At 70.1% G+C, this 57,671-nt stretch carries 51 protein-coding genes and 1 tRNA gene; 33 read left to right on the top strand and 19 right to left on the bottom strand.

The genetic code is table 11. The features are described 5' to 3' along the window. Positions 1-75: 75 nt before the first annotated feature. Complete coding sequence (locus tag AS25_RS12230; protein WP_253270578.1) at positions 76-879, bottom strand: glycerophosphodiester phosphodiesterase; 804 nt, start codon at positions 877-879, stop codon at positions 76-78. A 322-nt stretch (positions 880-1,201) separates the two neighbouring features. Continuing rightward, positions 1,202-1,837, bottom strand: coding sequence for an endonuclease (locus tag AS25_RS12225; protein ID WP_035965421.1), 636 nt, complete (start codon positions 1,835-1,837; stop codon positions 1,202-1,204). Positions 1,838-2,059: 222 nt separating this feature from the next. Between AS25_RS12225 and AS25_RS12220 the strand changes: the two genes are divergently transcribed. From AS25_RS12220 to AS25_RS12210, 3 genes are all read left to right on the top strand, one after another. After that, the gene (locus AS25_RS12220) at positions 2,060-2,545 is read left to right on the top strand and encodes a pyridoxamine 5'-phosphate oxidase family protein (protein WP_035965420.1); all 486 of its coding nucleotides are present in this window, start codon (positions 2,060-2,062) and stop codon (positions 2,543-2,545) included. 139 nt (positions 2,546-2,684) lie between these two features. Next, positions 2,685-3,962 (top strand): type III polyketide synthase, encoded by a 1,278-nt coding sequence (locus AS25_RS12215; protein WP_035965418.1) that lies wholly within the window; start codon positions 2,685-2,687, stop codon positions 3,960-3,962. Positions 3,963-4,012: 50 nt separating this feature from the next. Next, positions 4,013-4,801 (top strand): class I SAM-dependent methyltransferase, encoded by a 789-nt coding sequence (locus AS25_RS12210; RefSeq protein ID WP_084118209.1) that lies wholly within the window; start codon positions 4,013-4,015, stop codon positions 4,799-4,801. Here AS25_RS12210 and AS25_RS12205 read toward each other — a convergent pair. From AS25_RS12205 to AS25_RS12185, 5 genes are all read right to left on the bottom strand, one after another. After that, the gene (locus tag AS25_RS12205; RefSeq protein WP_035965417.1) at positions 4,774-5,586 is read right to left on the bottom strand and encodes a nitroreductase family protein; all 813 of its coding nucleotides are present in this window, start codon (positions 5,584-5,586) and stop codon (positions 4,774-4,776) included. The genes AS25_RS12210 and AS25_RS12205 overlap by 28 nt on opposite strands. 3 nt (positions 5,587-5,589) lie before the next feature. Further along, positions 5,590-5,919 carry a hypothetical protein gene (locus AS25_RS12200; protein WP_035965416.1) on the bottom strand — a complete coding sequence of 110 codons (330 nt, stop codon included), beginning with the start codon at positions 5,917-5,919 and terminating at the stop codon, positions 5,590-5,592. A 153-nt stretch (positions 5,920-6,072) separates the two neighbouring features. Next, a complete protein-coding gene (locus AS25_RS12195) occupies positions 6,073-6,828 on the bottom strand; it encodes an LppP/LprE family lipoprotein (RefSeq protein WP_035965414.1) in 756 nt (251 codons plus the stop codon). A 136-nt stretch (positions 6,829-6,964) separates the two neighbouring features. Further along, a complete protein-coding gene (locus tag AS25_RS12190) occupies positions 6,965-8,986 on the bottom strand; it encodes a VWA domain-containing protein (RefSeq protein WP_035965412.1) in 2,022 nt (673 codons plus the stop codon). Positions 8,987-8,993: 7 nt separating this feature from the next. Then, positions 8,994-10,382, bottom strand: coding sequence for a sigma 54-interacting transcriptional regulator (locus tag AS25_RS12185; protein WP_035965410.1), 1,389 nt, complete (start codon positions 10,380-10,382; stop codon positions 8,994-8,996). Between the two features lie 133 nt (positions 10,383-10,515). On the opposite strand from AS25_RS12185, the gene AS25_RS12180 reads away from it, so the two are divergent. From AS25_RS12180 to nrfD, 6 genes are all read left to right on the top strand, one after another. Next, positions 10,516-11,187, top strand: a complete 672-nt coding sequence (locus tag AS25_RS12180; protein WP_035965409.1) for a histidine phosphatase family protein — start codon at positions 10,516-10,518, stop codon at positions 11,185-11,187. Between the two features lie 69 nt (positions 11,188-11,256). Continuing rightward, positions 11,257-12,147: an SCO1664 family protein gene (locus tag AS25_RS12175; protein WP_052160969.1), complete on the top strand. Its 891-nt coding sequence runs from the start codon at positions 11,257-11,259 to the stop codon at positions 12,145-12,147. A 126-nt stretch (positions 12,148-12,273) separates the two neighbouring features. Beyond that, the gene (locus AS25_RS12170) at positions 12,274-12,615 is read left to right on the top strand and encodes a hypothetical protein (protein WP_035965408.1); all 342 of its coding nucleotides are present in this window, start codon (positions 12,274-12,276) and stop codon (positions 12,613-12,615) included. Positions 12,616-12,815: 200 nt separating this feature from the next. Beyond that, positions 12,816-16,196: a formate dehydrogenase gene (gene fdh / locus AS25_RS12160; protein WP_172644453.1), complete on the top strand. Its 3,381-nt coding sequence runs from the start codon at positions 12,816-12,818 to the stop codon at positions 16,194-16,196. Between the two features lie 11 nt (positions 16,197-16,207). Further along, on the top strand, positions 16,208-17,287 hold the full coding sequence (locus AS25_RS12155; protein WP_035965484.1) for a 4Fe-4S dicluster domain-containing protein: 1,080 nt from the start codon (positions 16,208-16,210) through the stop codon (positions 17,285-17,287). Continuing rightward, on the top strand, positions 17,284-18,384 hold the full coding sequence (gene nrfD / locus AS25_RS12150; protein ID WP_035965404.1) for an NrfD/PsrC family molybdoenzyme membrane anchor subunit: 1,101 nt from the start codon (positions 17,284-17,286) through the stop codon (positions 18,382-18,384). The genes AS25_RS12155 and nrfD overlap by 4 nt, the downstream gene beginning before the upstream one ends. 115 nt (positions 18,385-18,499) lie before the next feature. Here nrfD and selD read toward each other — a convergent pair whose 3' ends face one another. Continuing rightward, complete coding sequence (gene selD / locus AS25_RS12145; protein WP_035965403.1) at positions 18,500-19,543, bottom strand: selenide, water dikinase SelD; 1,044 nt, start codon at positions 19,541-19,543, stop codon at positions 18,500-18,502. Positions 19,544-19,626: 83 nt separating this feature from the next. Here selD and AS25_RS12140 point away from each other — a divergent pair. The 10 genes from AS25_RS12140 to AS25_RS12095 all read left to right on the top strand — a co-directional run bounded on the left by AS25_RS12140 (position 19,627) and on the right by AS25_RS12095 (position 27,663). Then, positions 19,627-19,721, top strand: a tRNA-Sec gene (locus AS25_RS12140). Between the two features lie 41 nt (positions 19,722-19,762). After that, complete coding sequence (gene selA, locus AS25_RS12135; RefSeq protein WP_035965402.1) at positions 19,763-21,070, top strand: L-seryl-tRNA(Sec) selenium transferase; 1,308 nt, start codon at positions 19,763-19,765, stop codon at positions 21,068-21,070. Then, positions 21,070-22,857, top strand: coding sequence for a selenocysteine-specific translation elongation factor (selB, locus tag AS25_RS12130; RefSeq protein ID WP_035965401.1), 1,788 nt, complete (start codon positions 21,070-21,072; stop codon positions 22,855-22,857). Before selA ends, selB begins: the two co-directional genes overlap by 1 nt. 138 nt (positions 22,858-22,995) lie before the next feature. Then, the gene (locus AS25_RS15585; RefSeq protein WP_084118198.1) at positions 22,996-23,310 is read left to right on the top strand and encodes a DUF3072 domain-containing protein; all 315 of its coding nucleotides are present in this window, start codon (positions 22,996-22,998) and stop codon (positions 23,308-23,310) included. Positions 23,311-23,422: 112 nt separating this feature from the next. After that, entirely contained in the window at positions 23,423-24,244 is an 822-nt protein-coding gene (locus AS25_RS12120) for an alpha/beta fold hydrolase (RefSeq protein WP_052160968.1), read from the top strand. Between the two features lie 139 nt (positions 24,245-24,383). Further along, entirely contained in the window at positions 24,384-25,214 is an 831-nt protein-coding gene (locus AS25_RS12115; protein WP_216594121.1) for a TspO-related membrane protein, read from the top strand. Between the two features lie 35 nt (positions 25,215-25,249). Beyond that, on the top strand, positions 25,250-26,158 hold the full coding sequence (locus tag AS25_RS12110; protein ID WP_035965479.1) for an EamA family transporter: 909 nt from the start codon (positions 25,250-25,252) through the stop codon (positions 26,156-26,158). Between the two features lie 169 nt (positions 26,159-26,327). Beyond that, positions 26,328-26,945, top strand: coding sequence for a mismatch-specific DNA-glycosylase (locus AS25_RS12105; protein ID WP_052160967.1), 618 nt, complete (start codon positions 26,328-26,330; stop codon positions 26,943-26,945). 83 nt (positions 26,946-27,028) lie between these two features. Continuing rightward, a complete protein-coding gene (locus tag AS25_RS13925) occupies positions 27,029-27,463 on the top strand; it encodes a hypothetical protein (RefSeq protein WP_052160966.1) in 435 nt (144 codons plus the stop codon). Next, positions 27,463-27,663, top strand: a complete 201-nt coding sequence (locus AS25_RS12095; protein WP_052160965.1) for a helix-turn-helix transcriptional regulator — start codon at positions 27,463-27,465, stop codon at positions 27,661-27,663. Before AS25_RS13925 ends, AS25_RS12095 begins: the two co-directional genes overlap by 1 nt. 23 nt (positions 27,664-27,686) lie before the next feature. Here AS25_RS12095 and AS25_RS12090 read toward each other — a convergent pair whose 3' ends face one another. The 3 genes from AS25_RS12090 to AS25_RS12080 all read right to left on the bottom strand — a co-directional run bounded on the left by AS25_RS12090 (position 27,687) and on the right by AS25_RS12080 (position 31,329). Beyond that, a complete protein-coding gene (locus AS25_RS12090; protein WP_084118196.1) occupies positions 27,687-29,198 on the bottom strand; it encodes a carboxylesterase family protein in 1,512 nt (503 codons plus the stop codon). After that, positions 29,191-29,634 carry a GNAT family N-acetyltransferase gene (locus AS25_RS12085; protein WP_035965397.1) on the bottom strand — a complete coding sequence of 148 codons (444 nt, stop codon included), beginning with the start codon at positions 29,632-29,634 and terminating at the stop codon, positions 29,191-29,193. The genes AS25_RS12090 and AS25_RS12085 overlap by 8 nt, the downstream gene beginning before the upstream one ends. 69 nt (positions 29,635-29,703) lie before the next feature. Next, complete coding sequence (locus tag AS25_RS12080; RefSeq protein ID WP_035965395.1) at positions 29,704-31,329, bottom strand: alkaline phosphatase D family protein; 1,626 nt, start codon at positions 31,327-31,329, stop codon at positions 29,704-29,706. Between the two features lie 213 nt (positions 31,330-31,542). Here AS25_RS12080 and AS25_RS12075 point away from each other — a divergent pair, with 213 nt between their 5' ends. After that, positions 31,543-32,259 (top strand): trimeric intracellular cation channel family protein, encoded by a 717-nt coding sequence (locus tag AS25_RS12075; RefSeq protein WP_035965394.1) that lies wholly within the window; start codon positions 31,543-31,545, stop codon positions 32,257-32,259. Positions 32,260-32,385: 126 nt separating this feature from the next. Here the strand turns inward: AS25_RS12075 and AS25_RS12070 are convergent, their stop codons facing one another. Further along, complete coding sequence (locus tag AS25_RS12070) at positions 32,386-33,708, bottom strand: MFS transporter (RefSeq protein ID WP_172644452.1); 1,323 nt, start codon at positions 33,706-33,708, stop codon at positions 32,386-32,388. A 412-nt stretch (positions 33,709-34,120) separates the two neighbouring features. Here AS25_RS12070 and trhO point away from each other — a divergent pair, with 412 nt between their 5' ends. From trhO to AS25_RS12040, 6 genes are all read left to right on the top strand, one after another. Beyond that, on the top strand, positions 34,121-35,011 hold the full coding sequence (gene trhO / locus AS25_RS12065) for an oxygen-dependent tRNA uridine(34) hydroxylase TrhO (protein WP_035965391.1): 891 nt from the start codon (positions 34,121-34,123) through the stop codon (positions 35,009-35,011). A gap of 132 nt (positions 35,012-35,143) precedes the next feature. Beyond that, the gene (locus AS25_RS12060; protein WP_035965389.1) at positions 35,144-35,818 is read left to right on the top strand and encodes an MOSC domain-containing protein; all 675 of its coding nucleotides are present in this window, start codon (positions 35,144-35,146) and stop codon (positions 35,816-35,818) included. A gap of 245 nt (positions 35,819-36,063) precedes the next feature. After that, on the top strand, positions 36,064-36,936 hold the full coding sequence (locus AS25_RS12055) for a uracil-DNA glycosylase (protein WP_035965388.1): 873 nt from the start codon (positions 36,064-36,066) through the stop codon (positions 36,934-36,936). A gap of 194 nt (positions 36,937-37,130) precedes the next feature. After that, positions 37,131-38,192, top strand: coding sequence for an LLM class flavin-dependent oxidoreductase (locus AS25_RS12050; protein ID WP_035965387.1), 1,062 nt, complete (start codon positions 37,131-37,133; stop codon positions 38,190-38,192). Positions 38,193-38,263: 71 nt separating this feature from the next. Then, the gene (locus tag AS25_RS12045) at positions 38,264-38,653 is read left to right on the top strand and encodes a YchJ family protein (protein ID WP_035965386.1); all 390 of its coding nucleotides are present in this window, start codon (positions 38,264-38,266) and stop codon (positions 38,651-38,653) included. Beyond that, the gene (locus tag AS25_RS12040; RefSeq protein ID WP_253270577.1) at positions 38,650-39,726 is read left to right on the top strand and encodes a tellurite resistance/C4-dicarboxylate transporter family protein; all 1,077 of its coding nucleotides are present in this window, start codon (positions 38,650-38,652) and stop codon (positions 39,724-39,726) included. The genes AS25_RS12045 and AS25_RS12040 overlap by 4 nt, the downstream gene beginning before the upstream one ends. 141 nt (positions 39,727-39,867) lie before the next feature. On the opposite strand, the gene AS25_RS12035 is transcribed toward AS25_RS12040, so the two are convergent. Next, positions 39,868-40,587: a PIG-L deacetylase family protein gene (locus AS25_RS12035; protein ID WP_035965385.1), complete on the bottom strand. Its 720-nt coding sequence runs from the start codon at positions 40,585-40,587 to the stop codon at positions 39,868-39,870. Positions 40,588-40,643: 56 nt separating this feature from the next. Between AS25_RS12035 and AS25_RS12030 the strand changes: the two genes are divergently transcribed. Beyond that, positions 40,644-41,159 (top strand): O-acetyl-ADP-ribose deacetylase, encoded by a 516-nt coding sequence (locus AS25_RS12030; RefSeq protein WP_035965382.1) that lies wholly within the window; start codon positions 40,644-40,646, stop codon positions 41,157-41,159. Between the two features lie 37 nt (positions 41,160-41,196). Here AS25_RS12030 and AS25_RS12025 read toward each other — a convergent pair whose 3' ends face one another. After that, on the bottom strand, positions 41,197-42,183 hold the full coding sequence (locus AS25_RS12025; protein WP_035965380.1) for a malate dehydrogenase: 987 nt from the start codon (positions 42,181-42,183) through the stop codon (positions 41,197-41,199). A 176-nt stretch (positions 42,184-42,359) separates the two neighbouring features. Between AS25_RS12025 and tpx the strand changes: the two genes are divergently transcribed. Beyond that, positions 42,360-42,857: a thiol peroxidase gene (gene tpx, locus AS25_RS12020; protein WP_035965379.1), complete on the top strand. Its 498-nt coding sequence runs from the start codon at positions 42,360-42,362 to the stop codon at positions 42,855-42,857. 109 nt (positions 42,858-42,966) lie between these two features. Here tpx and AS25_RS12015 read toward each other — a convergent pair whose 3' ends face one another. From AS25_RS12015 to AS25_RS12005, 3 genes are all read right to left on the bottom strand, one after another. Next, positions 42,967-44,670, bottom strand: a complete 1,704-nt coding sequence (locus AS25_RS12015; RefSeq protein WP_052160964.1) for an aryl-sulfate sulfotransferase — start codon at positions 44,668-44,670, stop codon at positions 42,967-42,969. Between the two features lie 229 nt (positions 44,671-44,899). Beyond that, on the bottom strand, positions 44,900-47,113 hold the full coding sequence (locus AS25_RS12010) for an NADP-dependent isocitrate dehydrogenase (RefSeq protein ID WP_035965378.1): 2,214 nt from the start codon (positions 47,111-47,113) through the stop codon (positions 44,900-44,902). Positions 47,114-47,315: 202 nt separating this feature from the next. Beyond that, positions 47,316-47,852 (bottom strand): LapA family protein, encoded by a 537-nt coding sequence (locus AS25_RS12005; protein ID WP_035965377.1) that lies wholly within the window; start codon positions 47,850-47,852, stop codon positions 47,316-47,318. Positions 47,853-48,127: 275 nt separating this feature from the next. Between AS25_RS12005 and AS25_RS12000 the strand changes: the two genes are divergently transcribed. The 3 genes from AS25_RS12000 to AS25_RS11990 all read left to right on the top strand — a co-directional run bounded on the left by AS25_RS12000 (position 48,128) and on the right by AS25_RS11990 (position 52,702). After that, positions 48,128-49,921 (top strand): ABC transporter family substrate-binding protein, encoded by a 1,794-nt coding sequence (locus AS25_RS12000; protein ID WP_035965375.1) that lies wholly within the window; start codon positions 48,128-48,130, stop codon positions 49,919-49,921. A 106-nt stretch (positions 49,922-50,027) separates the two neighbouring features. Next, positions 50,028-51,563 (top strand): ABC transporter permease, encoded by a 1,536-nt coding sequence (locus AS25_RS11995; protein ID WP_035965469.1) that lies wholly within the window; start codon positions 50,028-50,030, stop codon positions 51,561-51,563. Continuing rightward, positions 51,560-52,702 carry an ABC transporter permease gene (locus AS25_RS11990; protein WP_084118193.1) on the top strand — a complete coding sequence of 381 codons (1,143 nt, stop codon included), beginning with the start codon at positions 51,560-51,562 and terminating at the stop codon, positions 52,700-52,702. Before AS25_RS11995 ends, AS25_RS11990 begins: the two co-directional genes overlap by 4 nt. Positions 52,703-52,707: 5 nt before the next feature. Here AS25_RS11990 and AS25_RS11985 read toward each other — a convergent pair whose 3' ends face one another. After that, positions 52,708-53,334: a PH domain-containing protein gene (locus AS25_RS11985; protein ID WP_253270576.1), complete on the bottom strand. Its 627-nt coding sequence runs from the start codon at positions 53,332-53,334 to the stop codon at positions 52,708-52,710. 71 nt (positions 53,335-53,405) lie between these two features. Between AS25_RS11985 and AS25_RS11980 the strand changes: the two genes are divergently transcribed. Together AS25_RS11980 and AS25_RS11975 are read left to right on the top strand one after the other, a co-directional pair. After that, positions 53,406-55,547, top strand: coding sequence for an ABC transporter ATP-binding protein (locus AS25_RS11980; RefSeq protein ID WP_253270575.1), 2,142 nt, complete (start codon positions 53,406-53,408; stop codon positions 55,545-55,547). A 139-nt stretch (positions 55,548-55,686) separates the two neighbouring features. Continuing rightward, complete coding sequence (locus tag AS25_RS11975; protein WP_035965370.1) at positions 55,687-56,385, top strand: maleylpyruvate isomerase family mycothiol-dependent enzyme; 699 nt, start codon at positions 55,687-55,689, stop codon at positions 56,383-56,385. A 64-nt stretch (positions 56,386-56,449) separates the two neighbouring features. Here the strand turns inward: AS25_RS11975 and AS25_RS11970 are convergent, their stop codons facing one another. After that, a complete protein-coding gene (locus AS25_RS11970; RefSeq protein WP_035965369.1) occupies positions 56,450-57,601 on the bottom strand; it encodes a calcium:cation antiporter in 1,152 nt (383 codons plus the stop codon). Positions 57,602-57,671: the final 70 nt, after the last annotated feature.

Here is a 57,671-nt window from a genome sequence, read left to right as displayed (position 1 = left end):
CTCCACTAGGAATTCACCGGCTCCCGGGTGGCGGGGCAGCGCGGCGGCCCGGTTGCGGCCAGGCGATCGACGGCGCTACTGCACCGTGACGGCGTCGTGGTCCACGGCCGTGAGGTGTTTCCGGGAGAACTCCACGGGGAAGTCGGTCGTGATCCGATCCACTCCCAGGGCCACCATGCGGTTGAAGTTGCGCTCGGCGTTCACCGTGTACACGCTCATGCCCAGCCCCGCCGCGCGGACCCGGTCCACCGCGGCCGCGTTGAGCCAGCGGTGATTGGTCCCCACCTGGCCCGCGTAGGTCGAGATCCGCTCGAGTGCCTCCGCATCGGGAACCCTGTACACGAGTTGCTGCAGGGGGACCTCCGGGGCCAGTGCCGCGAAACGCTGATTGGATGCGGCATCGAAACCCAGGACCTCGATCCGCCCGTCGCGCAGCAAACGCTGCCACCGGGGATCCGTCCGCAGGCGCTGTGCGACCACGTCTTCGATGCCGGGGGACGTGGCCGGCGACTTGATCTCGATGAATACGCCGATCGCGTCGCCCGCGACCCGCACGGCGTCGTCGAGATGCGGAATACGCTCGCCCCGGAATGCGTCCGAGAACGAGGAACCGGCGTCCAGTTGCTGCAGTTCCGCCCACGTGAACAACGTGACCGGGTCGTTCTCCCGGCCCGGGAATACCTCGGCAGCATTGGTGGTGCGCGCGGGGGTCGGGTCGTGGAACGCGAAGGGGACACCGTCCGCCGAGAGCTGGACGTCCAGCTCGAAGTACTGCGCGCCCGATGAACGGGCCACCTCGAACGCCGCCACGGTGTTCTCGGGTGCGACCCCCGCGGCTCCGCGGTGCCCGATCAACAGGTGGGCCGGCGGGGTGGTCATTCCGGCAGTGTCCTCCCGTTCGCGGGGTGCCGTCAGCAGGGTACTGGGCCGGCCCCAGCGGAGGGGATCCGTTGCGAGACGGTCGGTCAGGGGGGTCGTGCGGATGCGCATCCAGAGCCTCTCACGGATGGTCGTACGGAGATGGCCCTGCCGGTCGCGGGGTGGTGGCCGGCGAGCGGGCCGAACCCATGGTCGCGGTGGGACATGACGGCCGTGGAGCACCCCGATGACCGAGGTGTTAACTCGGGACCACGGATTGCGCCCGGTGTATTAACCCGGCGTCGGCCACGGAACCCGGCCCCGGGGGCCCGCGCCCGGTCCGTTACTCCAGCGGGTCACCCTTGGTGCGGTCCAGCGCGACCCGGACCAGGGCCGCGGCAAGGACGGGGAGTTTTTCGGGCGGGACGAGGCCCGCGAGGTCGTGGGCGTCGTCGGACAGGCCGATCCGCCGGGCGCCGTCCAGGGCCTTGCCGTCGAAGAACGGTGCGAGGCCGGGCCAGACACCCTGTACCTCCCGGGCGAAAATCGCGGCACCCGCGGGGCCGATCCCCGGGAACCGCTGGAGCGCCTCGAGGACGTCGTCGGTACCGTCCGCGCGCTCACGCAAGCGGCGCAGATCCCCGCCGTACTCGTCGAGCAGGAGGGCGGCGCCGTCGCCGAGCATCGTGGAGGTGCGCTCGTCGTAACGTTTGTAGCCGCCGCGACCCAAGGCCTGGATCCGTTGCCGCCACGACGCCGCGCGCATCCGTTCCGGGGTGCGGTACCCGGCCGCGAACAGCTCGCGCGCGGAGGCGACCGCCACCTTGGCCCCGATGCGCGCGGACAACAGATTGGCCAGCACCAGCAGCTGGAACAGGGGAGCGGGTGTGTCCCGCAGCTCGATGCCGGCATCCTGCGCGTACGTGGTGCCGTGGCGCTCCAGCAGCACACGCACGGTGTCCTCGTGCGATCGCGTCATGTGTCCCTCCCTGTCCAGATGTCTGTGTCCGTGTCGTCCGACATCATGCCGCCCGCGGCCGGATCGTGCGGGGCCGTACCGCTCACGACGGCGTGAATTCCGCTTCCGGCCAACTCTCTCGTGCGCACCGTCACTAGTAAATAGACTGATGATCGACGCCACATCGCGGTGGGAGACCCCACGGTGCGGTGGGCAATCACAGCCTCGACGAAAGGAAGTGCCATGGCGGAGAACACCGACGACATCCAGAAGGTGCGGGACATCATCAAGGGCACCCGCATCGCCATGCTCACCCACGTGGACGGGGACGGTCACCTGGTGTCCAAGCCCATGGCTACGCAGGAGGTCGAATTCGACGGCACCGTGCGGTTCATCGCGGAGCGCGACTCCGAGCAGGCGCAGGCCCTGCAGCAGCGCCCCGAGGTGAACGTGGCGTACTCCGGTTCCGGCTCGTGGGTCTCCGTATGCGGTACCGCGCGCATCGTCAACGACGAGGCCAAGCTCAAGGAACTGTGGAGCAGCTTTACCGGTTCGTGGCTCGAGGGCGGCCCGGAGAACCCCAATAACATCCTCATCGAGATCGACGGCCACAGCGCCGAGTACTGGGACAGCCCCGGCAACAGCAAGGTGACCCAGGTGGCCAACCTGATCAAGTCCAAGGTCAAGGGCGAGACCGTGGACGGAGAGAACAAGGTCGTGGATCTCTGATCCGACCCGCCCGTCCGACGGCCGTTCGATCCCCGCGGATCGGGCGGCCGTTGCGCATCTCGGGGACCTCGTGCAGGAGGGACCGCGCCCGGCAAGGGGCGCCTCGTCCGGGCGGGGGCCCGCGCGCCTACCATGGGGTATGACCGTACGCCTGCTGTCGATCGAGACCGCCGTCCCCGACACCGTGATCCGGCAGGAGGACGTGTCCCGGCTGTTCGCCGAGCAGCCTGGGATGACCAGGCTCGGGACGCGCGTGGTACGTTCCGCGTTCGCGGGCGCCGGGGTGTCCACGCGCCACACGGTCCTGCCCGAGCTGGGCGTTGCGGCATCGGGGACCGTTGACGGGGGCGACGCCGCGGCAACCGGTTCCGGGGGCGAGGCCGCGGGAGCCCGGGGTCCTAACGAAGCCTCAAACGGCCGCGCTGACGATGGCACCACCTCACCGCACGCACCGGGTCGCGATGGTGCGGAACGCGCGGGGGACGACGCCTCGGCCTCGCCGTTCGTGGACCCCGCGACCCGACACCTGCGCTCGCCGGGAACGCACGCGCGCAACCAGCTCTACACCGAGCACGCCAAACGGATGTTCGTGACCGCCGCCCGAGCGGCGCTGGAGGCTGCTGCCCCCGAAGTTGAGCTCGCAGACGTGACCCACGTGATCACGGTGTCCTGCACCGGGTTCTTCGCGCCGGGACCGGACGTGCGCGTAGCCAAGGATCTGGGGCTGCCCGCGGACGTGAAGCGGATGCACCTGGGGTTCATGGGCTGCAACGCCGCGTTCCCCGCCCTGCAAGCCGCGTACACCGCATGCCGTGCGGACCCGGGCGCCGTGGTGCTCGTCGTGTGCGTGGAGCTGTGCACCCTGCACCTGCACGTGCGTAACGACACCGACACCATCATGGGCAACGCGCTGTTCGCGGACGGTGCGGCCGCCGCGGTGGTGACCGCGCGCGACGTCGCCGTGCCCGGACCCACCCTGGAACTCGTGGACTTCGAGACGACCCTGGCCCCGGTGGGCGAGGACGAGCTCGCGTGGAGCGTGGGGGACGAGGGGTTCGAGATGATCCTGGGAACCTACGTGCCGCGGATCATCGACGACCACGTGACCGACGCCCTCGCACCCCTGCTGGGCCGCGCGGGGTTGAGCGCGGACCGGATCCCCCTGTGGGCCGTGCACCCGGGTGGACGCAGCATCCTGGACAAGGTGCAGGGGCGGCTCGCGCTCACGGACGACCAGATGGCCCCGTCCCGCGGGGTGCTCGCGGACGCCGGGAACATGAGCAGCGCGACCATCCTGTTCGTGCTCGAACGGCTCCTGCGAGCGGGAGACGCGGGCACCGTGGCGGCGCTCGCGTTCGGCCCGGGGCTGAGCATCGAGAGCGCCCTGCTGCGGGTCCGCCCCGCGTCCGGGGCCTGAGCGTGGATCCGCTGAAGTGCACCGACCGAGTGCCGCGCAACGATCGGTGGGTGCGTGACGATCGCCCGGGACGATCCGGCCGGCTGCGGCGCATCGATCTGCGGCGCCTCGACCCCCTGCTCCGCCACCGCAGCGTGGACGAACCGGAGCTCATGGACGATCCGGCCTGCGATCCGGTGGCCCTGGACAACACCTACCACTTGTTCGGGGTGATCAACCCGCTCGTCGCGTCCTGGTGGCCCGTCTATCGCCGGTACGTCCGTCCCGCGTTACGGGCCGCCGCCCGGGAAGGACGCCCCGGCACCGTGCTGGACATCGGGTGCGGAGGGGGCGACGTCGCCCGGGCCCTCACCCGCTGGGCCGCCCGCGACGGGTTGGACGTGCGGATCACCGGGATCGACCCGGACGAACGGGCCACCCGCTGGGCCGCGGCCCACGACCGCGGCGCGGGGATCACCTACCGGGCGGTCGCGAGCGGGAACCTCGTGGCACGCCGCGAGCGCTTCGACGCCGTGGTCTCCAACCACGTGCTGCACCATCTCACCGACAGTGAGCTCACGGGCCTGCTCGCGGACTCGCAGCGGCTGACCCGCGGGGTGGCCGTGCACAACGACCTCCGACGCAGCCGGGCGGCGTGGCTCGTGTACTGGGTGGCCACGCTCCCACTCGTACGGGCGCGCACGTTCGCACGCTTCGACGGGCTGCTCTCGATCCGGCGCAGCTACGCTCCGACCGAACTACGCCGACGCGTCACCGACGAGTGGCGCGTGCAACGGCAGGCGTTCTTCCGGGTGCTCGCGGTGCACCGGGCTCATGCTGAGCCGGGACGCACGTCCTGATCCCAGCCCTCCTGGGGCGTGTCACACGTCTCCCGGAACACGAACTGGGAGGGGCGTTTGCGCTCGCGGCTGGACCAGTCGATCGCCGGGCGGTGGGTGCGCTCGGGCACGTAGCCCAACCGGTACACGGCCATCAGTTCCAGATCCTCCGGGACGCGCAGCATGTCCACGATCCGCTGCCACTGGTGCGGTGCCTCCATGGGGAAGGACACGAACTGGATCCCCATGCCCAACTCCACCGTGGTGAGCCACAGGTTCTCCATGGCGGCACCCATGCTGAACACCGAGTAGAACCCGGACAGTTCCTCCGGACGGTACTCGCCGCGCTCGAGCATCACGCCGATCAGCAGCGGGGATCCCGCCACGAGCTTGCGGTTCTCCTCACCCAGGGTCTGGGGCACGCGCAGCTTGTTCATGAGGCTCTGCCCGGAGGGCGTGAACGCCTTGGACGTGAACGGGCGCAGCAGCGCGGGCAGCTTGTCGAACAGCATGCCGCTGCGCTGGGCGTCCATCTCCTTCTGGCTGAACCGGAAGTACTTCTTGTACCGGTCGAAGAACGTACCCGCGCCCATGACCTCGGTCATGCTCTCCCCGCTGATCCGGGCCACGGTCTCGATCGTGTCCCGGTCCTCGATCAGCACGAACCGCCACGGCTGGCTGTTGAACTGGGAGGGTGCCGCGGCCGCCGCGCGGATCAGCAACTGTTGGTGCTCGGGACTCACCGGATCCGGGCGGAACGGGCCGTTGGTGGTGCGGCGGTTGAACACGACATCCAGGAATTCCACGATTCACCTCCAGGCCAGCGCGAGGCCGGCCACGTAGCAGGGAGCCGCCGCCAGGGCGTCTCGGGTGTGACGTTGCAGCGGACGCGCACCGTGGTGCTGCAACAGGAAGAGCGGGACGACCGCCGGTGCGAGGACCGCCGCCACTGGGGAGCGTTCACGCACCGCGGCCACGCATGCCGCCGCGGTCACGGCGGAGGTGGTGATGTACAGACCGTGGTGGATCCACCGGACGTTCGAGGTGTCCACCCACCGGGCGGCCACGGACGCCCCCAGCGCGCAGTTGGCCGTGTACGCTCCGGCGGATGCGGTCACGAGCGTGCGCAGCAGGTTCATGACTCTCCTCGCCGGTGGGGTGCGTCCCGTGCGCTCATCGTGTCACACGTGGCATGCCACGGTGGACAGCCACGCGGCCGCGCCGCCGTCCCGATGGAGCGCGGGGACGACGGCGCGTGGTGGCGTTGTCGAAACCGGGCGCCGGGGCGCGGCTCAGCCGATACCCGGGGGCCACTCGCCCGCGTGGTCCACGGACTCGGTGTTCGGGTTCCAGGAATAGGTGGACACGGCCCGCCCGCTCGCACCGGCATTGCTCTCGCCCTCCTTGGCCCACCGGTAGGTGACCTGGATGGCGGAATCGGACAGCCGCACGGTCTCGGGGGAGAAGGCGATGCCCTCCTTGGTGGTCGTGCCCAGGTACTCGCCGTCGTGGAAGAGCATCTGCTGCGACGGGGAGGACGCCGTGCCCCCGCGGATCGTCAGCGTGACCCACGACAGGTCCGCGCACGGGTCGTAGGTCTGGGTGTCGACGGCCAGCCACTCGGCGTCGGGAACATTGCCCTCGGGGAATGCCGGGCCCACCTTGTCGATGTTCTCGTTCACGGCCTGCTCCGCGGTGGTGTTAGCGCAGGACCCGGACGGTTCGGGGGTCGCGGACGACGACGCCGTGGTCGCCTCGGGGCTCTGCGACCCGGGGGCGGGGGTGTCGGACGCGGTCATGTGACCCTCGGGCTGCGCGGTGGGCGCGGACACCGGGGCGGCGGGAGCCTGGCCGGTCGCTGCGGCGTCGGCCCCGGCCTGCGGGCTCGCGGCCTGGGAGCGGATGCCGGAGGTGGGCCCGTCGGCGATCTCGGAGGAGGTGGCCATGGACTGTGGTTGTTCCGCGGGCGAGGAGCTGCATCCGGTGAGCCCGCCCAGTGGCAGGACCAGGAGGGCGGCTGCTGCGGTCAACGTGCGTGTGCGGTGCATGACGAATCCTCTCGTCTCATCCGTTCCCCGATGTCCACGGGTGGTTCCAGGGTGGGGGCTCGTCTTCACTTAAGCAATACTTCTATGCAAATGCAAAAGAACTAGCCCGTGACCAGGGCTTTCACTCCGGAGACCGTCACGCGTCGTCGTCCGCGAAGCCGTCACCCGACCCACCCCAGGAGCTGTCCCGGGAACGTGACCGCATGTATTCGCCCAGCACCGCGGCGTCGAGGTCCTCGGGATCCGGGGCAACCACCCGACCACGCACCCGGCGGGCCAGGGCGGCGATGAAGCGCACGAGCCCGGGATCGTCCCCCAGCCGGAACAGGGTGATCTCGGTCCCGCGCCGGGCCACGGCGTCCAGCTGCGCCACGGTGAGCCGGAGGGTCTCCCGATCGGGCGGGTACATGAACCACGCCTCCCCACCGGGTTCCAGGTGGGCGGTGGCCTCACCGTCCGTGACCACGAGCAGCACGGGGTGCATGGTGGGGTGCTTGCGGAAGAAGCGCTGCGCGAGCAGCAGGCCGTGATGCAGGTTGGTGCCCTGTTCGTGCCACGCGGGCAGCGCGGTCAACTCGGCGATGTCCATGGTCTGGGCGTAGCGCCCGAACGTGATCAGTTCGAGCGCGTCACCCCGGAAGCGGGTGGAGATCAACTGGTGCAGGGCGATCGCCGTGCGCTTCATGGGGACCCAGCGCCCGTTCAACGCCATGGAGAAGGACGTGTCCACGAGCAGTGCCACCGCGGCTTGCGTGCGCGCTTCCGTTTCGCGCACCTCGATGTCCTGGACGTCGATCCGCAGACCCGCGCTCGGATCCGCGCCCGACGCCGCCGTGCGGGTCACCGCGTTGGTCACCGTGCGGGTCACGTCCCACGGTTCCACGTCCCCGAACTGCCACGGGCGGGACGAGCCGGTCGGCTCACCGGCGGCCCCGGCGAGCCGGGTGTCCCGGCGGCCACTGCGACCGGAGAGTCTCCCGGCGGCGTCGCGCAACAGGGATTTGCCGAGCTTGCGCATGGCCCGCGGGGACAACCGCAATTCGCCGTCCGTGCCGCGGCGCAGGTAGCCGCTGTTCCGCATGGCGCGCTCGAGCTCGGTAAGCGTGCGCGCGGCGACGGCGGCGTCGTCGCCCAGTTGCCGGGCCAGCGCGGCCACGTCCAGGTCCGAGAGCGTGGAACCCGCATAGGACTGGGACAGCTGCTCGCTCAGGGCGTCCAGGTCCGCGAGGTCCTGCAGCACACCCGTCCCGTCCCCGAGACCGAGGCCTTGATCGCCCTCGAACTGCTCCGAACCGGACCAGTCCAACCCGGGACGCAGGCCCTGCAGCGCGGCGTCGAGGCGGTCCAGTTGAGACATCAGTTCGGGGGAGCCGAACGCCTGCGCGGACAGTGCCATGAGCTCCTCGCGCTGCTCCGGGGTCATGGAGCGCATCATGCGCTGCGCGGCGGCGGAGCGCTGAGCCAGCGTGTCGATGAGCTCGTCGATGTCCTGCGGGTTCTCGGGGAACTGGTCCCCGTGCCGGTTCATGAACCGCTCGAAGTCCTCGGGTGTGTCCTCGCCGCGGGCGTGCTTCTCGAGCAGGTCGTTGAGGTCCTCGAGCATGTGGGAGACCGCGGCGCGGTCCTCGTCCGTGGCGTTCTGCAGCGCGTTCTTCATCCCCGCGAAGCGCTGCTCGAGCAGTTCGCGGCCCAGCAGGTCCTTGATCTGTTCGTAGTTGCGCCGTGCGGCGTCCGACTGCCAGTCGTAGTCGGACAGTTCCGTCACGGCCGCCGCGGTGGAGGACGGCAGGGCGTCCAGGCGCATCTCCCGGAACTGCCGGTCCGTGGGATCCATGCGCGCGTCCCGCAGGAACTGGTCGCGCTCCTCGCGCAGCGCACGATCGAGCAGCTTTTTGGCCTCCTGCACGGTGCCGTCCAGGCGGTGCCGGCTCAGTAGTTCCCGACGCCGCTGATGCACCTGGCGCGCCAGATCGTCCAGTCCGCGCTGGTTGCGCCCGCCGCGGCGCAGGAATTCGCGCAGGGCCTGGTCGGGGGAGTAGCCGGCCATGACGTCCTCGGTCACGGCGTCCAGGACCTCCCCGAGGTCCACGGGTGGGGCCAGGGGATCGGGGCCGCCGGAGTAACGACCGTACCGTGAAGAATGCCGGGGTGTGCGCATGGGAGGCCTATCCGTAGACGGTTTCCCCGTCGCCGGACTCCTTGGAGAGCTTCCGTGTCAGGAACAGTCCCTCCAGGGCGAGTTCGACGGCGGTCGCGCGGTACCCGGGCCCCTCGCCGCCTACACGTTCGGCCAACCGGTCGTAGAGATCGGAGTCCTCGAGGGTGGGGAGGGCGTCGAGGAACTCCTGGGCGCCCACGCGCTCGCCGGTCGTGATGGTGCGCTGACCGTCGAACGCCGCGACCAGGGGAGAAAGGTCCAGGCCGCGGAAGTGTTCCCGCACGGTCTGCGCGGTCGCGGTACGCAGCAGGTGCTCCAGGATGTCGTCCTCGCGGCCCTCCTCACCGGATTCGAACTCGACCTTCCCGCCGAGCACGGCCACCGCGGTGTCCACGTCCACGAGCCGGGCCACGGCGGGGTCACCGGGGCGCACCGTGGCGCGGTGCCGGGCGGCGGCCGCCACGGTTTCAGCTCCCGCGATCGCGAAGCGCGCGGAGACACCGGAGGACTGGTTCACCGCGCTGGATTCACGCAGTTGTCGGGTGAATCGGGCAAGGATCTCCAGGATGATGTCCGGGACCTCGGCGGTGAGTTCGGCCTCCTGGCGGATCACGGCCATCTCGTCCTCGAGTTCGAGCGGGTAGTGGGTGCGGATCTCCGCCCCGAAGCGGTCCTTGAGCGGGGTGATGATCCGCCCGCGGTTGGTGTAGTCCTCCGGGTTGGCGGAGGCCACGACCATGACGTCCAGCGGCAAGCGCAGCACATAGCCGCGGATCTGGATGTCCCGCTCTTCCATGACGTTGAGCAGGGCCACCTGGATGCGCTCGGCCAGGTCAGGTAGTTCGTTGAGCGCCACGATCCCGCGGTTCGCGCGCGGGATCAGCCCGTAGTGGATGGTCTCGGGGTCCCCGAGTCGCCGCCCCTCCGCGACCCGCATGGGGTCCACGTCCCCGATCAGGTCCGCGACGGACGTGTCCGGGGTGGACAGCTTCTCCACGTAACGCTCGTCGCGATGGCGCCACGTGATCGGTAGGTCGTCACCCTCCGCGGCGATCCGCGCGGTGGACTCGGCGGTGAGCGGTTCGTAGGGGTGTTCGTTGAGTTCGGAGCCCGCGATCACGGGCGTCCACTCGTCCAACAGCCGTGGCAGGGTGCGCAGCAAGCGGGTCTTGCCCTGGCCGCGTTCACCCAGCAGCGCGACGTCGTGCCCCGCGATCAGCGCGCGCTCGAACTGGGGGATCACGGTGCGCTCGAAGCCGTGCAGTCCCTGCCACGGGTTCTCCTCCGCGGCGAGCGCCGCGAGCAAGTTGTCGCGGATCTCCCGGCGCAGGGATTTCAGCTCATGACCCGACGCGCGCAGGTCACCCAGGGTGCGGATGTCAGGTTGGGCGTTCACGCGCGTCACGCTACGCCGGGTGGGCGGCGGCGTCGAGCCCCCGGGGCGGTTCGGTGACGCCGTGTGACGGGCGGGGAGCCGTGCGGGGCGGGGCCCGTGACGCGGGGGCGGGTGCGTTCTAGGCTGACGAAGCATGAGCGACTCCCGCGGATCGACCACCGTCCTGCTCGTGCGTCACGGCCGCACCCCCACGACGGGTGAGCTATTGCCGGGGCGTTCCCCGGCACTGCACCTGTCCGAGCAGGGGTGGGAGCAGGCGCGCGCCGCGGCCGAGCGGATTGCGGAACTGCCCGTGAGCGCGCTGTACAGTTCGCCGCTCGAACGCGCGCGGGAGACTGCCCGGCCGAGTGCCGAGCTGCTGGGTCTGCCCGTCCGCGAGGACCCCGCGCTCCTGGAGCTCGACGTGGGGCAATGGACGGGGCGCGCGCTCAACGACCTCAACCGGTTGCCCGAGTGGCGCACCGTGCAGCACAACCCCTCCGCGTTCCGGTTCCCGGACGGGGAGAGCTTCCCCGAGATGCAGCAGCGCATGGTCGATGCCGTGCAGCGCCTGTGCAGGTTCCACCCCGGTGGGACCGTGGTGTGCTTCTCCCACGCGGACCCCATTCGCGGGTTGCTGGCCCACGCGATGGGCACGCCCCTGGACAACTTCCAGCGGCTCAGCGTGGGGCCGTGCTCGATCTCGGTGCTGTCCTATCCCGCGGCGCCCGACGGTGCGGATGAGCCCTCCGGCGACGACACGAATCCCGTGGTGCTCACGGTCAACTCCACGCGGGATTCCCTGCGGGAGCTGGTGGCGTCGTGACGGGCCGGTCCGGCGCGACCCGGAGCGGGCGCGGGGGCGGCGGGACGGCGTCGTCGTGAGAGCGGCGTCGTGAGGGCCGAACGAGCGGACGAGCTGCTGCGCACGGGGGAGATCACACTGCTCGGGCAGCTCGCGCGCAGCAGCAATGAGACGTTCCTCGTGGAGGTGCGCGCGCTGGCGTCGCAATCGGTCACCGGCACCGACGGCGACGCTCGTGCCGGCGAGGTCCCCGACCCCGCCGCCGCGGCCTGCTCGGCACTCGCGACCGGCGACAACGCCGCTCCGGCCGACGCACCCGTCCCGGCGCCCGACCCCGACCACGCCGCCCACGACGGCGCGTCGTTCGGTCCGCCGGATTCGGACACGGCATGCTGGGCCATCTACAAACCCGAGCTCGGGGAGCGGCCCCTGCACGACTTCCCGCCGGGTCTGTACCGCCGGGAGCGTGCCGCGTACCTGCTCAGCGAGGCGCTCGGATGGGGGATCGTCCCGCTCACCGTGATCCGGGACGACGCCCCGTTCGGGACCGGATCGCTGCAGTTGTTCGTGGCCGCGGACCCCCGGGAGCACTACTTCACGATCGTGGAGGACCACCCGGACACCCATACGGCGCTGCGCACCATGGCCGCGTTCGACGTGATCACCAATAACACGGACCGCAAGTCCGGCCACGTCCTGCGCGGACCGGACGGGTGGATCTGGGGGATCGACCACGGCCTGTGCTTCGCCGCGGCGTTCAAGCTGCGCACCGTGATCTGGGAGTTCGCGCACGACCCGCTGCCCCCGGCACTCGTGTCGGACATCGCGGCGCTCGCCGAGAACGGCGCACCGCCGGAGGTGGCCGAGCTGTTGACGACCGAGGAGACAGGGGCGCTGCGTCGTCGTGCCCGTGCGCTCGCGCTGCTGGGCAGGCTCCCGGAGGACCGCTCCGGCATGCGCTACCCGTGGCCGCTCGTGTGAGCCGCCCCGGAGCGGTCCGCTGCGCGTGAAGCGGCCGGGGGTCCGGTGGAGGCGCGGGGCCGCCGCACCGTAGTCTGACCGTGCGCGTGACAGCGCGCTCGTCGAGAACCTGGCAAGGAGCAACCCATGACGCAGCCCATCCCGGACCCCAACCCGCTCGACAACCCCGAGGCCTCGGACGACACGTTCCGCGAGGACGAACTGATCGGCACCACCGGTGACGAGGACTCCGCGTGGGAGGAGGACGACGCCCAGTGGGGTGCCGACGAGGATCCCCTGACCCACCCCGAGGAAGCCGACGTGGAGCAGGTGGCGCAGGAGGAGACGATCCCCGAGCTCGATACCACCTCCGAGACCCAGGACCCTGAGGTCGAGGCCCTCGTGCAGGACCCGCAGGCCGACCGCGAGGTCAACCGCTCGTTGCGGGACGGCGCGGACCAGACCGTGGACCCCATGGACGAGCGCTGACGCGACACGCCGTCGCAGACCACCGACGACCCGTGGCGTCCGGGTGGCCCGTGTGGCCGCCCGGCCGCCACGGGTCGTCGCCGTGCGGGCCGAATCCCGGCGTGACCCGGGCCGATGCCGCCGTGAGGGCCGCGCGGGTCGTCGCCGTCGCGACACACCTGACACCTGGACGCGCGCGGTAAACGGTCTATTCTTGAGGTATGTCCCGATTCAGCCCGCTCGAGTGGCCGGTCATCCGCCAGCTCCGGACCGGGGATCACACCGGCCGCAGTTCCGCGGTGCAATCACAGCGCACGCGTGAGATCACGCCGCGCACCAGCAGCGCGGACCGCGTGGTGCAGAGCGTGTGCCCGTACTGCGCGGTGGGGTGTGGCCAGAAGGTCTACGTCAAGGACGAGCGCGTGGTCCAGATCGAGGGTGATCCGGATTCCCCGATCTCCCGCGGTCGGTTGTGCCCCAAGGGGTCGGCGAGCGAGCAGCTCGTGAACTCCCCGGGCCGTCAGACCCAGGTGCTCTACCGCGCCCCGGGTGCCGCCGAGTGGCAGCCCCTGGACCGGGATACCGCGATCGACATGATCGCCGATCGTTTCCTGGAAGCCCGACGCCGCGGTTGGCAGGACACGGACGAGCAGGGCCGTCCGCTGCGCCGCACCATGGGCATCGCGTCCCTGGGCGGGGCCACGCTGGACAACGAAGAGAACTACCTGATCAAGAAGCTGTTCACCGCAGCGGGTGCCGTACAGATCGAGAACCAAGCCAGGATTTGACACTCCGCCACGGTTCCCAGTCTGGGAACCTCGTACGGCCGCGGCGGCGCCACCCAGTCGCTGCAGGACATGGCGAACGCCGACTGCATCGTGATCCAGGGATCCAACATGGCCGAGTGCCACCCCGTGGGATTCCAGTGGGTCTCCGAGGCGAAGGCGCGCGGCGCCAAGATCATCCACGTGGATCCGCGTTTCACGCGCACCTCTGCGGTCGCGGACAAGCACGTGCCCATCCGGGCGGGCTCGGACATCGCCCTGCTCGGTGCGCTGATCAACTACGTTCTCACGCACGACCTGTGGTTCCACGACTACGTGATGTCCTACACGAACGCCGCCACGATCATCAACGAGGACTTCGAGGACACCGAGGACCTCGGCGGGATCTTCTCGGGCTACGACGTCGAGAAGGGCGCGTACGACCTCTCGTCGTGGGCCTACGACGACGAGGACGACGGCGCCGGTGACGGCACCGACAAGCACGAACAGGGCGACGAGGAACGCGAGGAAGCCGGCGGCGACAAGTTCGGCAGCGGCGGCGCGCCCACGGGTGCGTCCGAACCGCGCTGCGACGAGACCCTGCAGGACCCCCGCACGGTCTTCCAGATCCTGAAGCGGCACTTCTCGCGCTACACGCCGGAGAAGGTCGAGGAGGTGTGCGGCATCTCCGCCGCGGACTTCGAGTACCTGGCCCGCGCCGTGACCGAGAATTCGGGACGCGAGCGCACCACGTGCTTCGCCTACGCCGTGGGGTGGACCCACCACACGCTGGGCGCGCAGTTCATCCGCACGGCCGCGATCCTGCAGTTGCTGCTCGGCAACGTGGGTCGTCCCGGCGGTGGCGTCATGGCACTGCGCGGGCACGCGTCCATCCAGGGCTCCACGGACATCCCCACGCTGTTCAACCTGCTGCCGGGTTACCTGCCCATGCCCTCGGTCGAGTCCGATTCGCTCACCGAGTACCTGGGCACGATCGGGTCCAAGACGCAGAAAGGCTACTGGGCTGACGCGGACGCCTACACCGTGAACCTGCTCAAGGCATGGTGGGGGGACGCCGCGCGCGACGACAACGACTGGGCGTACCACTACATGCCGCGGATCAACGGTCCGCACGGGACGTACCAGACCCTCATGGCCATGCTCGAGGACAAGGTGGACGGGTACTTCCTGCTGGGGCAGAACCCCGCGGTGGGATCGTCCAACGGCCGCATGCAGCGCACCGCCATGTCCCACCTCAAGTGGCTCGTGGTGCGCGATCTGAACATGATCGAATCCGCCACGTGGTGGAAGGACGGACCCGAGATCGAGTCCGGCGAGCTGAAGACGGAGGACATCCAGACCGAGGTGTTCTTCATGCCCGCGGCCACCCACGTGGAGAAGTCGGGATCGTTCACACAGACCCAGCGTCTCGTGCAATGGCGCCACCAGGCGGTCTCCCCGCCGGGTGACGCGCAGAGCGAGCTGGACTTCTTCTACGACCTGGGCCGGCGACTGCGCACCCGGTTGGCGGAGTCCACGGATCCCCGGGACCGGCCCCTGCTGGACCTCACGTGGGACTACCCCCTGACTCCGGAGGGCGAACCCGATCCCGAGAGCGTGCTTGCCGAGATCAACGGCCGGTTCGAGACCGGTCCCGATGCGGGCAAGCCGCTGTCCTCCTACACCCAGATGAAGGCGGACGGCAGCACGTCCGGCGGGTGCTGGATCTACACCGGGATCTACGCGGACGGCGTGAACCACGCTGCGGACCGGGTTCCCGGGCGCGAGCAGGACGAGATCGCCTCCAAGTGGGCGTGGGCGTGGCCCGCGAACCGACGGATCCTCTACAACCGCGCCTCGGCGGACCCCCAGGGCAAGCCGTGGAGCGAGCGCAAGAAGCTCGTGTGGTGGGACGAGGAATCCGGGCGCTGGACCGGCAAGGACGTGCCCGACTTCCCGGTGGACAAGGATCCCGGCGCACGGCCGGACCCGGAACTCGGTGGCGCGGCCTCGCTGCACGGCGACGACCCGTTCATCATGCAGGCGGACGGCAAGGGGTGGCTGTACGCCCCCAAGGGTCTCGTGGACGGGCCCATGCCCACCCACTACGAGCCCCAGGAGTCCCCGGTGGCCAATGCGCTGTACCCGCAGCAGCAGAACCCGGCCCGCGTGATGTTCCCCCGTAAGGACAACCTCTCCGCACCGAGTGCGGGCGCGCCCGGCAGCGAGGTCTACCCCTACGTGTTCACCACGTACCGGTTGACCGAGCACCACACCGCCGGTGGCATGAGCCGCTGGTTGCCGTACCTGTCCGAACTGCAGCCCGAGGCGTTCTGCGAGATCTCCCCGGAGCTCGCCGAACAGCAGGGGTTGGAGCCCTTCGGATGGGCCACGATCATCTCGCCGCGCTCGGCCATCGAGGTCAAGGTCCTGGTGACCGACCGGATGACGCCGCTGCGGGTGGGCGGGCAGACCGTGCACCAGATCGGGCTGCCCTATCACTGGGCCGTGGGCAAGGACGCCGTGGTCAGCGGTGACGCCGCCAACGACCTGTTGGGGATCACCCTGGACCCGAACGTCCAGATCCAGAACTTCAAGACGGGTTCGTGCGACATCCGCCCCGGCCGCAGGCCGCGCGGTGCCGAACGCATTGCGCTCATCGAGGAGTACCAGGAGCGGGCCGGGCTCACCGTCCGGACCGGCAACGAGCGGATCACCGATCCGCAGCGGGAACTGAACGAGGATCCGAAGCGTCCCCACGGCGAGGGCCAGTCCGCGGGGCGTTCCACGGCCCGAGGCGCCGGCACCGCGGTGCGGGAACGGGAAGAGGACGAGTGAGCACGGATCGGATGACACCCACTGACAGGTTCGCGGACGATTCTCACTGGGATCATCCGCACGAGCGCCGCGGGTTCTTCACGGACACCTCCATCTGCATCGGGTGCAAGGCGTGCGAGGTCGCGTGCAAGGAGTGGAACCGCAACCCCGCGGACTCCGACTACGAGCTGCTGGGTTCCTCGTACGACAACACGGGCGGCCTGGGCGCGGACACGTGGCGGCACGTGGCGTTCATCGAGCAGTCGCGGGACCGCATCGAGCAGGCTAGGGAATCCGGGCGGGCGCTCGTGGATCTGGGCATGCCCCGCGTGGGGCCGCCCGCGGCGTCGTCGTCGGCCGAACCCGCGTCCGGTGGTTGCGGCTGCTCGTCCGGCGGAGGGGGCTGCGGGAGCGCGGCCACGACCGGCGGCGCATCCACCGCACAGGACGGCGACTCCCCGGTCCTGGACACCCCGGATTTCCGGTGGCTCATGTCCTCGGACGTGTGCAAGCACTGCACCCACGCCGGGTGCCTGGACGTGTGCCCCACGGGCGCGCTGTTGCGCACCGAGTACGGCACCGTGGTGGTCCAGGAGGACATCTGCAACGGGTGCGGGACGTGCGTGGCCGGTTGCCCGTTCGGTGTGATCGAGCGCCGCGACGACGGCCTCGTGGAGCCCAAGACCCAGCGCGGCGCGGCACCCATGCCGGACACCGTAAAGGTCCCCCAGGACGGGATCGCCCAGAAGTGCACGCTGTGCTACGACCGCATGAAGGACGACCAGACCCCGGCGTGCGCGCAGGCGTGCCCCACCACCTCCATCAAGTACGGCGAGCGCGAGACCATGCTCGAGTCGGCCCAGAAGCGGGTCGCCCAGTTGCACGAGCAGGGCAAGACCGAGGCGCGGCTCTACGGCGCCAACCCCAAGGACGGGGTGGGCGGAACCGGGTCCATCTTCCTGCTGCTCGACGAGCCCGAGGTGTACGGTCTGCCGCCGGATCCCCGCGTCCCCACGGCGGACCTGCCGCGCATGTTCAAGCGTGCGGGCATGGCCATGGTGGGCATGCTGGCGCTCGGCGCGGTCGCGTTCACGGCGGGTGATCGCTCATGAGCATCTCCCCGTACGACGCCTACCGTCCGCCGCAGGAACCGCGCGGCAAACGACGCCGCAAGAACCGCACCCCGGGCGGGGGAGCCTTCCGCCGCGGTGGCGGTGACGGTTCCCGCGAGGTGCCCGTGGTGCCGGAGCCCGAGTTCACGTCCTACTACGGCCGCCCGATCGTCAAGGCCCCGCCGTGGGACTCCAAGATCGCGTCCTACCTGTTCCTGGGCGGACTCGCGGGGGGTTCCGCGCTGCTGTCCCTGGGCGGCTACCTCACGGACCGGCCCGCGCTGCGTCGCAACGGTCGCCTGGGTGCACTGGGTGCGGCGAGCCTCGGGACCGTGGCGCTCGTCGCGGACCTCGGACGCCCCGAGCGGTTCCTGCACATGATGCGCACGGTCAAGCCCACCTCGCCCATGAGCCTGGGTTCGTGGTTGCTCGCGGGTTTCGCGACCAATGCGGGCGTGGCCGCCGCGATCGAGGTGGACCGGATGACGGACGAACGCCTCCCGCTCGGCCCCCTGCGCCCGGTGCTGCACGCGCTCGAGCTGCCCACGAGCGTGGCCTCCGGCGTCCTCGGAGCGCCGCTCGCGGCCTACACCGCCGTGCTGCTCGGGGACACCGCGGTGCCCACGTGGCACGAGATGCACGCGCACCTGCCGTTCGTGTTCGTCAGCTCCGCGTCCCTGGCGTCCGGGGGCTTCGCGCTCGTGACCACGCCCGTGGCGGAGACCGGTCCCGCGCGGTTCTTCGCCGTGGCCGGGGTCGCGGGGGAGCTCGCGGCCATGCACGTCATGAAGGGCGCGATGGACCCCGTCTCCGTGGAGCCCCTCGAACAGGGCAAGCCCGGTGCGTGGCTCACCTGGAGCGAACGGCTCTCGGTCATCGGTGGCGCGGGTGTCCTGCTCAGCGGACGACGCCGCTGGGTCGCCGCCGCCTCGGGGCTCGCCCTGATGGCGTCCTCCGCGCTCACACGCTGGGGTGTGTTCTGGGCCGGCAAGGAATCCGTGAAGGATCCCCGGTACACCGTGATCCCGCAGCGCAACCGGCTCGAGAAGCGCCGCGCCGCCGGGATCACCGACGATTCGATCACGACCGCCGGCTGAGTCCGCCGAGGCGGGAGCTGTCCCGCTGACGTGCGAACACATGCTCGGGACGACCGCGCATGCCGTCCCGCAACCGGTCGAATGAACGGCTCGCGCGCTGCGCTGAGCGGCGCGCTCAGCGCACGGTGACGAGCGCGTCGCTGTCGGCGGGAACCTCGGTGGTCTCCCCGATCACGGGATAGCCGGGGACCTCCCCGACCACGAGCAGCCCGCCCGAGGTCTGGGCGTCCGCGAGCAGGAGCAGCTGGTCCTCGGTGATTCCCGATCCCGCGGACAGGAACGGGCGCACCCAGTCCAGGTTGCGGCGGGTACCGCCCGAGACGAAACCGTCCCGCAGGGCGTCCGCCGCGCCGTCGACGAGCGGGACGGCGGAGGCATCGAGTGTGGCGGCCACCCCGGAGGCCCGGCACATCTTGTACAGGTGGCCCAGCAGACCGAAACCGGTCACGTCCGTGGCCGCACGCACCCCGGCCGCAAGGGCAGCGCGGGACGCATCCTTGTTGAGCGCGGTCATGGTCTCGATCGCGGCGGGGAACACCTCACCCGTGGTCTTGTGCCGGTTGTTGAGCAGCCCCACCCCGATCGGCTTGGTCAGGGTGATGGGCAGACCAGGCCGGGCGGCGTCGTTGCGCATGAGGCGTTCGGGATCCGCGGTACCGGTGACCGCCATGCCGTACGTGGGTTCGGGGGAGTCGATCGAGTGCCCACCGATCACGGGGCAGCCCGCGAGCGCGGCCACGTCCAGACCGCCCTGCAGCACCTCGGACATGAGGCTCATGGGCAGCAGTTCACGGGGCCAGCCCACGAGGTTGATCGCGACCACGGGGGTCCCGCCCATCGCGTAGATGTCGGACAGTGCGTTCGCCGCGGCGATCCGGCCCCAGTCGCGGGCGTCGTCCACCACGGGGGTGAAGAAGTCGGCGGTCGAGAGCACCGCGAGGTCGGGGCGCACGAGGACGGCCGCGGCGTCGTCGCCGTCGTCCAGGCCCACGAGGACGTCCGGGGAGTCCTGGCCCGTGAGTCCCTTGACGGCGTCCTCGAGCTCGCCCGGCGGGATCTTGCAGGCGCAGCCACCGCCGTGGGCGTAGCTCGTGAGACGGCCGATCCCGGTCCCGGACGGGTGCGAGGTCGTGGACGGGCGGGCGGCTTCGGGAGTCATGCGTCCAGTCTAGGAGTGGGGACGGACAGGCTACTGAGACATGACGACCGAGGGCGTCCGAGCGCGGTGATACATTCGCTCCCGGAGGCGTACGTGTCCTGGTGGGCGCCCCGGTCTTCAAAACCGGTGAGACCGAGCAGCTCGGTCTGGCGGGTTCGATTCCCGTCCGCCTCCGCCACTTTTTGAGCACTCGCCCGCCACAGATCCCGAGGAGTTGCCGTGAGTGCAGCGGATCCCCGCAGCCGCATCCCCCGCACCGACCGGTTGCTCGCGGATCCTCGCATCGGGTCCGCGGGAGCCGGACTGGGGGCCGCGGCGGTGCGGGCCGCGATCACGGCCGCGCAGGCCCGGGCACGCGCGGGGGAGATCGCGCCCGAGGACGTCGCGAGCGCCGTCGTCAGCGAGCTCTCGGCGCGCGGCGCGTCTTCATTGACCCCGGTGCTCAACGCCACGGGCGTGGTGGTGCACACCAACCTGGGCCGCGCTCCGCTCTCCGATGCCGCCCGCCAGGCCCTGCAGGACGCCTCCGGCTACGTGGACGTGGAACTGGACCTGACCACCGGGCAGCGCTCCGGCCGGGGTGTCGCCGCGCGGCAGGCACTGCTCGACGCGTGCCCCGCCGCCGAGGATGCGCTGATCGTCAACAACGGTGCCGCGGCGTTGGTCCTCGCCACGACCGCGCTGGCCGCTGGGCGCGAGGTCCTGATCAGCCGGGGCGAATTCGTGGAGATCGGTGCCGGGTTCCGCTTGTCCGACCTCATGGAATCCACGGGTGCGCGGCTGCGCGAGGTGGGGACCACCAACCGCACGCACCACGCCGACTACCGGGACGCCATGGGTCCGGAGACCGGGTGCATCCTCAAGGTCCACCCCAGCAACTTCCGGGTGGACGGCTTCACGTCCTCGGTGCCGCTCGGGGAGCTGCGGGCGCTCGCGGAGGAGCACCGGGTGCCGCTCGTGGTGGACGTGGGTAGCGGCCTGCTCACGCCGGATCCCGCGCTGCCCCACGAGCCGAGTCTGTCGGAAGCGCTCGAGGCCGGCGCGGACGCCGTGATCGCGAGCGGGGACAAGCTGCTCGGCGGGCCCCAGGCGGGTCTGTTGCTCGGGCGCACCGAGACGATCCGCCGCCTTGCGCGCTTCCCGCTGGCCCGGGCCGTGCGCGCGGACAAACTGACCCTCGCCGCCCTCGAGGCCACCCTGCGGGGCGGTCCCACCCCCGTCGCGAGCGCCCTGCACGCGGACCCGCAGCGCGTGCGTGAGCGCGCGGAGGCCCTGGCCGCCGCGGTGGGGGCCGACGTCGTGGAGCACGATGGTCGCGTGGGCGGTGGCGGCGCCCCCGGTGTTCCGCTGCCCGGCTGGGCCGTGCGGCTCCCGGAGGCCGCCGCGCGCCCGCTGCGCCTCGGCACACCGGCCGTGCTGCCGCGCGTGCACGACGGCGCGTGCCTCGTGGACCCCCGCTGTGTCCCCGAGGAGCGGGACGCCGACCTGCTCGCCGCCGTGCGCGCGGCGCTCGCGGAGGTGGGCTGATGTACGTCGTGGCCACGGCCGGTCACGTGGACCACGGCAAGTCCACCCTGGTCCGGGCCCTCACGGGGATCGAACCGGACCGGTGGGACGAGGAGAAGCAACGCGGGCTCACGATCGACCTCGGGTTCGCGTGGACCGAGCTGCCCTCGGGGAGGCACGTGGCGTTCGTGGACGTCCCCGGGCACGAGCGGTTCCTGGGCAACATGCTCGCCGGTGTGGGCCCGGCACCCGTGGTGTGCTTCGTGGTGGCCGCGGATGAGGGCTGGCAGGCCCAGTCCCGGGACCACCGGGATGCGGTCGCCGCCCTCGGGATCGAGCACGGGATGATCGTGGTGACCAAGGCGGATCGGGCTCCGGAGCGGGTGGCCGACGTCGTGGCGCGGGCTCGGGCGGAGCTCGTCGGCACGGGTCTCGCGGACGCTCCCGCCGTGGCCGTCTCGGCACGGGAGGGAACCGGACTCGACGAGTTCCGGGACACGCTGGACGCGGTGCTCTCCAGGGTCCCCGCCCCGGATCCGGACGCCAGGATCCGGTTGTGGATCGACCGGGCCTTCACGATTTCCGGTGCCGGGACCGTGATCACCGGGACCCTGACCGCCGGGACCCTGCACACGGGAGACCGGTTGACCCTGCGCGGTCGCGCGGGGGAGCAGGAGGTCACCGTGCGCTCGGTCCAGAGTCAGAACGATTCCGTGGCGCGGATCGGACCCACCCACCGCGTGGCGGTGAACCTGCGGGGCACGAGCAAGGACGCGATCCACCGCGGGGACGTGCTCATGACCCCGGACGCGTGGCCGAGCACGGGCGTCATCGAGGTCCGCCGTGAGCGGGGCGCGCCGTTCGACGAACTGCCCGCCGAAATCGTGGTGCACGCGGGAACCGCCGGGGTGGGAGCACGGATCAGGCCGCTCGATGCCGATCACGCCCGACTCCACCTGGACCAGGAGATGACCCTCGTGCCGGGGGACCGGCTCGTGCTGCGCAGCCCCGGGGCACAGGTTGCGGTCGGGGGTGCGCGCGTGCTCGACATCGACCCTCCCGCCCTCGACCGGCGCGGCGCGGCCGCCCGGGAGGCCGCTCGGCTCGCGGCCATCGCCGACCACGGCGACCCCGTGGCCGAAACCGTCAAGTACGGGGCGGTGAGCACCGAGCGGTTGCGGCTGCTGGGGTTCGCGGCGGACGAGACGCCCTCCGGCGACGTCGTCGTGGCGGACGGATGGTGGATCCACGCACCCCGGCTCGCGCAGTGGGCCACGCAGTTGCGGGCGGCGGTCGAGGCCGTGCACGAGCGCGACCCCCTGGCCCCGGGACTGCCCCGGGGCGCGGCCCGCACAGCGCTCGGCGAACCGGGCGGTCGGCTCCTGGACACAGTCGTGGCCCGGGCGCAGCTCACGGAACGGGACGGGTACATCACGGTCCCCGGTCGCGGCGGTGGGCTCGGCACCGCGGAGGCGGCGATCGCCGCGCTCGAGAAGCGCTTGCGCGCGGAGCCGTTCGCGGCGCCCGAGGCGTACGAACTGCAGGAGCTGCGCCTGGGCCCGAGGGAACTCGCGACGGCGCAGCGGCTCGGTCGGGTGCTGCGGTTACCCGGCGACGTCGTCCTGCTGCCCACCGCGCCCGCGCTCGCGATGCGCGAGCTCGCGCGGCTGCCCCAGCCCTTCACCACGAGCCAGGCGCGGCAGGCGTGGGGTACCACGCGCCGGGTGGCCGTGCCGCTGCTCGAACACCTGGACGCCAAGGGCTGGACGCGGCGCGAGGACGGGAGCAACCGCAGCATCGTGCGGTGACCACCCGCCGCGGATCGGTACGAACGGAGGCACCTTGCGCGCCGTGAGCGAAACCTCCTCGCGGGGAGGCGGGGCGGGGGCTAGCGTCGACACCACGACAGCCGGTGATCCGGCGCGAGACCCAGCGAAGGAGCAGTCATGACCGAAACCCCCGCACAGGACCCCCAGGGCGGACAGCCCCCGCTCGAGAACGGCACCCCGGACGGCGCCCTGCCCGACCAGGCCGCCAACGGCGCGCCCCAGGGCGAGACCATCGGTGCGACCGGTGACGCCCAGGACTCGTCCCTCGAGAAGGACCCCTCGACCTGGGTCAGCGGCGACGAGCCCATGACCGCGTCCCAGAAGTCCTACCTGGACACCCTCGCCAAGCAGGCCGGGGAGGAACTGCCCGCGGATCTCACCAAGGCGGAGGCGTCCCAGCACATCGAACGGCTCAAGGGCTCGCAGAACTGATCCGTCCTCATCCGGGACGTCCCGGATCCACCGCCCCGCACCCGGCAGCCACGCCGCGTGCGGGGCGGTGTCCGCTTTGGGGCGCGGCGTGCCCGCACAGTAGATTGGGCCCGTGCCCCAGGACCAGAAACCCCTCGTGAAGACCACGCTCGTGGGAGACGGCGCGCATCGCGTCGTGTTCCTACACGGGCTCTTCGGCCGCGGCAAGAACTTCACGAATATCGCCAAGGGGCTGCGGCCAGAGTTCCGCAGCTTGCTCGTGGATCTCCCCAATCACGGGGACTCCGCGTGGACCGATGAGTTCGGCTACGCGGACATGGCCGACACCGTGGCCGCCGAGCTGCGTGAGTCCTTCGCCGCGGACGGTCCCGTGGACGTCGTGGGTCACTCCATGGGCGGGAAGGTCGCCATGATCCTGGCCCTGCGCCACCCGGAGCTGGTCCGCCGGCTCGTGATCGTGGACATCTCCCCGGTGGGCGCGCAGGAGTCCGGTGCCGGGCGGGGCGAGTTCGAGCACCTGTTGGGCGCTCTGCAGCGCCTGGACCTGAGCGACGTCACCCACCGTTCCCAGGCCGACGCCGCGCTGCGCCCCGAGATCCCCGAGGACCACGTGCGCGGTTTCCTCCTCCAGAACCTGCGCCACCGGGACGGCGGTTTCGGGTGGCAGCCCAACCTGGGTCTGCTCCATGCCGAGCTGGGTGTCATCGGGGACTGGCCCTCGGACGACGTCGCCGGGCGCACCTTCACGGGGCCCGTCCTGTGGATCGCGGGGGAGCGTTCCGACTACGTCCAGGACAGCGACGTCCCCGCGATGCGCGCGCTGTTCCCGCGCACGGTGCGGATCACGGTGCGCGGTGCGAGCCACTGGGTGCACGCGGACCGCCCGGACGAGGTCATCTCCGCGCTGCGAACATTCCTGCTCGCGGAGCGCTGATCCCGCGCGGTGCCGCCGATCCGCGCGGCCCGCTCCTGGCTCGAGGACGTACTGATGCCGCGAACCCGCGGTTAACACGCGAGGGCGGCACCACCGCGGTCCGTAGGGTTGACACTCCACGACCAAAGGAGCACCCCGGATGCACTCCGACCTCGGCCGCCGTCTTTTTGTGACCCTGAGCGGGGTGTTCTGCATTGTCGGGACACTCGTGGGAGTCGGGGTGATCGGGACGTCGGTGGCGAACACCGCCGGCGGAGCCCTGGACTCGGACGCGACCCTGATCGCTCCCGCGGGCACCGCGTTCTCCATTTGGTCCGTGATCTACGTGGGCCTGTTCCTCTATACCGTGCGGCAATGGCTGCCCAGCGTGGCCGAGACCACCCGGGAGCGCCGGATCGGCTGGCTCGCCGGGGTGTCCATGGTGCTCAACGCCGCGTGGTTGCTCGTGATCCAGGGCGGATGGCTGTGGCTCAGCGTGCTCGTGATCCTCGCGCTCGCTGTGGTCCTGGGGGTGCTGGTCAAGCGGCTGCACGAGCACCCGCACACCACTCCCGTGGGGCGCGTGATCGTGGACGGCACGTTCGGTCTGTATCTGGGCTGGGTCACCGCCGCGGCAACGACCAATGTGGCCGCCGCCGGTACCGCCGAGGGGTGGGGCTCCGGGGGCACCGCGGACGAGTGGATCGCCGTGGCGGTCCTCGTGGTGGCCGTGCTCCTCACTGCCGTCTACGCCCGGCTCCTGGGCCCGCGTTTCACCGTGGCCGCGGCAGTCGTATGGGCGCTCGTGTGGATCGGGGTGGCCCGCACCTCCGGTGAACCCGCGTCCCAGTTCGTGGGGACCGCGGCGTTCGTCCTCGCGGCCGTGACCCTGCTGATCTGGATCATCGCCCTGATCCGGGATCGCAACCGGGGTACCCGGGCACTCGACACCCGCGCGGGACGCGAGCGTAGCGGCGTCGTCGCGAGCTGACCCGGCACCGCGGCGCAGCGCGTAGCGTGGACGCCGTGAATCCCTCGACCTCCCCGACGGCCCGCGAGAGCGGCGGTTCGTCCGCGCAGGGCGTGTTGCTCGTGGTCGCCGCGGCGTTCGTCACGCAGACGGGCGCGGCGATCGCCGTGAGCCTGTTCGACCACGTGGGTGCCACGGGCGCCGTGTTCCTGCGACTGGTGATCGCCGCGGTGGTGTTGTGCGCCGTCGTGCGACCGTCCCCGGCGGGGCTCACGCGGCACACGATCGGGGTCGTGCTCACCTTTGGGGCGGCCCTCGGTGGGATGAACCTGCTGATCTACCAGGCCATTGCGCGACTGCCGCTCGGGATCGCGGTGACCATCGAACTGCTCGGACCGCTCGCGCTGTCCGTGGTGCTGTCCCGGAAGTGGAGTGGGGTGCTGTGGGCCGCGTTGGCGCTCGCGGGCGTCGTGCTGTTGAGCGGCGTGGGCCCGGGCTCCGGGGTCCCCGACCTCGCGGGCGTGTTCTTCGCCATGGCTGCGGCCGCGATGTGGGCCGTGTACATCCTGATGTCCCGGCAGGCGGGGCGCAGTTTCCCGGGGACCCAGGGCCTCGCGTGGGCCATGGTGGTGGGCGCGGTGCTCGCGGCGCCCTTCGGGATCGCGAGCGGTGGGGCCGCGCTGCTGGAGCCGCGCGTTTTGCTCGTGGGGCTCGCGGTGGCGTTGCTGTCCTCGGCGCTGCCCTACGCCCTCGAACTCGCGTCACTGCGCAGGTTGGCCGCCGAGACGTTCTCGATCCTCGTGAGCATGGCACCGGCCGTCGCCGCGCTCGTGGGGTGGTTGATCCTGGGGCAGGTACTGGGTCCGCTCGAGATCGCGGGGATGGTGCTCGTGATCCTCGCCGGTGCCGCTGCTGTGCGCGCGGGCCGTCCGCCGTCCACGGGGCCGACGCCGCCGGGGACGTGAGCCGCGCGGGTTGCGGCCCGGTGTGCTCGCGCTGCGCGGTCTGCTCCTTCGGAGGGCCGTCCCGCCGGCGCTCCATCCGCTCCGCCGGAGGGGCGTCCTGTCGCGAGCGTCCCAGCTGTGTCCCGGCATCGATCCGGGCCGTCGGTGCCGCGGCCTAGCATGATCCACCATGGGATTCTCACGCGCCGAACTCGACTCCTACCGGGATCGCACCGTCCCGGATCTGCTGCCCCAGCCGTTGCGGCTGTTGTTCGTGGGCATCAACCCCGGGTTGTGGACCGCCGCGACCGGTGCGCACTTCGCCCGGCCGGGTAACCGGTTCTACCCCGCGCTGCATCGCGCGGGGATCACCCCGACCCTGATCAACGCGGCCGACGGCTACGTCCCGGAGGAACTGGCGCAGCTGACCGACCGGGGGATCGGGATCAGCAACGTGTGTCCCCGGGCCACCGCGCGGGCGGACGAGCTCACCGCGGAGGAGTTCCACGAGGGGGCACAGCGGCTGGACCGACTGGTCCGCGCGGAGCATCCCGCCGTGGTCGCGGTGCTCGGCATCACCGCGTACCGCGCGGCCTTCGACCGCCCCAAGGCCGTGACGGGCCGGCAGGAGTCACCGTGGCCGGGCACCGAGTTGTTCGTAGCACCCAACCCCAGCGGTCTCAATGCCCACAGCTCCCTGGACGACCTCGCGCGGATCTACGGTGACATCGCCCGCGCCGCGGGCATCGCCGTCGACCCGGAGGAGATCCCTCGAAGCGCCACAACTCGAGGTGTCAAACAACCTTGACATCGAGTGTCAAGCACACTTGACTGTAGCCATCGACATTCGGAACGGAATCCCCGCTCCGACCGGGTGAAGGGATACCAGTCATGACCACTCGTACCGAGCGCCGGATGAAGGCGCCCCCGTCCACCTATGTCGCCATGCTCATCACCGGTGCGCTCGCCGCGGCGGCGCTGGGTGGCGCGGCCGCATTGTTCTATGACGAGAACCGGCTCATGGTGTTCACCGTCTTCGCGGTGTGCACCGCCGGGCCCATGTTCGCCCTGTCCTGGTTCGTGTTCGTCTCCCGGTACACGGTGAAATCCGATCCCCACGCGGAGGACAACGTGGAGGGCCAGTGGTACGACAAGGCGACCTCGGGCGCCTTCCACGACTTCCTGATCGTGGCCGGGCTGGGCTGCGTCGTCCTGGCCCTCACGCGATTCGAGATCGCGGGCTCGACCCTCCTGGTGCTGTTGCTCGTGTTCGTCATGGCCGATGCTGCCATCCGCTACGCGGTGCTCAACAGGCGAGGGGCCTAGTGGACAACCGGATCGCGGAGCGGAGGGGAGACCGGTCGTGGTCGCAGGCCCACCTCGCGCAACTGCTGGGCGTCTCCCGCCAGACCGTGATCTCGATCGAACGCGGCCGGTTCGACCCCAGCCTGCCCTTGGCGTTCCGGCTCGCCGCCGTGTTCGAGTGCCGGATCGAGGACCTGTTCACCCCCGACGCCCTCAAGTGATCCGTGCTCCCGAGAAACCCGGTTCAGACGTTGCGACCCGGATCCGGCGGGAACACCCGGAGCCCCGCGCGGGGGTCGCTCGTGACGGGCTCGCCCCGCGCGAAGTCCGCCCACGCGCGGCGTAAGCGAGCGCCGTCGGCGAGGACGTCCGCCCACGTGTGGCCCTCGACCATGGGGGTGCGTTCCCATGCCGGGCCCGGGAAGAGTAGGGGCAGCTCGGAGATGTGCGCCGCGGCGATCGGGCTGCGCCCCACGCCCCATGAGAACTCGTAGCGCGCTCCCGTGCCACCCGAGCTGACGTGGCGTTGCGCGAACCGGCGGGCACCCCGGCCGTAGAGCCGCTGGGTGAACGGGCTGATGAGGATCCGTTCCACACCGCGCGACTTGCTGGGGTGGTTCATCCGCCGTAGCAGCGGGGGGATGCGCGCGGTGAACAGCGCGGCCTCGCGGGTCGTGTTACCCACGAGGACCTCCACGTGCGGGGCGGCCTCGCGCCAGTGGCGGTCCAGGTCGGCCTCGGGTGGCAGCGGGTCGTGGCCGTACTGCAGTCCGAACGGCATCTGGCCCTTGAGTCCGAACCGCGTGGCGGCCTTGGCCACGCGCTGTTGCATCGTGCGGATGTCGTCGAGCGACGCGTCCCGGGCCAACGCGCTCGCGGTCGTGGCCATGAGCTCGCTCATCCTGGCGCGCCCGGCCAATAGGCCGAACGGCGCGCTCTGGATGACGGCGCGGTGGAACAGGCTCCGAGCGCCGTCGGCGATCATGAGGTGCGCGACCGCGTCCCCGCCCGCGGACTGACCGAACGCCGTGACGTTGGCCGGGTCGCCGCCGAACGCGGCGATGTTCTCGCGCGTCCAGCGCAGGGCGGCGATCATGTCCAGCAGCCCGAGGTTGGCGGGGATGTCCGCGCCGTCGCCCAGGAAACCGAGCAGCCCCAGCCGGTACGTCACGTTCACCACGATCACGCGCTGTTCGCTCACGAGCGCGCGCGGGTCGTAGAACGGCGCGTCCCCTGCCCCGGACGCGTACGACCCGCCGTGGATCCACACCATCACGGGCAGCCCGGCGTCCGGCGGCGTGTTCGCGGGCACGGTCACGGAGATGCGCAAGCAGTCCTCGTCCTGGGGCAGCGCGCCGATGTTGCTGCCCACGACGTCGTCCAGGAACGGCATGGGCGGTTGCGGGCACGCGGGCGCCGGTTCGGTCGCGTGGATCTCCGCCGCCGACGCCGCGACCGGCCGCGGTCGCTCGAAGCGCGCCGCGTTCGCGTAGCGGATCCCGGTGGCACGGTCCACGGGACCGTCCCGCCATCCGATGATCCGCCCGCACGGTGCGTCCCACCGGGGTGCGGTGGGTGCGTCGGACGAGGGTGGGACGGCGTCGTCGGACGGGGGCGGGGCGGCGTGCCCCGGGGCCGCAAATGCACCGCCGGACGGGGGCGGGGCGGCGCGACCTGAAACGGCGTGACCCGGGGCGGCGGCGTCGTCCTGTGCGGCGGACCCCGAATTTCCCGGCGCGGAGGGGCGCTCAGTCATGCGTCCCGTGATCCATGGATAGGCTCATCCCGATTGTCCGCGGCGCGGGGTCCGTGAAGCCATGCCGCTCATACAGCGGGCGACCGGGCTCATCCGCCATGAGGGACACGTACGCGCCCGGCGGTGCGTCGCGGCGGATGCGATCCAGCAGCGCGCGCAGGACCGCGGAGCCGATGCCCCTGCCCTGATGCGGCGGCAACACCGCCATGTCGATCACGTGGAAGTACCACCCGCCGTCCCCGATCACCCGGCCCATGCCCACGGTGTCGCCGGACTCGTCGTGGATCACGTGGACCGCCGCCCACGCGCCGCCGATCCCGGCCGCGGCCTGCTCCTCGGTCTTAGGGCTCATCCCCGCCTCACGACGCAGCGTCAGGTAATCGGGGATCGAGGGCGGGCCGTCCAGGACGGTGTAACCGGGCAGGGTGTCGTTCATGCTCCTATCCTGGCGCATCCGCGGAGCACGGAACACCACGCCAGCGGGGTGTTCGCTGGCGCCGCGCGGTCACCGCTGCGGGGTGAGCGTGCGGGTGTAGACCGTGGTGCCGTTGGCGTTGATGAGGCGCACCGTGAACGCGCTGCCGTCCCCCGAGACGTTCACGTGTCCGAAGTACTGGTGCTCGCCCGAGCGCGGGGAGCCCATGGGCGGACCGGCCTGCTGGAAGTCGACGCGGGGGCCGAACGTGCGGTCCAGTTCGTTGGGGCCGAAGGAACCGGCGTTGATGGGCCCGGCCACGAACTCCCAGAAGGGCGTGAAGTCCTTGAACGCCGCCCGCTCCGGGGAGTAGTGGTGGGCCGCGCAGTAGTGCACGTCCCCGGTGAGGAACACCACGTTCTTGATCCGGTGGTCCTTGATCGCCTTGAGCACACGGGCCAGCTGCAGCTCACGGCCCAGCGGTGCACCGTGGTTCGCGTTGGAGATGGATTCCTGTCCCTTCCCGTCCGGGACCACCAGCCCCAGGGGGAGGTCGTTGCCGATGACCTTCCACGTGGCCCGGGACCGGCACAGTTCGTGGATCAACCACCGGGTCTGTTCCTCGCCCAGGATGTCCGTCTCGTGCGGCTCCAACCCATTGGTGTTCTCGCTCTTGAACGTGCGCATATCCAGGGCGAAGACGTCCAGGTGCGGGCCGCGGGGGATCTTGCGGTGGATGCGCGCGGGCTCGAAACCGGTGCCGCGGCGCAGTGCGCGGGAGTCGGCGATGGGCATGTACTCCTGCCACGCCTGCCGACCGCGGGCGGCCAGGGTGTCCACGTCCCGGACCTGCGTGTACCGCGGGTCGTCCAGGACCTCACCGGGCCACCAGTTGTTGGTGGTCTCGTGGTCGTCCCACTGCGCGATCACGGGGACCTCCGCGTACAGGGCCCGCAGGTTGGTGTCCATCATGTTGTAGCGGTGGCGGCCCCGGAACTCGGCGAGGGTCTCGGCGACCTTGGAGACCTCCTCCGTGACCTCGTTGCGCCACAGCGGTTCACCCGGCACCTCGAGCGTGGGCTCCAGGGGGTTGTCCGCGTAGATCGTGTCCCCGGAGTGCAGGAAGAAGTCGGGGCGCGTCGCGTGCATGGCCGCGTATCCCCGCATCCCTCCGATCTCCGGGTTGATGCCGTAGCCCTGACCGGCGGTGTCCGCGGTCCACACGAAGGACTGGGGAGCGCACTCGCCGCGGCGGTTCGCACGCCCCGGGGCAGTCGTGAACGACCCCGTGAGGCGTTCACCCATGCGCCCGGAGCCGTCCTCGAAACGGTAGGTCACGTCGAAGCGGGTTCCCGCGGGGAGCTTGCGCGCCAGGATCTTGGCCGTGTGATCTGTCCCGGGGTGGGCCCACCCGCTCACCAGGTGCAGCCTGGTGGCGTGGCGTCCGCGCAGGACGGTGCCGTCCGCCCCGGTGGCCCGCAGTACGGCGTGCAAGCGTCCCGCGCCGGAGGAGCGGGCCCACAGCACGGCGGAGTCGGAGGTCACGTCGCCGCTGGCCACCCCGCTCGGGAGGGTGAGGCGCTCGACCACGAGCCCCGGCCCGCGGGAGGGCTTGTCATGGGCGAGCGCGGCGGAGGGGACGGCGGTCACGGCGGCGGCCAGCGCGGCCCCGCTCATGAGCTGACGACGGTTCAAGGGGCCGTTCTGAAGAGTCATGACCTCATGATCGGCGCCGTGGGTGACCCGTGGATTGCTCCCGGGTGAATCTTCGGATCCGCTCTGACGTGCAGTGTTACCCGCACGGGGTGCGCCACGGGCAGCCGGGGCTCCCGCCCGCGAAACCGATCGACGTGCCGGTTGCCGCCCGGCGCGCCGATCGGCCCCTATGCTGGTCCCCGTTCACGCAACGGGTCGACGGGAGAACACGCAGTGAGCATCGAGGCGGCATCCGTCTTCAGCGCCGTGGATCTGCTGGGCGTGCTGACCAACGGGATCCTGGGCGGCGTCGTGGCCCGCCAATTGCGCATGGACCTCGTGGGGTTCACGGTGCTCGCCATCGTCTCCGGACTGGGCGGCGGCATGCTGCGGGACACCCTTCTGCAACAGGGCTTCCCGGTGGCGCTGACCAACCCTGCCTACCTCACCTCCGCGCTCGCCGGAGCAGTGATCGCCTACCTCATGGTCTTCGGTCACCGCTGGACGATGCGCGCCCTGTTCGTGGCCGACTGTCTCTCGGTGGGGTGCTGGGCCGCGACGGGCACCGTCAAGGCCCTGGGCGCCGGGCTCGCGTGGCCGCCGGCCATCCTGCTGGGGGTCGTCACCGCCGTGGGCGGGGGGATGATCCGGGACATCGCCGTGGGCCGGTTACCCGCCATCTTCGGCGGGAACACCCTCTACGCCACGAGCGCCCTGCTCTCGAGCGGGCTCATGGCACTGCTCGCGGGCCTGGGTCACGAGACCGCGGGAATGGCCGGGGCCATCGTCCTCAGCGCCGTGGTCAGCGTCGCCGCGCGCCGTTTCGGGTGGCGCCTGCCCGGCCCCGCGAACCTCCGCCCCGGTGCGCTGGCACGGTTACGCCGCAGACCCGCCACGGGCAGACACGTGCGCCGCGAGCGGGGCGGGGAGCGGCGTCGTCGTCGGGTGTGACGCCGATGCGGACCGCACCGACAGGTCCGGACCCTGGGCTCGCGCGATGGACGACGCCGCCCGGACCGGCCCAAGGCTCGCTCGCTCGGCGGACGACGCCGCTGCGTCCCGGTACGTGGGGGACGCTCAGTCGGCGGGGGAGACGTCCTTCGCGGGCGCCTTGTTGGTCCAAGACTTGGGTGCATTGCGACCCGCCAGCAGGGAGAAGATCACGATGAGCGCCAGCACGACCGGCGCGGCGTAGAGCCCCGAGTTGTACGTGCCGGTCAGGGTCTGGATGGCGCCCCACAGCGGAGCGCCCAGCGCACTGCCGATGTAGTAGAAGGACAGCCCCAGGGACAGCAGCTTGCTGTAGTCGCGCGCGCCCACGGTGTGGCGCAGCACGAGCGGCGGGGCCACGGTCGCGTTGGAAACACCCGCGGACATGAACACCATCGCGAGCATGGGCAGCACGAGCGCGGCGCCGCCGAACCCGGCCGCCGGGGAGGACATCTGGGGGAGGTACAGGAAGCCCAGGGCCATCAGCCCGAGGGTGATGGTCATCATCCAGATCACACCGATCCTGTCGTTGATGATGCCCAGCAGCGGCTTCCAGAAGATCAGGGTGAACGTCCACGTGGCGAGCAGCAGGCTGAACACGGAGATGTTGACGCCGGTGTAGACGTTGAGCAGGATCGGCAGCACCTGGGTCACGGACACGATCATCCCGATCATCACGAAGGACAGGGACAGCAACCAGAACCACGGATTGCGCATCGCGTCCCGGGATGTGAAGCCGGGCAGGGTCTCGGGGTCCTCCAGCCGCGGGGCGCCGTCCTCCCCGGGGACCGCGCCGTACCGGCGCAGGCCGGTGTCCGCGGGGGTGTTGCGGATCAGGAAGACGGTGGCCACCAGGGAGACCACCACGAGCACCACGGCCATGCCCACGATCGTGGGACGCCACCCCATGCTCTGCGCCATGCGGGGTGTGACGACCGACCACAACAGCCCGCCCACACCGGAACCGGAGAGCACGATGCCCAGCACGAGTCCGCGTTTGGCCTCGAACCAGGACGTGGTGATCACCGGAGGGATGGGAGCCTGGGACAGCCCGTAGCCCACGCCGATCACCCCGCCGGCCACGTAGAACATGACCGGATTTGGGGCGAAGGCGAACAACAACACGCCCAGACCCATAATGGAGGACCCCACGCCGAGCATGAACCGCGGACCGAACTTCGCGATCAACCTGCCCGCCACGAACATCATGGTCACCACGATCATGATGGTGAGCACCGTGAAGTAGGTCAGGAACGCGGGCTGGCCGCCGTTCATGGGCTGACCGTGGTCGTCGGTGAACATGTCCCGCACGATGAACGGGTGCAGCAGGGACAGGCCCGAGAGCACCACGGACGCCGCGATCATCACCAGGAACCCGCCGGCGGCGACCAGCCAGTGGCGGGTGGTCATGGGCTGTGGTGCTCTGGGGGCGCTGGCGGAAACGGAGGCGGTGGACATGGTGCTCCCTAGAACGATGTGCCGGAGGTTCGGCGCCGGTGGATCAACGGCGGGCTCATCGAGGCGGGCGTCCACCGCGCGGAGCACGGATCGCGGGACCTGTGAGCCCCACACTGCCGGATCGGTGACAGGTGTGGCCCGTCCCCCGACTGTATCCAATCCAGCGAGGGGACCGCGCACCCGCACCCCCATCCCGCACCCCCGCGGTAACTCGACCCCGCACCCCCGCCTCATACCCCCGCCTCATACCCCCGCGGCAATCCCACTGCACAACACCTAGGTCCCGGAACGACCGCTGGATCGGCCGGGAACGGCATTTTCGGGACACAGATGTTCGGTCGGAGCGGGGATCTACGCTGGAGCCATGTCCCTCCCCAAGATCGTGCTGTTCTACGTCTTCACACCCCTGCCGGACCCGGAGGCGGTGCGGCTGTGGCAGCTGAACCTGGCGCGGCGCAGCAACGTGACCGGGCGGATCATCGTCTCCGCGCAGGGGATCAACGCCACGGTGGGCGGGGACATCCGGGACGTGAAACGTTACGTCCGCGGTCTGCGCGAGTACGCGCCCTTCAAGGACGCGGACATCAAATGGTCCGACGGCGCCGGGGACGACTTCCCGCGGCTGAGCGTCAAGGTGCGCCCCGAGCTGGTGTCCTTCCACGCCCCGGACGTCATCACGGTCACGGAGCACGGGGTCCAGGGCGGGGGCACCCACCTGACACCCCGCGAGGTGCACGAGCTCGTGGAACGGGGCGGTGAGGATGTGGTGTTCTTCGACGGCCGCAACGAGCTGGAGGCGCGGATCGGGAGGTTCCGGGACGCCGTCGTCCCCGACACGGGTACCACGCGGGACTTCATCCGGGAACTCGACTCCGGCAAGTACGACCACCTCAAGGACAAGCACGTGGTGACCTACTGCACCGGGGGAGTGCGCTGCGAGGTGCTGAGCGTGCTGCTGAAAAACCGGGGGTTCCGGGACGTGTACCAGCTGGACGGCGGGATCGTGCGCTACGGCGAGCAGTACGGTGACGACGGGTTGTGGGACGGCTCCCTCTACGTCTTCGACAAGCGCATGCACATGGAGTTCTCCCCGGATGCGCGCTCGCTGGGCCGCTGCGAGGAATGCGGCACGGCCACTCCCTTGTTCGTGAACTGCGCGGAACCCACGTGCCGACAGTTGTTCCTATGTTGTGCGGACTGCACGGCCACCGGGGCCCGGGCGTACTGTCCCGACTGCGTCCCGGTGCACGCGTGAATGGCCGCGGGTCGCCGTGAAGCAGCACGGAACAGCGCGTAACGTCACTGACCAGGAGGCAGCGGCGGGCAGTCGCGACACGGGCCGGCCCGCGCTCCGTTCGACGAGCTGTCCCCGGGATCAGGAGGACCCATGGAGAATCCACAACTGACGGTCACGGATGCCGCGGTGGTCGCGCTGCACACCGGTGCGGTGCGGCGTCAGCGCTGGGGCGGTAAGGCCTTCGACACCGCCGCGGACAAGGAGGCCCGCACGGACCGGGTGTTCCTGAGCGCCACAGGTTTCATCGGCGACGAGCAGGGGGACATCCCGGTGCACGGCGGTCCCGAGAAGGCCGTGTGCTGCTATCCCCACGAGAACTACGAGTCGTGGCGCCGGGAGGGGCGCGATCTGGGTCCCGGTGCGTTCTCCGAGAACCTCACGCTGCGCGGCGCCACGGAGGAGCAGGTCCACCTGGGGGACGTGTACCGGGTGGGCACCGCGGTGGTCCAGGTGACCCAGCCCCGCACGCCGTGCGCCACGGTGTCCCGCAGGTGGCAGGACGCCCAACTGCCCCGGGACATGGAGGACACCGGGCGCACGGGGTTCTACCTGCGGGTCCTGCGCGAGGGTCACGTGGCCGCGGGGGACGCGTTCGAGTTCACGAGCCGACCGTCCGGCGCGGTGTCCGTGAGCGACGTCGTGCGCATCATGAACGCCGGCATGGCGGACCCGGACGCCTACCGCGCCCTGACCCGCGCCCCGGAGTTCCCGCAACGCTGGCGCCGGCAGATCCTGCGACGGCTCGGGGAGGACACCCTGCTCTGAGCCGCGGGCCCGACGGCGCGTGGTCGCCCCGCACGCCCCTGAGCCGTTGCGCTCCGGGCGCGGACGACGGCGCTCGCGCACCGGACGACGGCGCTCTTCGCCGATGCGCCCGGCAGCCCATGTGCCCCGTCGCCCCGCTCCGGCAGCCCAGCAGTCTGCTCCATACGAAACCCCGCGCCCGCCGCGACTCAACACCCGCGCTCCATACAACGCGACCCACCCGCATCCCAGAGACAGGCACCCACATGGCTGAGAAGCCCCAGGAGCTCCTACCCCACCCGCTCACGGGCCAACCCTTCCCGTCCCCGGTGCCGCCCGGAACGGGCTGGCCGGAGGACCCCGCCCGAGCGGACACCCCCGTGGCCCGCGACGCCGCCCGGGTGCGTGAGCTCGCGGCCGGGGCGAACGACGTCGAGCAGCTCAACGCCCTGTGCAGCGTGTGCCGTACGTGCGATCGGCTCGTCGAGTGGCGGGAGGACGTGGCCGAGCACAAGCGGGCGTCCTTCGCGGGGGAGCCGTACTGGGGGCGCCCGGTGCCGTCCTACGGGGACCCCATGGCGCGGCTCGTGATCGTGGGTCTCGCGCCCGCGGCGAACGGCGGCAATCGGACGGGGCGGATGTTCACGGGGGATCGCGCCGGGGACTGGATCTATGCGGCGCTGTACCGCGCGGGGTTCGCGGCGAACGAGACCGTGAGCACCGCGGGGGACGGGCAGACGCTGCGCGGCGTGCGGATGATCGCCCCGGTGCGCTGCGCGCCGCCCGCCAACAAACCCGCACCCGACGAGAAGGCGGCGTGCAGCGGCTGGTTCGAGCGGGAGATCGCGCTGCTCCCGCATCTCGAGAGCATGCTCGCGCTCGGTGGCATCGCGTGGCAGACGACCCTGGCCGCCGCGGCGCGCATGGGCTGGGAGGTGCCCCGGCCGCGCCCCAAGTTCGGCCACGGCGCCGTCGCCCGGTTGCGCACGCCGGAAGGCCGCACCGTGCGGCTCGTGGGCTGCTACCACGTGAGCCAGCGCAACACGTTCACGGGCCTGCTCACGCGTGAGATGCTCGACGACGTCATGGCCCTCGCCGCGGCCCCCGCCTCAGGGGATGAGGAGTCCGGCGGGGCCTGACCCCGGGAACCGCCGCGGACGGGACCGTTTCCGGGGTGCGACGACGCCGCGGGCGCACGGGCCGTTTGAAGATCACCCCCCGCGGTCACGGGATGCCCGGACGCCGGCGTGCGATCGACACCGAGCGACGTCGTACCCATCGCGGAAGAATTTGCACGGGAAATAAAAGGGGCGGGGTCGCGGTTGCACCGGTCATGAAGGCTTTCGGATTCCTGAGTTTCGGTCATTACGGTTCGGGGCGTGGACCCGCGGACCCGGATGCTCGTCAGGCCCTCAAGGACGCGATCGAGATCGCCGAGGGAGCGGACGAGCTGGGCGTCAACGGCGCGTACTTCCGCGTGCACCACTTCGCACGCCAGTCGGCGTCCCCCATGCCCCTGCTGAGCGCCATCGCGGCGCGCACCCGGCACATCGAGGTGGGTACGGGCGTGATCGACATGCGCTACGAGAACCCGCTGTACTTCGCGGAGGAAGCGGCCCAGCTGGATCTCATCGCGGACGGTCGCGTGGCCCTGGGCGTGAGCCGCGGTTCACCCGAGCCCGCGCTGCGCGGGTGGGAGGCGTTCGGCTACCTGGGGTCCACGGATCCGCGCGGTGCGGACATCGCCCGCGAGCACTTCGACACCTTCCTGCGGGCCATCAAAGGTGAGCCCATGACCTACGCGGATCCCGCCCAGTACGGCGCGGGGGCGCGGCTCGCGATCGAACCGCAGTCACCGGGTCTCGCGGAACGCGTGTGGTGGGGTGCCGGTTCGGGCCGGACCGCCGAGTGGGCGGGCGAGCAGGGCGTGAACCTCATGAGTTCCACGCTGCTCACCGAGGCGAACGAGGGTACGTTCGCCGAACAGCAGGCCGATCAGTTGCGCCGCTACCGCGAGGCCTTCGCCAAGGCGGGTCACACACGCACGCCGCGCACGTCCGTGAGCCGCAGCGTGTTCCCGATCGTGGGACCCGAGGACGAGATCTTCTCCTACATGGGCGCGCGCGAGTCCCGCGACCAGGTGGGCGTGATCGACGGGTTCACCTCCACGTTCGGGCGCACCTACGCGGGTTCACCGGACGTCCTCATCGAGCAGCTGCGCGCCGACGACGCCGTGATGTCCGCCGACACCCTCATGCTCACCATCCCGAGCCAGCTGGGTCCCGAGCTGAACCTGCGCATCCTCGAGAACTTCGCCAAGCACGTGGCTCCCGCCCTCGGGTGGAGGCCCAACACGGAGGGCCCGGTCCGGGGGTACCCGATCACGGGTCGGTGACCGCGCGCGAGCCGGGTACGGCGACGTCGCACCCCGAGGAGCGGGGGCAGTGCGGGGGTAAACTCCGGCGCATGAGTGTTTGTCCCTGCGGCGGGCTGCCCGCCGGTGCGCCGTTCGAGCGGTGCTGCGGCCCCGCGGTGCATAACGAGCGGTGGCCCGCGACCGCGGAGGCCCTCATGCGTTCGCGCTACACCGCGTTCGCCACGGGCAACGACGACCACTTGTTCCGCACGTGGCACCCCGCGCACCGTCCCGCGGACACCGCGAGCGATCCCCGGGTCGAGTGGACCGGGCTCACGATCGTGCGCACCGAGGGCGGCGGGGAGGACGACGCCGCCGGGACCGTCGAGTTCGAGGCCCACCACCGCGGCCCCGACGGCCCGGGCGTCCTGCACGAGAACTCACGCTTCGCCAAGCGCGCGGGTCGGTGGTTCTACACGGCCCCGGTCGAGGACGCGTGAGCGGCACCGCGACGACCACGAAGATCTCCGGACGGGCACTGGGTGCGTTGAAGCGCAACGTGGCGAGCCTGCCGCCGTCATGTTTCGCGGTGGTCATGGCCTCCGGCATCGTCTCCGTGGGGGCGTACCAACTCGGATTCCACGGACCCGCCCAGGTGGTCATGGGCTTCGCGCTCGCGGTGTACGCCGTGCTCGTGGTACTCACCGCGTGGCGCGTGATCGCGTATCCGCGGCGCGTTCTCGAGGACCTGCACGTCCCCGCCCGGGCCTTCGGGTTCTTCACCGGGGTGGCGGGGACCAATGTGGTTGCGGTGTGTCTCATCGCGCTCGGGGAGACCGTTCCCGCGGCGCTGTTGCTCGCGGCGTCCGGCGTGGGATGGCTGCTGCTCGGCTACGTGGTGCCGTGGTTCGCGGTGCTCGGCCGCGCAGAGCGGCCCGTGCTCGCCCTGACCAACGGGTCCTGGTTCATCTGGGTCGTGGCCGCGCAGTCCATGGCCGTGGTCAGCGCCACGCTCGAACCCCTCTACCCGCAGGCCCGACAGGTGTTGTCCGTGACCGCGGTGATGTGTTGGTCCATCGGACTCGTGCTGTACTGCGCGTGCGCGGTATTCCTGTCCCTGCGCCTGCTCGTGTACCCGCTGACCCCGAAGACCATCGATGCGCCGTACTGGGTGGCCATGGGGTCGCTCGCGATCTCGGTCGTGGCCGGGGCGCTGATCGTGGAGATGGACAGCGCGCCCATGGTGGACGCCACCCGCGGACTCGTGGGCGGTATGGCCGTGGTGCTGTGGTGTTTCGCTACGTGGCTCATCCCCGTGCTCGTGGCCCTGGGGGCGTGGCGGCACGCGGTGAAGCGCGTCCCCCTGCGCTACGACGCCTCCCTGTGGTCCATCGTGTTCCCCCTGGGGATGTACGCCGTGGCCGGGATGTACCTGGGGCGCGCCAACCACCTGCCGTTGCTCACCGAGGTGGGTCGCTGGTTCTACTGGGTGGCCGCCGCCGCGTGGGTGCTGACCCTCGCGGCCATGCTCGGGCGCGGTGCCCGCGGTGTGTTCGCCCGGGGGAGGGGCTGAACGTTCCGCATCGTGACGTGGCGGGGCATTCCGGGACGGCTGGGCTGTGCCGTGACGGCCAACGGCGCCAGTGCCGTCGGCCCCGTGACGGCACGAGCGCCGTCGCCCCCTACCGAAGCCCCGCGGAAAACCCCGAAGACGTCAGAGCGGGAGGACCCGCACCCCCAGCGCGTGGTCCACACCGGCGGCGCGCCCGGCGTCCTCGGTCATGCCCGTGATCATCTCGTGCGGGTCCGGGTGCCCGTCCAGGGCCCCGAGGTACTGCTCGTGGCAGCGCAGCGACTCGACCGCCGCGGTGATGTCCTCCTCGGACAGTTCGATCGCGTGATCCGGTGGTGCGCCCGTGACCAGCAGCCGTTCGGCGCCCCATGCTTCGAGTCCCTCGTCCTCGAGCAGCTCCCGGAACACCCAGGGGTTGTCGGCATCGCGCAGGGCGTCGAGCGTGGCCATGCCCGCCACGCGGTGGTCGGCCTGGTTGAGCCCCCACCCGGCCTCCACGGCCCAGTCGATCGTGACCACGGTGTCCGGGCGCACCTCGCGGATCACCCGCGCGATCCTGCGCCGCAGGTCCAGCCCGTATTCGAGGGTCCCGTCCGGCAGGTCCAGGATCCGCAGGTCGGTGACGCCCACGGCGTGGCACGCGGCTTCCTGTTCGCGCTGCCGTAACGTGGCGACGTCGCGCGGATCGCGGTCCCGGATCCCCGCCTCCCCGGCGGTCAGCAGCAGGTAGCTCACCGTGGCGCCGCGTCGGGTCCAGCGCGCGACGGCGGCCGAACCCCCGTACTCCATGTCGTCCGGATGGGCCACCACGCACAGGACGGTGCGGACCCCTGAATCGTCGAACAGTTCGAGATCGGCCATGGTTCCAGCCTAGGGGGACCGGGGGCTCGGTGACAGGGCGGGACTAGTGTGGCCGTATGAACATCGAGATTCGCAAGGGTGACATCACGAAGGTCCACGCGGACGCGATCGTCAACGCGGCCAACTCCAAGCTCCTGGGCGGGGGAGGTGTGGACGGGGCGATCCACCGCGCCGCCGGGAAGCAGCTGCTCGCCGAGTGCAAGCAGTTGCGGGAGACGACCCTCCCGGACGGGCTCCCCGCGGGCCAGGCCGTGGCGACCAAGGGGTACGACCTGCCCGCCACGTGGGTCATCCACACCGTGGGCCCGGTGTTCGCCAAGAAGACCGATCGCAGCGACGTCCTGGCCTCGTGCTATCGCGAGTCGCTGCGCGTGGCGGACGAGATCGGTGCCACGTCCGTGGCCTTCCCCGCGGTCTCTGCCGGGATCTACGGCTGGCCCATGGACGACGCCGCCCGGATCGCCGTGCGCACGGTCCTCGCCACGGACACCTCCGTGGACACCGTCATCTTCGTCCCCTTCTCCGAGGCCGCCGAGCAGGCGTTCCGCGACGCCCTGTCCGAGAACTCCTGACCCGCCCCGCGCGTCACGGGGCGGGTCAGGGCCGGGATCAGATCAGGCCGAGTTGCTGCACGGCGTCGCGCTCGGATTCGAGTTCCGCCACGGACGCGTCGATGCGTGACCGCGAAAACTCGGAGATCTCCAGGCCCTGCACCACGGACCAGTCGCCCCCGGACGTGGTGACGGGGAACGAGCTGACCAGACCGGCCGGAACGCCATAGGAACCGTCCGAGACCACGGCCATGGAGGTCCAGTCCCCGTGGCGGTTGCCGAGCATGAGGTCCCGGGCGTGATCGAGCGTCGCGCTCGCCGCGGACGCGGCGGAGGACGCACCGCGGGCCTGCAACACGGCCGCACCGCGCTGGGACACCGTGGGGATGAACGTGTCCGTGACCCACTCCCGGGACACGAGGTCCAGGGCGGGGCGCCCGGCCACCGTGGCGTGGTCCAGATCCGGGTACTGGGTCGCGGAGTGGTTGCCCCACACGCTGAGGTTCTTGACCTTCGCGACCGAGGTTCCGGTCTCCGCGGCGAGCAGGGCCGCGGCCCGGTTGTGGTCCAACCGGGTCAGGGCACTGAACCGGGACGCGGGGATGTCCGGGGCGTTGCGCTGGGCGATCAACGCATTGGTGTTGGCCGGGTTGCCGGTCACGACCACGCGCACGTCGTCGTGGGCCACGTCGTTGAGGGCACGCCCTTGTTCCGTGAAGATCGCGCCGTTGGCCTCGAGCAGGTCACTGCGTTCCATCCCCTTGGCCCGCGGCCGGGCCCCCACGAGCAGGGCGAGCCGGGCGCCGTCGAACACCGTGCGGGGATCGGAGCCGATCTCCACGTCCGCGAGCAGCGGGAACGCGCAGTCCTGCAGTTCCATGACGGTGCCCTCGAGGGCGGACAGCGCCTGCGGGATCTCCAGGAGCCGCAGCCGCACAGGGCGTTCGGGGCCGAGCAGGTCCCCGTGGGCGATCCGGAACAGCAGGCTGTATCCGATCTGGCCGGCGGCGCCGGTCACGGCCACGGTGACGGGAGTGGTACTCACGGTGTTTCCTCCTGGGCTGCGCGCCCCGGGGTGGCCGGCGGTCACGCGACTCTCGTGCGGGGTGCCCGTGTGATGCGTCTCACGGGGCAGGGTGGCACCGAGGCTATCAGCGAGCCCGGTTCAGCGCACGGCGGACATGCGTGTCACGGGGCGGTGGCGCGCACCACAATGGAGACATGGCTACTACTGCATTCCAAGGAAACCCCGTCCACACCGTCGGCGAGCTGCCCGCCCAGGGCGAGTCCGCGCCGTCCTTCGACCTCGTGGGAGCGGATCTGAGCCCCGTGGCCTCGGACGAGTTCACCGGCAAGCGCGTGGTGCTCAACATCTTCCCGTCCCTGGACACGGGGGTGTGCGCCCAGTCCGTGCGCGAGTTCAACCAGCGCGCCGCGTCCCTGCAGAACACCGCCGTGGTGTGCGTGTCCAAGGACCTGCCGTTCGCGCAGGGCCGCTTCTGCGCCGCGGAGGGCATCGACAACGTCACCACCGCGTCCGCGTTCCGCTCCTCGTTCGGCGAGGACTACGGCGTGACCCAGACGGACGGCCCCCTGGAGGGTCTGCTGGCCCGCGCCGTCGTGGTCGTGGACGAGAACGGCACGGTCGTCCACACCCAGCTCGTGGACGAGATCACCGAGGAACCGGACTACGACGCCGCTGTCGCCGCCGTTTCCTGATCAGCTCACCGTACGAGGGGCGGGACCGTACGGTCCCGCCCCTCCCGCGTGTCCGGACCCGCACACGGCCGGACCTCGGGCATGGCCGGACATCAGGCGTGTCCGAGCCTCAGGCGTCGTACCAGAAGTCGTCGAACGCGTACTTCACCCCGCGGTACATGTACCGCTCACCCTCGTAGGAGTAGGTGGCGATCACCCGGTCCTCCGGGTCCCGTTCGGAGAGCTCGAACGCCTGACCGCTGTTGACCACCGTGTTACCGTCGCGCTGTTGCGCGCTCGAGACGATCGAGGAGTAGGGCACGTCCACCGCGTCGACCTGCGAGTACGTGCGCTCGTTCTCGTCCACGAGGTACGTGCGGACGAACGAGTTCTCGTCCTCGGCGGTGCCGGACACGGTCGAGGCGTCCCGCGGGGCGGGACCGGTGTAGTCCTCTCGGCTGAGGACGCTCCAGTACGAGTTGTCGAAGATGCTCAGGTGGTACCGGCCGTCCTCCGGCTCGGCGTCGTCGTGGCGGATGACCGTGTGCTGACCGCCCGTGTCGGAGAAGTCCCCGACCTTGCGCAGCAGGTCGTCCTCGTGGCCGCTGCCCTCCCACAGTTCGTCGGTGCCGATCAGGTACTCCACGCGCGGTTCGCCGTGGACGTCACCCACCTTGATGATCGTGGAGTTCTCCCGGCCGCTGACGATCACGGAGTCCTCACCGGCGTGGTGGTCCACGGAGTTCAGGTGGAGCCAGTCGTCGATGATCGTCCCGTCCGAGCCCGGTGCCTCGTACGGGTTCGTGAGGTCCCTGTACCCGGCCAACAGGTCCGCGAAGTCCACGACCTCCCGGTGCTCACCCGTGGTGAGGTCCAGGGAGATCAGCACGTCCTCCACGCTGTCCCGGGACGTGTCCGAGGCCAGGATCAGGGCGCGGTCGTCCTCGGTGAGCGTGAAGTCGTGGTGCATCTCGTACCGCCCGAGATCGTAGGTGTCCACCACGCGCCCCACACCGTTCACGCGCGCCAGGGTGCGTTCGTCCACGGGGTACACCAGGGTGTCCCGGTAGGTCTCGAAGCGGTCGAGCATGTGGCCGTCCAGGGGGAGTTCGGCGCGCATGCTCCCGGCGTTGTCGAACAGGAACCCGTACGGACGGGCGTGGTAGGCGCCGCTGAGCAGGTACATCCCGTCCGTGAGCTGCTCCGGGTCCCCGCGCAGATCACGGTCCATGTGTGTGGAGTAACCGGCTCGGCTCGCGGGTGCGGTGAGGGTGACCGTGCGCTCCACGGCGTCACCGTCCTCGGGATGCCACGTGGTCGTGAGGGTGTTCTCGGTACCCGGGACGAGTCCCACGATCTGCGTCTCGAACACCGCGGGATCCGCGTCGTGGTCCTTGGCCGTGCGCGTGAAGTCCTCGTGGCCGTCACTCGTGACGGTGTACTCCAACCGGCCGTCCCCGCTCGTGGCGAAGCGTGTGTAGAGCCCCGTGGTGTTGGTGCCGTAGGGGTTGAGCACCATGAGAGGGTCCTCGGGCCCGGTGCCCTGCTCGGCCAGCTCGCCCAGGGCCCGGTCCACGGCCGTCTGGACGCCCAGGTCGTAGGCGGATGCGCGTTCGTCGGAGCCGTCCCGGCTCACGCCGACCGTGTGGATGGTCGCGTCCGCGTCCGCCACGGTTCCCACGGACACGGTCATGTCGTCCGGGACCGGCGCCTCGGACACCCTGCTCGACGCCGCCGTACCCCGGTCCTCACCGCCGGCATCCGTGGCATCACCGCCCGCGCATCCGGACAGGAACAGGACGGTTCCCAGACTCAGGGCCGTCCAACGGGGCATGGCGGGGGATGGCGCCGCGGGCGCGGATGACATGGAAGACCTCCGGGGGAAGGGGGCAGGGGGTATTCCACGCTATCGGGGCCGGTGAGGTGCCGGCCAATCGACAGTGAACTGATCGTCGCATGTGACGACGCCGCGTCGCCCCCGTGCGGAGGCGACGCGGCGTCGTCGTCGGTTGCTGCGCGTGCCCGGACGTGGGTCCGTCACGCGCGCGAGGTGCGCCGGAGTGTCAGGCGCTGAGCCCGTCCACGATCTCATTGAGCGTGGCGGAGGGACGCATGACCGCGGAGACCTTCTCGGGGACGGGCCAGTAGTACCCGCCGAGGTCCGCGGGGGAACCCTGGACGTCCAGCAGCTCGGCGTTGATGGTGTCCTCGTTCTCCCGCAGCTCGGAGGCGACCTTCTGGAACGCCTGCGCGAGCTCGGAGTCCTCGGTCTGCTGCGCGAGCTCCTCGGCCCAGAACATGGCCAGGTAGTAGTGCGAACCGCGGTTGTCGAGCTCGTTGACCTTGCGGGACGGGGACTTGTTCTCGTTGAGGAAGGTCCCGGTCGCGCGGTCCAGGGTGTCGGCGAGGACCTGCGCCTTGGCGTTGTCGTAGCGGCTGGCCAGGTGCTCGAAGGACGCGGCGAGCGCCAGGAACTCACCCAGGGAGTCCCAGCGCAGGTGGTTCTCCTCCTGCAGCTGCTGCACGTGCTTGGGCGCGGAGCCACCGGCGCCGGTCTCGAACAGGCCACCGCCGTTCATGAGCGGCACGATGGACAGCATCTTGGCGGACGTGCCCAGTTCCAGGATGGGGAACAGGTCCGTGAGGTAGTCGCGCAGCACGTTACCGGTCACCGAGATGGTGTCCTCGCCGCGGCGCAGGCGCTCCACCGTGAACTTGGTGGCCTCCACGGGGGAGAGGATCCGCAGGTCCAGACCGTCGGTGTCCTCCTCCGCGAGGTACTGCTCCACCTTGGTGATCAGGTTGCGGTCGTGGGCGCGGGACTCGTCCAGCCAGAACACGGCGGGCATCCCGGAGTCGCGGGAACGCCGCACGGCCAGCTGCACCCAGTCCTTGATGGGGGCGTCCTTGGCCTGGCACGCGCGCCAGATGTCCCCGGGCTGGACCTCGTGGGACAGCAACACCTCACCGGCGGCATTGACTACCTGGACGGTGCCGGCGTCCTGGATCTCGAAGGTCTTGTCGTGGGAGCCGTACTCCTCGGCCTTCTGTGCCATCAGACCCACGTTCGGAACGGTGCCCATGGTCGTGGGATCGTACGCGCCGTTCGCGCGGCAGTCGTCGATCACGACCTGATAGACCCCCGCGTAGGAGGAGTCCGGCAACACGGCCAGGGTGTCCTTCTGCTCGCCCTCGCGACCCCACATCTTTCCGGACGTGCGGATCATGGCGGGCATGGAGGCGTCCACGATCACGTCCGAGAGCACGTGGAGATTGGTGATGCCCTTGTCCGAGTTCACGTAGGCCAACTCGGGGCCCTCGTCGATGGCCTTGTCGAACGCGGCCTTGATCTCCTGGCCGTTGTCCAGGACATCCAGGCCCGAGAGGATTCCACCCAGGCCGTCGTTGGGGGACAGCCCCGCCTTGGCGAGGTCCTCTCCGTAGCGGTCGAAGACGTCCCGGAAGAACGCGGTGACCACATGGCCGAAGATGATGGGGTCGGAGACCTTCATCATGGTGGCCTTGAGGTGGGTGGAGAACAGGACGTCCTCGGACTTGGCGCGGGCCACCTGCTCCGCGAGGAACGCGTCCAGCGCGGTGGCGCTCATGAAGGTGCCGTCCACGACCTCACCGGCCAGTACGGGTAAGGACTCCTTGAGCACCGTGGTGCCCCGGTCGGTGACGAGCTGGATGGTCAGGGTGTCGTCCTCGGGGATGATCACGGACTTCTCGTTGCTGCGGAAGTCGTCGTGGCCGAGCGTGGCCACGTTGGTCTTGGAGTCCTTGCTCCACTCGCCCATGGAGTGCGGGTGCTGCCGGGCGTAGTTCTTCACGGCCTTGGGGGCGCGGCGGTCCGAGTTGCCCTCGCGCAGCACGGGGTTCACGGCGGAGCCCTTGACACGGTCGTAACGTGCGCGGATGTCCTTGGCCTCGTCCGAGGTGGCGACCTCGGGGTAGTCCGGCAGGTCGTAGCCGTCCGCCTGCAACTCCTTGATGGTGGCCTTCAGCTGCGGGATGGACGCGGAGATGTTCGGCAGCTTGACGATGTTCGCTTCCGGGGTCTCCACGAGTTCGCCCAGCTCGGCCAGGGTGTCCGGGACCCGCTGCTCGTCGGTAAGGCGGTCCGGGAACTGGGCCAGGATGCGCGCGGCCAGGGAAATATCCCGGGTCTCCACCTCCACACCGGCGGTGGAGGCGAACGCCTCCACGATCGGCTTGAACGAGTACGTAGCGAGCAGGGGTGCTTCGTCGGTCTCGGTGTAGATGATCTTGGGCATGAGCGATGGCTCCTTGCATTGACGGTCACTGGGCTGCCTCCCAGGATACCCGCTGGCCCGCGCCCGATTCCGTGTGCGGCGGGCCCACCGGCTGGTCACCACGCGCCCTACGCGCTGTCACGCTCGCGCACTCCCCGGAGTACGACGACGCGCGGCGCCGGTCCCGATCGACCGGCGCCGCGCGCCGTGGTGCAGTGGGCTCTCAGCCGTGCAGCGAGGTCCTGATCCGCTCGCGCTCGCGTTCGAGCTTGCGCACGCGGTGACCCAAAGAGAACATCCGCACGGACCCCACGAGGGCCATGATCAGGGCCCCGGCGATCGCCGAGAGCAGCATGGCCACGCCCAACGGGAGGCTGAACGTCCACGCCATGTACTCGAATCGCGTGGCCACGTTGTTCTGGATGATAAAGACCAGCAACAGGATCAGCACGATCACGCCCAGGATCAGCGCCGCCCACACGGTCCCCGACACGCCGCGCTTGACGGGCTTATCCAGCGAGGGATCCACGGGGGAGGCCGTACCCCCTGCCCCCGAGGCCGAGTGCGCGGTCCCGCTGTCCGTGACCGCCGTCCCGGGACGTTGCGCGTCCACGGGGGCCGACGGCGCCGGGTGTGCGTCCGCGTACCCCTCGCGCAGCGGTTCGCCCGCGGAACGGGAGCCGGGAGTGTGAGGCGGGCGTGCGGCGTCGTCCGGGGGGAGACGAGGCGTGTTACGGGGCTCGTGCGGTGTGTTGGTCACGGGGGGCCTCCTGACGGGGCGAAGTGAGGATGGCAACAGCGTACGGCCAATATCACGGAATGTGATTCGATGCTCGGCATTGCCCGCGCCACGACGAAATCATCCGACACTCCCGAGACACGAGGGAGGTTTCTCCCCGAAAAGGTTATCCGCGAGTAACCTGTGCTTCATCGTGAGACGCACCACAATCCATCGGTGATGCCGACCTCGGCTCGGGGTAACAACCACCGGGGTGCAACGCACATTCCATGGACACCATATCGGGAGGAAACGTCATGGGAAAGTACACCTTCAAGGGGAAGGCTGCCGTGTCCGTCGCGGCAATCGCTGCACTCACGCTGACCGGCTGCGCCAGCGTGGGCGGCGGCGGCAACGACAGCAACGGCGGCGGCGGTGCCAGCAGCGCAAGCGCCCAGAGCGGCGGCGTGGTCAATGTCGCCGAGACCAACAAGTTCTCGGGTGCCAATCCGGGCTACACCAAGACGAACCTGGACATCAATGGCCACGTGGCGGAGATGACCCGCGAAGGGTTCATCACGGTGGACCCGGAGCAGAAGATCCACCCCAACGAGGGCTTCGGCACGTACAAGAAGACCTCGGACGATCCCCTGACCGTCGAATACACGCTCAAGGACCCGCAGTGGTCGGACGGCAACAAGATCGACAAGGCCGATCTCATGCTGTGGTGGTCCCTGCTCTCCGGCTACGCCAATGACGCGAGCGAGGACGGCAAGGCCGGCAAGGACTACTTCACGATCGCCGGCTCCACGGACATCCTGGGCTCCACGGACAAGCCCGAGTTCTCCGAGGACGGCAAGACCATGACCGTCACGTGGGGCAAGCAGAACGCGGACTGGGAGATCGCCTTCGACGAGAACTACCTGATGCCCGCGCACGTGGTGGCCAAGAAGGCCGGGATGTCCGAGGACGAACTGCTCAAGGTGCTCGAGAACCAGAAGAAGGGCGATCCCAAGAACCCCCAGAAGCAGCCCGAGCTGGAGAAGATCGGTAAGGCCTGGGACACCTCCTTCAACTTCACGTCCACCCCGGACGACAAGGATGTCCTGCTCTCCAGCGGCCCCTACAAGATCGACAATGTGGTGGAGAACAACTCGGTCACGCTCAAGAAGAACGAGAACTACAACGGCAGCATGCCCGGCAAGCTGGACGAGATCACCCTGCGCACCATCGGCGACGCCACGGCTCAGATCCAGGCGCTGCGCAACGGCGAAGTGGACATCATGCAGCCGAACAACGTCAACAAGGACACGATGGACCAGGTCAAGCAGATCGAGAACGTGAACGTGCAGCAGGGCGACCAGCTCGCGTACGACCACGTGGACCTGAACTTCGGCTCGGACACCTTCAAGGACAAGGAGACCCGCGAGGCGTTCCTGAAGACCATCCCGCGCCAGCAGATCCTTGACCAGCTGGTCAAGCCGGTCAAGGAGGACGCCGAGGTGCTCAACTCGCAGATGTTCGTCTCCAGCCAGGGCGAGCCCTACACCAAGGCCGTGGAGGTCAACAAGGCCAAGGAGCTCTACGGGGACGTGGACATCGAGGGCGCCAAGAAGCTGCTCGGTGGCAAGACGCCCACCGTGCGGATCCTCTACAACAACGGCAATCCGCAGCGCGTGGACACCTTCCAGCTGATCAAGGAGTCCGCGGAGAAGGCCGGGTTCAAGGTCGAGGACCTGGGCGATCCCAACTGGTCCGAGAAGCTCGCGGACGGCGACTACGACGCGTCCCTGTACGGCTGGGTCTCCCCGGGTGTGGGCACCGAGATGCTCTCGCAGATCTTCAAGACCGGCGGCGGCGGCAACTACAACGAGTACTCGAACGCGGACGTGGACAAGCTCGTGGACGAGGCCCGCGCCAACCTGGACGAGTCCTCGCGCAACGACCAGATCGCTGAGGTGGACAAGCACACCTTCGAGGACGCCTACGGCCTCCCACTGTTCCAGTCCGTGGGCTACGTGGCCACCTCGGACAAGATCGCCGGAGTGGACCAGTACCAGCCGAACCAGACCGGTGTGTTCTGGAACGTCTCCGAGTGGAGCCGCAAGTAGGGCGGTCGACCTCGGTTGACCGAGTCCTTCCCCTCATGATGCTGCGCGGGCGCGGAACGCCGTGTCCGCGCAGCGTCGTGATCACCACTCGTTCAGAGGCAGCATCATGATTTCTTACATCCTCAGACGGCTCATCACCGCCGTCCTCATCCTGCTGGGCGCATCGTTCCTCGTGTACCTCATGACGGCGGTCTCCGGCGACCCGCTGTGGGACCTGTACGGAAACCCCAACGCCCAACAGCTGATCCCCGCCCGCGTGGAGGCCCTCAACCTGGACACACCGCCCGTGCTGCGCTACTTCACGTGGCTCGGCGGGGCACTCGGGTGCCTCGTGCCCTTTGCGGACACCTGCTCCCTGGGCGTGAGCCGCGAGGGCCAGGAAGTGACGAGCCTGCTCTCCTTCGCCATGGGCCAGACCATCATGCTGGTCACGATCGGTACCATCCTGGCCATCGTCGTGGGTATCACCCTGGGTATCGTCTCCGCACTGCGGCAGTACTCGGGCCTGGACTACGGCATCACGTTCCTGACCTTCCTGTGTTTCTCGCTGCCGAGCTTCTGGCTCGCGGTACTGCTCAAGGAAGTGGCGGCCATTCAGTTCAACGACTTCCTGCAGAACCCGTCACTGTCCATCGGGGCGCTGCTCGCAATCTCCGTGGTGGCCGGGCTCATCTGGTTCCTGGTCTCGTTCGGGCGCATGCGGACCCGCATCCTCATGGGTGTCCTGGGCTTCGTGGTCACCTTCGGGATCATCTACTTCGTGCTCGCGACCAACTGGCTAGCGCACCCCTTCCTGGGCATCCCGCTGATCGCACTGACCGGCATTCTGGTGGCCGTGACCGCCACCGTCCTCATGGCGGGACTACGCAACAAGCGGGCCCTGTACGCCGGGCTGGCCACCGTGGTGGTGGGTCTCGTGCTGTACTTCCCCGTCCAGGCCCTCTTCGTCGGGGGCGGGCTGCTGACCCTGCTGGCGTTGGTCGTCGTGATGATCCTGGTGGGTGTGGGAGCCGGTTACGTCGCCGGTGGCTACGACCGTGGTCAGGGCGCCCGCGTGGGCGGGGTCACCGGCTTCTTCGTGGCCCTGCTGATCATCCTGGACCGCTTCATGCAGTCGTGGCCGGACTACGTGAACTCCGGTCACATCCGGGGCCGGCCCATCGCCACGGCCAACTCCTCCACCCCGGGCCTGTCGGGTGACTTCTGGATCACCGGCCTGGACCGGTTCACCCACCTCTTGCTGCCCACCATCTGTATCACCCTGCTGGCGCTCGCGTCCTACTCGCGGTACTCGCGCGCGTCCATGCTGGAGATCATGGGCCAGGACTACGTGCGCACCGCGCGCGCCAAGGGCCTGTCGGAGCGGACCGTGGTCATGCGTCACGCGTTCCGCAACGCGCTGATCCCGCTGGCCACGCTCGTGGCCTACGACATCGGCGGTCTGATCGGCGGCGCGATCATCACGGAATCCGTTTTCGCGTTCACCGGTATGGGGCAGTTGTTCATCCAATCGGTGCGCAACGTGGACCCCAACCCGGTGATGGGCGTGTTCCTGATCACCGGCATCGTAGCCATGGTCTTCAACCTGATCGCTGACCTGGTGTACTCCGTACTCGACCCGCGCGTGAGGGTGAAAGCATGAGCCAGCCACAACCTATCGACGTCCCCCAGCAGGTCGAGCAGAATCCGCAGACCGGCGAGAAGCCCGAGGACGTGCGCGGCAAGAGCCAGGGGCAGCTGGTACGCCAGCGGTTCTTCGGCAACACGGGCGCCGTGGTGTCCCTGATCGTCCTGTTGTTCATCGTGGTGCTGTCCGTCACCTCGCTGGGTGTCGGTCCCATCCCGGGATGGTGGAAGTGGAACCCGGACGCCACGGGAACCGTGCTCAACGGTGGCCGGCCCACGCTGTCCCTGCTCCCGCCCTCGCTCGGGGAGCACCCGTTCGGCCAGGACAACCTGGGCCGTGACCTGTTCGCCATGGCCATGCAGGGCACCCAGTACTCCCTGGTGGTCATGATCGTGGTGGGCATCATCGCGGGCCTCGTGGGCACCGTGGTGGGTGGCCTCTCCGGGTACTTCCGGGGCTGGACCGAGGCCGTGCTGATGCGTCTGACCGACGTGATCATCATCATCCCCCTGGTGATCCTGGCAGCCCTGCTGGGCCGCCTGGCCATCTCGTGGGTGCGCACCCACAACCTGCCCACGTTCGCCACCGTGATTGCGCTGGGTCTGCTGATCGGTCTGGCCTCGTGGCCGCCGCTCGCGCGCCTGGTGCGCGGTGAGTTCCTCACGCTGCGCGAACGCGAGTTCGTGGACGCCGCGCGACTGGCCGGAGCCTCGAGCGGGCGGATCATCTTCAAGCACATCCTGCCCAACACCGTGGGTGTGATCACCGTGAACATCACGCTGCTGATGTCCTCGGCGATCCTGCTCGAGACCGCGCTGTCCTACCTGGGTCTGGGTATCCAGGCCCCGGACTGGTCCCTGGGCCGGTTGATCAGCGAGAACCAGACCGCCTTCGCGACCCGTCCGTGGTTGTTCTGGTGGCCGGGTGTGTTCATCGTGGCGATCGCGCTGACCATCAACTTCATCGGTGACGGTCTGCGTGACGCGTTCGATCCGCGCCAGCGCAAGTTCAACCCCAAGCGCGCCCGCGAGACCGGCGAGCGCACGGACCAGTACCCGGACGCGCTCACCGCATCCGAGCCGGGGACGAAGCCCGCGGTGAACGCCGGGGCCGACACCGGGACGCGCGGGGACACCGGCCGGGACGGACGATGATCAGTTCACACCGTGAACAGCACGGCGCTCGCGGCGGTCAGCACCACGACCGCCGCGAGCGGGCCGGGCGCGTACCGGGTCCGCACCGGATCGGGTGCACCGTCCCGGGCGAAGACGTCCAGTTCCCCGGTCTCGATCTTGCGCTGCCACGTGTCGCGGACGCGGTGCGCGGCGGCGCCGGAAGCGGTCGAGGTCAGGTCGCCCACGCGCACCGCGCCGCCCGGCCGGGCGATCGGGTGGTTGCGGTTCACGGCGTCCACGCCGGAGCGCAGGGCGGCACCCGCACCGGCGGAGGGCAGGGCGAAACACGAATGGGCGCCCTGGTCCGTGGCGATGGTCACCGCGAAGCGGGTGCGCACGTCCACGATCCGGCTCCACGGGATGCTCACCGTGCGCAGGGGGTTCACCACGCGCACGTCGTCCGCGTGCACCTCGAGCCGGGGGCGCCAGTACAGCGCGTACCCGAGCGCCGCCAGGGCGAGACCACCGGACACGGCGCCCGCGTGGTGCGCCACGGTGTGGCCCCAGCCCGCGAAGCACACCACCAGACCCAGGACCACCAGGAATCCCGTGAGCCACGGGGCCGACGACGCTCGGTAGGTTTCGGGCTCGGCGGCGGGTTCTCGGGTCATGACCCCCATGCTAGGCAATGCGCGCGTGCCGCAGCCGCGCGCCCAGTTCTCGACACGATGGAGCACACACGATGAGCACCTCGAACCAGCCCGGGGGAATCCCCGAGGGCACCCCGCGACCCCACGACGCGGCGCAGGACCCGGATGCCGCGGCGTCGTCGCACGAGGCCACGGCCGCCGAGCACAACGCCCCGTGGGACGGCACGCCGAGCGGCGACGGGCGCGTGGCCACCGAAGGCCCCGGTAACCCCTCCGCGGCCCACGGCCAGGCCGCCGGATCGTCCGGTGCCACGGCCGCCGACGCCGCTGCGGTCACCGGTCGCGCCCACGGAACCGCGGCCGCGGGTGCCGCCGTCGGCGGCAGTGCCGCGGCGGGTGCCACCGCCGAGGGCGCGCAGAAACGGCGCGGTCGGCGGGCGCAGCGCAACGAACCCACCGTGCGACGCGGCCCGGCCCGCAGGACCGTGGCCCGCGGTGAACCCGTGCTGAGCGTGCGCGGGCTGTCCGTAGACTTCGGTGTGGACCGTGACTGGGTGCCGGCCGCGATCGACCTGAACTACGACGTCGCCGCGGGCGAGGTGCTCGCGATCGTGGGCGAGTCCGGTTCGGGCAAGTCCGCGAGCTCGATGTCCATGCTGGGGCTGCTGCCCTCCAACGCGCGCGTGCGCGGTTCGGCCGTGCTGGCCGGGGAGGAACTGATCGGGCTGCGCGGCAACGCACTGCGGCGCGTGCGCGGCGAGGAGATCGCCGTGATCTTCCAGGAGCCCATGACCGCGCTGAACCCCGTGTACACGGTGGGCCAGCAGATCGTGGAGACCATCCGCCTGCACCGGGACATCTCACCCGCCGAGGCCGCCGAACGTGCCCGGCAGATGCTCACCATGGTGGAACTGCCGGACCCCGAGAAGGCATTCCGTTCCTACCCCCACCAGCTCTCCGGTGGTCAGCGGCAGCGCGCGATGATCGCGCAGTCCCTCTCGTGCGACCCCAAACTGCTGATCGCGGACGAGCCCACCACGGCCCTGGACGTGACCGTGCAGGCGGAGATCCTGGACCTGATTCGCAACCTCAAGGACCAGCTGGACTCGGCGGTCATCCTGATCACCCACGACATGGGTGTGGTGGCGGACCTCGCGGACAACATCGCGGTCATGCAGAAGGGCGTGATCGTGGAACAGGGCACGGCGGAGCAGATCTTCACCGCACCGCGCCACCCCTACACCCGCTCGTTGCTCGAGGCCGTGCCCCACCTGGGCCAGGGCAGCGAGAACGACGAGTCCGTGGACATGGTCGCCGCGCTCGAGCGTTCCGTGGTCATGCCCATGGTGGTGGACCGCAGCACGGCGGAGGCAGCGTCTATGGACACGCTCGCCCAGCGGGTCGTGGAACCGGTGCTGCAGTTGAATGACGTGGCCATCGAGTACCCCAAGCAGGGCCGCAACCCCGCGTTCCGCGCGGTCGAGGGCGTCAGCCTCACCGTGGCTGCCGGGGAGACCGTGGGTCTCGTGGGTGAATCCGGTTCCGGCAAGACCACGATCGGCCGCGCCGCGGTGGGACTGCTGCCCGTGGTCGAGGGATCGCTTGTGGTGGACGGCGTGGAACTGCACGGTGCCCCGCGCGCCAAGCTCAACGCGGTGCGCAAGGACGTGGGCATGGTCTTTCAGGACCCCGCGTCCTCGCTGAACCCGCGGCTGCCGATCGGTGAGTCGATCGGTGAGCCCATGTTCCTGGCCGGCGAGGCTAAAGGGGCGCAACTGCAGCAGCGCATCGAGCAACTCCTGGACCAGGTGCGGTTGCCGCGCAACTACCGCAATCGTTACCCGCACGAGCTCTCGGGCGGTCAGAAGCAGCGCGTGGGCATCGCCCGGGCCCTGTCCCTGAAGCCGAAACTGCTCGTAGCGGATGAACCCACGTCCGCGCTGGACGTGTCCGTGCAGGCCACGGTCCTGGAATTGTTCGAGCAGCTGCAAGCGGAGATGGGCTTCGCGTGCTTGTTCGTGACCCACGACCTCGCGGTGATCGACCGGCTCGCCAACCGGATCGTGGTCATGCAGCACGGGCACATCGTGGAACAGGGCTCGCGCGAAGCGGTGCTGCGCCACCCCGAGCAGGAGTACACCAAGCGCTTGCTCGCCGCGGTGCCCGTGCCCTCGCCCGAGGCCCAGCGCACGCGCCGCGAACTGCGTCAGCAGTTGGCCCACACGGTGTCCTGAGCATGATCGGAGCCCCGGGAGCAGCGCGGTTCGCGCGGCAGCCCGGGGCTCCGCCCATGGGGGACTCGGACGATATGCGTATGTGTTGAGCCCTGCCATCGTGCGCTGGCTCGCGTGGGGAATTACTACAGTGGGAGCCATGATGAATCCGGCACGCCTCAACTCCGACCTCTCCCGTCTGAGGCGGGAGACCGACATGTTCCTCGCGACCGTGGAGTCCCTCTCGGACGAAGAAATGGTGGGCCCCACCCTGTGCGAGGGTTGGGACCGCGCGCACGTGATCGCGCACCTGGCCTCCAACGCCCGCGCCCTGGTCAAGCTCATCGACTGGGCCACCACGGGTGAACCGCAGCAGCCCTACGAGTCCCACGAGGCGCGCGAGCAGGAGATCGACGAGCTCGCCGCGCTGCCCAAGGACGAGCTGATCGAGACCTTCAAGCAGAACGCGCAGTTCTTCGCCGAGCAGTGCGAGCGTCTCAAGGGCGACATCGTCACCGAAGAGCTCGACCTGCACGATAAGCCCGTCCCGGCCACGTCCGTGCCCGCGGTGCGGATCGCGGAGGTCGTGGTGCACCACCACGACCTGGACACCACGTGGACCGTGGCGGAAGCGGACCCGGACTCCCTGCTCAACGCCGTGGAGGCCGCGGTGCGCACCATGCGGGCCAAGGGTGCCCCGGGGATGACCCTGCGCACCGAGGAGCGGGACGAGTGGATCATCGGCGACGGCGGTCAGCTCATCACCTCCGACCGCGAGGGCATGCTGCGGTGGCTGGCCCGCGGTGACGACGAGTTCGTGGAGTCCGAGGGCGCCCTGCCCGAGCTCCCCGCGTGGTGAACGCGGCCCGCTGATCCGCTGTCGGACTGACCCCGCTGGGCCTCCCAGCGGGGTCAGTCGCGCATCAGGAGAACACCGCGATCCCGTAGGCCGCGAAGATCACCAGGTGCGCCGCACCGTGGATCGACGTGACCCTGGAGGATGCGAACGTGGTGAGGGACAGCCCCAGCGTGATCCCGAGCAGCGCCAGGTTCGCGGGGCTCTCGGCGAGCACGACCGTTTGATCGGTGAGCAGCCCGATCACGAGTATCGCCGGGATGGTCAGCCCCACCGTGGACACCAGCGCCCCGTGGCACAGGTTGCTCACGCGCTGGATCTCCCCGGCCAGGGCGGCGCGCAACGCGGTGAGGGATTCGGGCAGGAACACGATGGCCGCGATCAGCGCGCCGGCCAGCGCGGGCGGTGCCCCCACACGGCCGAGCCCATCGTCCAACAGGGAGGCCATATCGTGGGACAGCACCACGATGGGCACCACGGTGATCACGAGCAATGCCAGGCGCGCGAGGATCTCGGTGCGGTGCTCGGCCAGGACCGAGCGCAGGGAAGGATGCGTCGTCGTCTCCCGGGCCGCGGTCTCCGGACCCGGGCGCAACCGGGGGTCCACTTCGGTGAAGTCCACGGCCTGCGCGCCCGTCTGTCGGTACAGGAAGAACGCGTAGATCGCCACGGTGACTGCGATGATGGAGATCTCCTGCCACGGCTGGTACGCGCCGTCGGTGCCGAGCGCCGCGGGTAGCACGAAGGTCAGGGCGCTCAGGACCACGAGCAGCGCCAGGTAGTTGGAGGTTCCCGTCCGATTGTGGGCCATGTCCCCGTGCTTGAGGCCGCCCACGAGCAGGCACAGACCGATTACCAGGTTGAGGATGATCATGGCCACGGCCATCACGGAGTCCCGCGCGATCGTGGCGTGCTCACCGGGGCCCAGCATGACCGCGGAGATCAACACCACCTCGATCACGACGATGGACAGGGTCAGCACCAGCGAACCGTACGGATCGCCGAGTCGGTGGGCCAGGTGTTCGGCCTGCCGCACGACGCCCGTGGCCGCGTACAGGATCACGCCCACGATCACCACGAGCGCCCCCACGAGCAGCGGGGAGGACACGGGTGGGGCCAGCAGCGAGCCGGAGAGTTGAAGCAGCACGAAGAATCCCCATCCCGCGATCACGCGGGCCAGGGCTCCCGGAGTTAGGATGGAACGACATATGGGGGACATGGAAGCGTCAGCTCGATTCTCGGGACTGTGCGCGCCCCGGTCCGGGCGGGGTCGTCCCCAAAACGTGGAT

The organism is Kocuria marina (genome assembly GCF_000786655.1).
Lineage (GTDB): Bacteria > Actinomycetota > Actinomycetes > Actinomycetales > Micrococcaceae > Kocuria > Kocuria marina_A.
This window is presented reverse-complemented; position numbering and strand designations above follow the sequence as displayed.

Coding starts and splice junctions, on each gene's coding strand:
- AS25_RS12225 (WP_035965421.1), bottom strand. CDS start 1,837: ATGACGCGATCGCACGAGGACACCGTGCGTGTGCTGCTGGAGCGCCAC.
- AS25_RS11975 (WP_035965370.1), top strand. CDS start 55,687: ATGATGAATCCGGCACGCCTCAACTCCGACCTCTCCCGTCTGAGGCGG.
- AS25_RS12090 (WP_084118196.1), bottom strand. CDS start 29,198: ATGACTGAGCGCCCCTCCGCGCCGGGAAATTCGGGGTCCGCCGCACAG.
- AS25_RS12115 (WP_216594121.1), top strand. CDS start 24,384: ATGCACTCCGACCTCGGCCGCCGTCTTTTTGTGACCCTGAGCGGGGTG.
- AS25_RS12190 (WP_035965412.1), bottom strand. CDS start 8,986: ATGCGCACACCCCGGCATTCTTCACGGTACGGTCGTTACTCCGGCGGC.
- AS25_RS15585 (WP_084118198.1), top strand. CDS start 22,996: ATGACCGAAACCCCCGCACAGGACCCCCAGGGCGGACAGCCCCCGCTC.
- AS25_RS12045 (WP_035965386.1), top strand. CDS start 38,264: ATGAGTGTTTGTCCCTGCGGCGGGCTGCCCGCCGGTGCGCCGTTCGAG.
- AS25_RS12060 (WP_035965389.1), top strand. CDS start 35,144: ATGGAGAATCCACAACTGACGGTCACGGATGCCGCGGTGGTCGCGCTG.
- AS25_RS11980 (WP_253270575.1), top strand. CDS start 53,406: ATGAGCACCTCGAACCAGCCCGGGGGAATCCCCGAGGGCACCCCGCGA.
- AS25_RS12030 (WP_035965382.1), top strand. CDS start 40,644: ATGAACATCGAGATTCGCAAGGGTGACATCACGAAGGTCCACGCGGAC.
- AS25_RS11990 (WP_084118193.1), top strand. CDS start 51,560: ATGAGCCAGCCACAACCTATCGACGTCCCCCAGCAGGTCGAGCAGAAT.
- AS25_RS12015 (WP_052160964.1), bottom strand. CDS start 44,670: ATGCCCCGTTGGACGGCCCTGAGTCTGGGAACCGTCCTGTTCCTGTCC.
- trhO (WP_035965391.1), top strand. CDS start 34,121: ATGTCCCTCCCCAAGATCGTGCTGTTCTACGTCTTCACACCCCTGCCG.
- AS25_RS12050 (WP_035965387.1), top strand. CDS start 37,131: ATGAAGGCTTTCGGATTCCTGAGTTTCGGTCATTACGGTTCGGGGCGT.
- AS25_RS12080 (WP_035965395.1), bottom strand. CDS start 31,329: ATGACTCTTCAGAACGGCCCCTTGAACCGTCGTCAGCTCATGAGCGGG.
- tpx (WP_035965379.1), top strand. CDS start 42,360: ATGGCTACTACTGCATTCCAAGGAAACCCCGTCCACACCGTCGGCGAG.
- AS25_RS13925 (WP_052160966.1), top strand. CDS start 27,029: ATGACCACTCGTACCGAGCGCCGGATGAAGGCGCCCCCGTCCACCTAT.
- selD (WP_035965403.1), bottom strand. CDS start 19,543: ATGACTCCCGAAGCCGCCCGCCCGTCCACGACCTCGCACCCGTCCGGG.
- nrfD (WP_035965404.1), top strand. CDS start 17,284: ATGAGCATCTCCCCGTACGACGCCTACCGTCCGCCGCAGGAACCGCGC.
- selB (WP_035965401.1), top strand. CDS start 21,070: ATGTACGTCGTGGCCACGGCCGGTCACGTGGACCACGGCAAGTCCACC.
- AS25_RS12055 (WP_035965388.1), top strand. CDS start 36,064: ATGGCTGAGAAGCCCCAGGAGCTCCTACCCCACCCGCTCACGGGCCAA.
- AS25_RS12200 (WP_035965416.1), bottom strand. CDS start 5,919: ATGAACCTGCTGCGCACGCTCGTGACCGCATCCGCCGGAGCGTACACG.
- AS25_RS11970 (WP_035965369.1), bottom strand. CDS start 57,601: ATGTCCCCCATATGTCGTTCCATCCTAACTCCGGGAGCCCTGGCCCGC.
- AS25_RS12105 (WP_052160967.1), top strand. CDS start 26,328: ATGGGATTCTCACGCGCCGAACTCGACTCCTACCGGGATCGCACCGTC.
- AS25_RS12000 (WP_035965375.1), top strand. CDS start 48,128: ATGGGAAAGTACACCTTCAAGGGGAAGGCTGCCGTGTCCGTCGCGGCA.
- AS25_RS12035 (WP_035965385.1), bottom strand. CDS start 40,587: ATGGCCGATCTCGAACTGTTCGACGATTCAGGGGTCCGCACCGTCCTG.
- AS25_RS12230 (WP_253270578.1), bottom strand. CDS start 879: ATGACCACCCCGCCGGCCCACCTGTTGATCGGGCACCGCGGAGCCGCG.
- AS25_RS12170 (WP_035965408.1), top strand. CDS start 12,274: ATGACGCAGCCCATCCCGGACCCCAACCCGCTCGACAACCCCGAGGCC.
- AS25_RS11985 (WP_253270576.1), bottom strand. CDS start 53,334: ATGACCCGAGAACCCGCCGCCGAGCCCGAAACCTACCGAGCGTCGTCG.
- AS25_RS12010 (WP_035965378.1), bottom strand. CDS start 47,113: ATGCCCAAGATCATCTACACCGAGACCGACGAAGCACCCCTGCTCGCT.
- AS25_RS12070 (WP_172644452.1), bottom strand. CDS start 33,708: ATGACCACCCGCCACTGGCTGGTCGCCGCCGGCGGGTTCCTGGTGATG.
- AS25_RS12180 (WP_035965409.1), top strand. CDS start 10,516: ATGAGCGACTCCCGCGGATCGACCACCGTCCTGCTCGTGCGTCACGGC.
- AS25_RS12220 (WP_035965420.1), top strand. CDS start 2,060: ATGGCGGAGAACACCGACGACATCCAGAAGGTGCGGGACATCATCAAG.
- AS25_RS12215 (WP_035965418.1), top strand. CDS start 2,685: ATGACCGTACGCCTGCTGTCGATCGAGACCGCCGTCCCCGACACCGTG.
- AS25_RS12155 (WP_035965484.1), top strand. CDS start 16,208: ATGACACCCACTGACAGGTTCGCGGACGATTCTCACTGGGATCATCCG.
- AS25_RS12085 (WP_035965397.1), bottom strand. CDS start 29,634: ATGAACGACACCCTGCCCGGTTACACCGTCCTGGACGGCCCGCCCTCG.
- AS25_RS12195 (WP_035965414.1), bottom strand. CDS start 6,828: ATGCACCGCACACGCACGTTGACCGCAGCAGCCGCCCTCCTGGTCCTG.
- AS25_RS11995 (WP_035965469.1), top strand. CDS start 50,028: ATGATTTCTTACATCCTCAGACGGCTCATCACCGCCGTCCTCATCCTG.